A 54,756-nucleotide genomic window follows, 5' to 3' on the forward strand; every position below is an offset into this window, starting at 1 on the left:
AACGCGGAGCAGCACTAGGGCCCCGGCTCGGCGCCCCGGCCCCCGCTGCCGTCCCGCGCCGCGCCGCGCCGCGCCGCCCAGGGTTTCGCACCCGGGACAACGGCCATGGGTCTCGCACCCCGACTACTACGGCCCAGGACCCCTGCCCGGTGAAGCGGGCCACCCCGCGCCCTTCTGCCCCGGCTCCGCACCCCGACAGCGGCCCCGGGTTTGGATCCCCGGACCTACGGCCCAGGACCCCTCCCCCTGACGCGGGCCGCCCCGCGCCCCTACTGCCCCGGGTTTCGCACCCCGGACAACGGCCCCAGGCTCCGCACCCCGGACTGCGGCCCCGGACCCCTGCCCTGCGAAGCGGGCTGCCCCGCGCACCAGACCGCCCCGTGCAAGGCACCCGCCGTGTGAACGCGCCGCCCCCGGGAGCGCGCTGCGCGGGACCACGTCACGTGGGAATAGGCCGCATGGAGGTGCGCCGCACGGCCGCAGGCCTCGCCGGCTCCCCGCCACGCGGGAGCACCCACGCGGAGGTAGGCCGCACGCACGCCGCGCGGGACCACGCCACGCGGCGGCACGCCGCACGGCCGCACGCCGCGCAGAGGTACGCCGCACGGCCGCAGGCCTCGCCGGCTCCCCGCCACGCGGGAGCACCCACGCGGGGGGCAGGCCGCACACGCACGCCGCGCGGGACCACGCCACGCGGGACCACGCCACGCAGAGGTACGCCACGCAGAGGTGCGCCGCCCGGGCACGCCACGCGGGAGCACGGCACGCGGAGGTGCGGCGCACGGGCAGGCCGCGCGGGGGTGGGCGTGGGTGGTCGGAGTGGGCTGCGGTTACGGGCGGCGGCGGGGTTTGCCTCGCTTGCCACTGCCCTTCGGGCCGCCGGAAGAACTGCGGGGGTTCTTGCCCGTCGACTTTCCGGTTCCGGGTTTGCGCTGCGCGCCGCCGGCGTCGGGGCGCTTGCGCTTCGGCTGCGCAGCCGCGGGGGCCTGGGCCTGGGAGCGCCCGCGCGAGCTGTTGACGGTGCGCCCTCGGACGATCCCGATGAATTCCTCCACCAGATCGGTGGTCTCCTCCTCCGGCCACGACAGCGCGATCCGCGACTGAGGGGCGTCCGAGACCGGCCGGTACGTGAGGTCCTTGCGGTGGTGCAGCCGGGCGAGCGACTGCGGGACGACGAGGAGTCCCACTCCCGCGGCCACCAGCTCGATGGCGTCCGCAGTCGTCGCGGGGCGCTCGATCGCGGGCCGTCCCGGCAGCTGCTCCCATTCGAGGGTGTCGTCGAGGGGATGCAGCACGATGTCATCGGCCAGATCCTCGGCGGTCACCTCTTCGACCGCGGCCATGATGTGGTCCTTCGGGACCACGACCACCGTCGTTTCGGTGTAGAGCGGGATCGCGCTGAGGTCCGTCCGGTCGATCGGCAACCGCACGAAACCGGCGTCGGCGCCGCGGCCCCGCAGCATGTCGGGCGCCTCGGCGGCGGACACCCCGACGAGGGTCAGTGGGATTTCGGGCAGCCGCTCGTTCCAGATCCGCACCCACTTGGTGGGCGTCACTCCCGGGACATAGGCGAGCCGGAAAGAAGGGGATGCTTCCGAGCCTGTCACTCGGCCAGGGTACCGGCCGTGGTCGGAGGTATCGCACACGCTCGCTACTCTTGACACCATGACGTCGCACCAGACCACCCAGACCATGAAGCCCGCGACCGCGGCGAAGAAACTGGGTGTGTACCTCGAGGCCACCCCCGCCGAGTTCCAGGAGGGTGTCGTCTCGCGCACCGAGCTGAACGCACTGCAGACCAACCCGCCCGAGTGGCTCCAGGAACTGCGACGCAATGGCCCGCACCCCCGTCCGGTGGTCGCGGCGAAGCTGGGCATCTCCATCGCGGGTCTCGCCCGCGGCGGAGTCACCGAGGCGCTCACCACGGAGCAGATCGAGGCGCTGAAGCAGGAGCTGCCCGAGTGGCTCCAGAAGGAACGCGCCACGCAGGCCGAGGTCCGCAAGGAAGCGGTCCGCATCAAGGAGAAGAACGCCGAGCGCGCCGCTCAGCCCGGCCGATCGGGTTCCTGAACCAGCCTCACAGCCGTCCCCGCTGATGCCAGGCTCTTCGGCAGAGGCGGAGCAGAGGCGGCTTGGACCATGAGCATCCTCCGCGCCGGTCGGCGCGGAGGATGCTCACGGCTGTTCGGCGGCGGCCCGCATGATCACGGGCCGCCGGCCCCTCAAGACGTGACGCCTCAAGACGCGACGCGGGTCTCCGTGATCTCGACGTCGCCGGAGTCGCCGAAGGTGAGGCGGCAGGTGTCGGCCCGGTACGTGGCCACCGAGACGGCGGCCGTGCCCGCGGCGGTGAAGTAGCGGGTGGTGACGACCAGCACCGGGGCACCCGGCAGGCGGTCCAGCTGCTTGGCGTCGTCGGCGCGGGCGGAGCCGAGCTCCACGGAGCGGTCCTGGCCGTCGAGGACCAGCCGCTCAAGCTCCCGCAGGACGGCGCGGGCGCGCGCAGGCCCGGCCGGGGCGTCGATGGCGGAGAGACCCGGCACGGAGTCGGCGGGCACGTACAGCAGCTCGGCGGCGACGGGCTGGCCCTGCGTGACCCGGGTCCGGCGCACGGTGTGCACGGGCTGGTCCGCGGCAAAGCCCGTTCCGCTTCCAGCTCCGTTTCCGGCCCCGAGGAGCTTCACGACCGCGGCAGGAGCCAGGGTCTCGGCCGCGTCCACGGCCTCCCAGCCGTCGGCGCTCTCGCCGGGCCAGCTGTGCCGCGTACTGCCGACGGCGACGCCGACGCGCGGCGGGGCGACGGTGGTGCCGACACCGCGCCGGCGCTGGAGACGGCCTTCGAGTTCCAGCTGCTCCAGGGCCTGACGCAGCGTCGCACGGGCAACTCCGAAGCGAGCGGCGAGTTCACGCTCGTTGGGCAGCACCTCACCCACGGCGAAATCCTGGTCAAGCGCCTCGCTGAGCACGGTCTTCAGGTGCCAGTACTTAGGCTCCGGCACCGTTTCGAGCTGCGTGGTCCCCACCCTGAATCCTCCTGCCATCGCTGCAATCGCCGTGTTCCAGCGGCAGTTCCGCGCCTTTGTTTATTAAAGGTTCCTGCACTATCCCTGCGACGATAGGACGGCGCAATCCCTTGGTCAAGACCAATCCTCGTACCTTTGCCGGGCAGAACGGGCATATGTATCAAGCCGTTCACAGGATGTTCGTGATGCCCTGAAAGCTTGTAGTCAAGGGGTACCGGGCGGTAATCATGGCTGTAGTCATTACTGACAGCCCGTCTCATACGCGTTCACCCGACGAGGAGCAGCATGACCGCCACGGTCTCCTTCACGATCGATTCGCCGCTGGGCCCCCGCACCGCCACCGTCGCCTACGAGCGCAAGGGCGCCGGCGAACCGCTTCTTCTGCTCCACGGCATCGGCCACCACCTCCAGGCCTGGCACCCGGTGACCGACATCCTGGCGGCCGAGCACGACGTCATCGCCGTCGACCTGCCCGGCTTCGGCGCCTCCGAGCCGCTGCCCGAGGGGGTTCCGTACAACCTGGAGACCGTCGCCCCGGCCCTCGGCGCGCTCTGCTCGGCTCTCGGTGTCGAACGCCCGCACGTCGCGGGCAACTCCCTCGGCGGGCTGCTCGCGCTCGAGATGGGCCGGAGCCGACTGGTCCGCTCCGTCACCGCCCTCTCCCCGGCCGGGTTCTGGACGGAGGGCGAGCGCCGGTACGCCTTCGCCACCCTCCGCGCAATGCGCGTCGGCGCCAAGGCACTGCCCCGCCCCGCCCTGGAGCGCCTCTCGCGCAGCGCCGCCGGCCGGGCCGCGCTCACCAGCACGATCTACGCCACCCCGACCCGGCGTACGCCCGAGGCCGTGGTCGCGGAGACCCTCGCCCTGCGCGAGGCGACCGGCTTCGAGCAGACCCTGGCGGCGGGCGGCTCCGTACGGTTCACCGACGACGTGCCCGGCATGCCGGTCACCATCGCCTGGGGAACCCGCGACCGGCTGCTGCTGCGCCGTCAGGGCGTGCGCGCCAAGCACACCGTCCCCGGCGCCCGGCTCGTCCGGCTGCCGGGCTGCGGCCACGTGCCCATGCACGACAACCCGGCGCTGGTCTCCCGGGTGGTCCTCGACACAACCCGTAGCACGACCCACAGCACGACCCCCGGGACCACCCACACCACAACCCACCTGGGGATCTGAGCGGCTGACGGCTGTTCATCCACGGTTCGCGTGGCCGACGCGGCCGGGCCGGTGTGCACCAGCACACTGGTCCGACCCGTCCCCGCCGGCCCCTGGAGGCGCACCGATGGCACCGATGGCACCGATGCCGCACACCCGACGGTCCCTGCTCGGCGGTTCCCTCGCCGTTCCAGTGGGCCTCACCCTGTCCGGTGCGCTCGCCGCACCCGCGTTCGCCGCACCCGAATCCGCCGCACCCCAATCCGCCGCGATCGGCACGGCCCCCGCCTTCACCCGGTCCGGCCGCCCGAGCGCCCTGTGGGGCACCCAGTCCGGCGAGATCACCCCATACTCGGCCACCATCTGGACCCGCTCCGACCGGCCCGCGCGGATGTACGTTGAGACGTCCCCGAGCGAGTTGTTCCGCTACGGCGTACGCCGCCACGGCGGCCCGTTCCTCGGCCCCGCCACCGACTTCACCGGCACCACCACGCTGCGCGACCTGCCGCCCGGCCGGCAGATCCACTACCGGGTCACGCTCGCCGACCCGGACGACCCGCGCCGCACCGGCGAGCCGGTCCGCGGCGCCTTCCGCACCACCCCCGTCTCCCGCCGCCACGACGTGCGTTTCCTGTGGTCCGGGGACCTGGCCGGTCAGGGCTGGGGCATCAACCCCGACCTCGGCGGCTACCGCGTCTTCGAGGAAATGCGGCTGCTCGACCCCGACTTCTTCCTCTTCAGCGGCGACACGATCTACGCCGACGGCCCGATCCAGGCCGCCGTGCCCCTGCGCGACGGCACCGTCTGGCGCAACATCACCACCGAGGAGAAGGCGAAGGTCGCCGAGACACTCGCCGAGTTCCGCGGGAACTTCCGCTACAACCTGCTCGATCGCGGCCTGCGCGACTTCAACGCCCAGGTCCCGGTCCTCGCCCAGTGGGACGACCACGAGGTGCGCAACAACTGGTACCCGGGCCAGGTGATCGAGGATCCCCGCTACACCGTCAAGGACGCCGACACCCTGGCCGCCCGCGCCCGGCAGGCCTTCGGCGAGTACTTCCCCGTGACCGATCTGCGCGGCGGCCGCGCCGAGGGCCGGATGTACCGCGTGATGCGGTACGGCCCGCTGCTCGACGTGTTCGTCCTCGACATGCGCACCTACCGCGACGCCAACTCCCCCGGCCGCCAGACCGAGGACCCCATCGGCATCCTCGGCGCGGAGCAACTGGCCTGGCTCAAGCGGGAACTCTCGCGCTCCCGCGCCACCTGGAAGGTCATCGCCTCCGACATGCCGCTCGGCATCGTCGTCGCCGACGGGGCCACGAACTTCGAGGCCGTCGCGCAGGGTGACCCGGGCGCGCCGCTGGGCCGGGAGCTCCAGATCGCCGAACTCCTGCGCCACATCAAGCACCAGCGCATCACCGGCACCCTCTGGCTCACCGCCGACGTGCACTACACGGCCGCCAGCCACTACGCGCCCGAGCGGGCCGCGTTCACCGACTTCGCGCCGTTCTGGGAGTTCGTCTCGGGCCCCATCGGCGCGGGCGGGTTCCCGGCCGGCCGGCTCGACGCCACCTTCGGCCCGGAGACGGCGTACGTCCAGTCCGCGCCGTTCGCCAACATGTCGCCGTCGGAGAACCCCCCGTACTACGGCGAGGTGGAGATCGACGCGGCGGGCGGGGACCTCACCGTCCGGTTGCGCCGCCAAGGAGGCGGCGTACTCTTCACCAAGACGCTCCGGCCGGGGCGCGTGGGCCAGTAGACCGACAGTCCGGTAGTCCGGGGCCCGGCCCCGCCGGCCCCCGGGCTCAGGCCCGGCCGCGACCTCGGCCGCGACCCCAACCCCCGGCCTACCGGAAATCAGCCCGAAAAATGGGCGAAATCGGCCAGATGGACACTTAACCCGCCGGTCACAGATCGTTCGTGATCACGCAACACCCCTGGGCCACAGTGGTGCGCATGACTGAACGCAATCCTGCCTCCGCCCATCGTCCCCACCGCCACCACTGGCGCCGTGACGTCGTCGAACTCGCCGCCCTGTTCTGCGCCGTCGCCGTCGCCGACGGCATCGCGAACCTCGTCGTGCACGGCCCGAGGGGCCCGATCCTGCTGGTCGCCTCGGCCGTGGCACTCCTGGTCACGGCGGCGTTCCACACCTGGTGGGCGCGCCGCCACAGCCATGCGCCGCCGCCGGGGAATGCAGCGCCCTCGGGTCCGGCCCGGGGCACGGCGCCCGCCGCGTCGTCCCCGGCCGGTACGAGGACCAGCGCCGCCCTGTGGCGGATGCGGACGACGGTGCGGGACGAGCCCGGCAGCCTGGCCTCGCTCTGCACCGCGCTCGCCCGCAACGGCGTTGACATCCTGACGCTGCAGACCCACCCGCTCCCCGAGGGCGGCACGGTGGACGAGTTCTTGCTGCGCGCACCGCAGGAGCTGCCCTCCGCCGAGCTGACCCGGGCCGTCGCCCAGGCCGGCGGCCACAGCACCTGGATCGAGCGCGCCGACGCGCACGACCTGGTCGACACCCCCACCCGCGTCCTCGGCCTGGCCACCCGCACCGCCCTGGACGCCGCCGAACTCCCCCTCGCGCTGCGCCAGCTGCTCGGCCGCTGCACCATACACTCGATCCCGGCCACCACCCTCTCGGGCCGCCCCAACGCGGGCGCCGACGCCCCGGTCGAGGGGGTCCTGGAGACCACGGTGATGCGGCTGCGCGACCCCTCGGGCGGCGCGATCACCGTGGAGCGCCCCTACCTGCCCTTCACCCCGACCGAGTTCGCCCGCGCCCGGGCCCTGGTCGAGCTCGACGCCCGCCTGGGCCCGCGCGTCCCGCGCAGCCAGGACGTGCTGACCCTGCCCGAGGGCAACGAGATCACCGTGCGCCGCGCCGACGGCTCCGACCAGGCGGCCGCCCGCGCGATGCACGACCGGTGCTCCGAGCGCACCCTCGGCCTGCGCTACCACGGCCCCGTCTCCGACGCCGACCGCTACCTCGGTCACCTGCTGAGCCCCCGCTTCGGCCGCACCCTCGCCGCAACCACCGCCTCCGGCAAGCTGGTCGCCCTCGGCCACCTGCTGTGGGACGGGGACGAGACCGAGGTGGCGCTGCTCATCGAGGACGACTGGCAGCGCCGCGGCATCGGCTCGGAGCTGCTGCGCCGCCTGATCGCGATGGCCGTCGAGGCGGGATGCGACAGCGTGTACGCCGTCACCCAGGCCTCCAACACCGGCATGGTCGCGGCCATGCGCGGGCTCGGCCTGCCCCTCGACTACCAGATCGAGGAGGGCACGCTGGTGATCACGGCCCGGCTGGACGCCACCCCGGTCAGCTCCCGGCTGCCGTACGAGCTCCCGCAGGCCCAGCAGCGGCCCCGGAACCACCGGCACTGAGCACGTGGTCCGGCAGCCGGGTCTGCGCCGGCCACGATCCGGTGGCCGGCGCAGACCGGGCTGCGGAGACCGGGCTGCGGAGACCGGCCGGCGCAGACCGGGCTGCGGGGTGCCGGGGGCGGGGTACCGGGGGCGGGGTACCGGGCGCGGGGTACCGGGCGCGGGTCACAACGTAAGCAGGCTGACAGCGAACGGTGATGACGCGGACCCTTCTCACATAAGAAGATGTCCGCATGTCAGAGACCCTCCACAGTGACAGCGGCGCCCGGCTGCCCCGCCAGGTCGCCGACGCCTACGTCGACGACCTCATCGCCATCGACCCGATCACGGGCACCTACCTGGGTGTAGCCGCGAGCTCCAGCAAGCTCCCGGACTTCTCGCCGGCCGGCCGAGCCGCTGCGGCCGAACTGTCCCGTACCACCCTCGCCCGCCTCGACACCGCCGAGCGGCTGCCCGGTGCGGACAGCGACGCCGAGCGCCGCTGCGCCCGCCTGCTGCGCGAGCGCCTCACCGCCGAACTCGCGGTCCACGAGGCCGACGAGGACCTGCGCGCGGTCAGCAACATCCACTCCCCCGCGCACGCCGTCCGCGAGGTCTTCAGCCTGACCCCGGCCGACACCGCCGAGGACTGGGCGGCGATCGCCGAGCGGCTGCGCGCCGTGCCGGCCGCCTTCGCCGGCTACCGCGAGAGCCTCCAGCTCGGCCTGGACCGCAGCCTGTACGGCAGCCCGCGCCCCACCGCCACCTTCGTCGACCAGCTGACCACCTGGGCCGGCCAGGACGCCGACGACGCCCGGGACTACTTCGGCGAGTTCGCCGCCGCCGGTCCCGAGCCGCTCCGCGCCGAGCTGGACGAGGCGGCCGCCGGTGCGACTGCGGCCGTCGTCGAACTCCGCGACTGGATGCGCGAGGTGTACGCCCCCGCCGTGGCGGGCGCGCCGGATCCCGTGGGCCGCGAGCGCTACGCCCGCTGGTCGCGGTACTTCAACGGCACGGATCTGGACCTGGACGAGGCGTACGCCTACGGCTGGTCGGAGTACCACCGGCTGCTCGCCGAGATGAAGACCGAGGCGGCGAAGATCCTCCCCGGCGCGGGCCCCTGGGAGGCGCTGAAGCACCTGGACGAGCACGGCACCCACATCGAGGGCGTCGACGAGGTCCAGGCGTGGCTGCAGGGCCTGATGGACGAGGCCATCGAGAACCTCGACGGCACCCACTTCGAACTCGCCGAGCGGGTGAAGAAGGTGGAGTCGATGATCGCCCCGCCGGGCGGCGCCGCGGCTCCGTACTACACGAATCCCTCGGAGGACTTCTCCCGGCCGGGGCGCACCTGGCTGCCGACGATGGGCCAGACCAGCTTCCCGGTGTACGACCTGGTCTCGACCTGGTACCACGAGGGTGTTCCGGGCCACCACCTCCAGCTCGCGCAGTGGACGCACGTCGCGGACCAGCTCTCGCGCTACCAGGCCAGCGTCGGTCTCGTCAGCGCCAACGCCGAGGGCTGGGCGCTGTACGCGGAGCGCCTGATGGACGAGCTGGGCTACCTCAAGGACGCCGAGCAGCGGCTGGGCTACCTGGACTGCCAGATGATGCGCGCCGCCCGGGTCATCGTGGACATCGGCATGCACCTGGGCCTGGAGATCCCGGCCGACTCGCCGTTCCACCCGGGCGAGCGCTGGACGGTGGACCTGGCGCAGGAGTTCTTCGGCCTGCACAGCGGGCGGCCGGCGAAGTTCGTCGAGAGCGAGCTGACCCGGTACCTGTCAATGCCGGGTCAGGCCATCGGCTACAAGCTGGGTGAGCGTGCCTGGCTGCTGGGCAGGGACAACGCCCGCGCCGCGCACGGTGACTCCTTCGACCTGAAGGCGTGGCACATGGCGGCGCTGTCGCAGGGTTCGCTGGGGCTGGACGACCTGGTGGACGAGCTGTCGAAGCTCTGATCCCCGGGCATACGGAATGGGCCGCTCGTCTCCCTCGAGGAGCGAGCGGCCCATTCCCGTTTCCGCGCGGGCGGCGGCTTCAGCAGCCGCAGTCGTCGGAGTCCGTGGGCGCGGTCAGCGGGTCGGCCTCGGCGCGCTGCTGGCTGCCCTGCCAGGTCTCGACCTCGAAGCCCTCGCGGATCCAGTACTCGATGCCGCCGAGCATCTCCTTGACCTGGAAGCCGAGTTCGGCGAGGGCAAGGGCGGAGCGGGTGGCTCCGTTGCAGCCGGGGCCCCAGCAGTAAGTCACCACGGGGACGTTCTTGTCGAGGAGCAGCTCGGCCTGCTCGGGGATCAGGGCGGTGGGCAGGTGGATCGCGCCGGGTACGTGGGCCTGGTCCCAGGACGGGGTGGAGCGGGAGTCGATGAGCTGGAAGCCGAGTTCGGCGCCCTGCTCGCGGTGGGCCTTGACTGCGCCGGCGACATCGGACACATCCGCGTGGAAGGCGAGGCTCGCCGCGAAGTAGGCGGCGGCCGCGGCCGGGCTGGCCGGGGGGACCCGGAGCACGGGGTTGGTGGAGGCGGGGGCGGCGGAGGTGCTGTGTGTCGTCGTCATGGCTCAAAATCTACGAGCCATTGATCATCTCCGGAAGTGAGTTTCACCGGCCTTTCCCTTGTTCCTCCGGGGATCCTCCTGCTACACCTGCAACATGACCGGCTATTCCCCTGACGCCACCGACTGGCGCATCCTGACCGCCCTTCAAGAGGACGGCCGGGCAAGCTTCGCCGAGCTCGCGCGCACGGTGTCGATGTCCTCCAGCGCCGTGACCGAACGGGTGCGCCGCCTGGAGGAGGCGGGCGTGATCACCGGATACACGGCGGTGGTGGATCCGGAGAAGCTGGGCAAGTCCATCCTGGCGCTGGTCCGGCTGCGCTATCCGCACGGCAACTATAAGCCGTTCCACGACCTGCTGGAGGCCACCCCGGAGATCCTGGAGGCCCATCACGTCACGGGCGACGACTGTTTCGTGCTCAAGGTCGCCGCCCGGTCGATGGGGCACCTGGAGGAGGTCACGGGCAGGATCTCCGGCCTCGGCGCGGTCACCACGAGCATCGTGTACTCGTCACCGCTGCCCCGCCGCCCCCTCAGCCCGTAGACCCGTAGACCCATAGCCCCGCAGACCGGCAGAACCCGCAGCCCCGCAGACCCGCATGCGCGCGAGCCCGCCCCGGCTCAGTCCGCCAGAGCCGCCATCCGGTGGCGCACCACCGAACCGCCGCGCTGCTTGACGATCTCCAGCTGGGCCTGCACCCGGGTCCGCAGATCCGCGACATGGCTCACGATGCCGACGCTGCGGTCCCGTTCCCGCAGCGAGTCCAGTACGTCGAGCACCTCGTCCAGTGCCTGGTCGTCGAGGCTGCCGAAGCCCTCGTCGATGAACAGGGTGTCGAGCCGCATGCCGCCCGCCTCGTCGGTGACCACATCGGCCAGCCCCAGCGCGAGGGCGAGTGAGGCGAAGAAGGTCTCGCCGCCCGACAGGGTCGCGGTGTCCCGCTCGCGCCCGGTCCAGGCGTCCACCACGTGCAGCCCGAGGCCGGAGCGCCCTCGTCCGCTCGCTCTGGCGTCCGAGTGGACGAGGGTGTAGCGGCCGCCCGACATGCGCAGCAGCCGTACCGTCGCCGCGGCGGCGACCTGCTCCAGCCGGGCGGCCAGTACGTACGCCTCCAGCCGCATCTTGCGCTCGTTGTCCGCGGAGGTGCCCGCGGTGAGTCCGGCGAGCCGGGCCACCCGGTCGTACTCCTCGCGCAGCGGGCCCATCGCGCGCAGCTCCTGCTCCGCCTGGCGGGAGAGCCGGTCCAGCTCCGCGCAGCGCACCCGGGCGGCGTCGAAGGCCGAGCCGGCCGTACGCAGTTTCGCCGCGGCCCGGTTCGCGAACGCCTCGGCGGCCTCCGGTTCGGCCGGGGGCAGGGCCGCCGCGGCGGCGGTGTCGCTCTCGGCGTGCCGGTCGGCCAGCATGGCCTCCTCGGCCTGCCAGGCGTCCATCCGGTGCTGAAGCGCGGTGCGTTCGTACTCCGGGAGTACGGCGTCGGCCGCGGCCTCGATGGTGTCGAAACCGGCCTTGAAGGCGGCGTCGGCCAGCTGGCCGTCGGCCTCCTTGAGCCGCGCGGCGGTGGTCTCGGCCCGGCGGAGGCAGGCGGCGGCCCCGGTGACCATCCGGATCCGGTCTTCCAGGATCCGGGCGCGGGCGGCGACCGTGGGCGCGTCCCCCCGTACGAGGGCCAGCTCGGCCTCCAGCGAGGCCTGTTCCTGGTCCAGGGCCTCGCGCCGGGAGACCCTGGCGGCGCCCCGGCGCTCTGCCTCCAGCCGGTCGGAACTGCGCGCCGCGTGCTCGCGTTCGGCGCGGGCGAGCTGCTCGCGGGCGGCGTGCAGTCCGGCTGCCGCGGCGTGGGCCGCGGCGTGCCGGGAGCTCAGCTCCGAGGTCAGGGCGAGGAGTTCGGCGGTGGTCGCGTCCCCGGCGGCGGCCGCGGCCTCGGAACGGGCCTCCTGGACGGCGGCGAGTTTGCTCTCGGCGGCGGCCTTGCGCTGCTCGGCCTGCTCGAAGCGGGCGTGCGCGGCGTCCTCGGCGGCCCGGTCCACGTGCCCGGGAGCCGGGCGGGCCGGAGCGGGGTGCTCCGCGGACCCGCACACGGCGCACGGCTGCCCCGCCTCCAGCGCCTCGGCCAGCTCGGCGGCGATACCGCGCAGCCGGGCTTCCTTCAGTTCCAGCCAGTGCTCCCGGGCGGCGGACGACTCCTCGCGCACGGAGAGCAGCTCGCCGGCCGCCCGCTGCGCGTCGGCGTCCAGCGCGTCCCGCCGCCTGGCGGCGTTCAGGTGCAGCCGGGCCGGCTCCAGCCGCCCGGCGAGCTGCTCGGCCAGGGTCGCGGCCTGCTGGGCGGCGTCCACCCGCTCGGCCAGCGCGGCCCGGGTCTCGTCCCAGCGGGCCAGCCAGTCGGCGGACTCCTGATGCTGCTCCTCGGCGGCCCGGGCCTCCCGTTCCAGGGTGGCCCGCTCGCGGCCGATCTCCGCGCTGCGCTGCTCGGCGCGGTGCGCGGCCCCCACCGCCCCCAGCTCTTCGCGCAGCCGCTGCTCGACCGAGCCGAGCTGCTCGGTGCCCGCCTCGGCGAGGGGCGGCGGGAGCTCCGCCCGGGCGGCCGTCTCCGCGTGGGCGGCGGCGAGGTGCGCGGCGTTCGCCGCCCCGCGCAGTTCCAGGGCGGGAGCCACCAGGGCGCCCCGCCGGGCCCGGTCCAGCAGGGCCCGGACCCGTTCCCGCTCGGGCCCGGCCTCGGCGAGCAGGGCGGACCGGCGGGCCGTCTCCGCGTGCCTGCGCTGCAACCGGTCGAGCTCCCGCGCCTCCTCGGCGTCCCGCCGGGCGGCGGCATGGCGGCCCTCGACGGCGGCCAGCGCGTATTCGGCGACCGTCAGCTGCTCCCTGGCGGCGCACCGGGCGACGGCCGCCCACGCCCGGACCGCCTCGGCCAGCCCGGGCTCGCCCGGCTGGTGGCCGGGCATCGGCCAGGCCCGCAGGTCGGCGCTGGGCCCGGCGGCCTGGGCGAGGCGCTGGGCGGTGCCGAGGACCTTCTCGTCTCCGGCGCGGACCTTCGCCTCGGCGGCCCGGCGGCGCTCGGCGAGCAGGGTCTCGACGGCGGCGAAGCGGCGGGTGTCGAAGAGCCGCCCCAGCAGCCGCCCGCGCGCCTCCGCGTCGGCGCGCAGGAACTTGGCGAACTCTCCCTGCGGCAGCAGCACCACCTGGCAGAACTGCTCCCGGCTCATGCCCAGCAGCTGCTCGATCTCCTCGCCGATCTCCTGGTGTGACCGGCTCAGCGCCTCCCAGGTCTCGCCGTCGTACTCGCGCAGCCAACTCTGCGCCTTGTCCTTCGTCGTCCCTGTACCGCGCTTCTTCGGCCGGTCCTGCTCGGGCCGCCGGGTGATCTCCAGGCGGCGGCCGCCCGCGGTGAGTTCGAGGGTGACCTCGGTCGCCGTGCCGGCGGACGCGTGGTCGCTGCGCAGGCTGGTGCCGGGGGCCTGGCGGGGGCCGGGCACGGACCCGTACAGGGCGTAGCAGACGGCGTCGAGGACGGAGGTCTTGCCCGCACCGGTGGGGCCGTGCAGCAGGAAGATGCCGGCGCCTGAGAGGCCGTCGAAGTCGATTTCCTGGGGTTCGGCGAACGGTCCGAAGGCGGTGACCTTGAGCCGGTGCAGCCTCATCGCAGGCTCTCCTGACGTGCGGCGTCGGTGCGTACGTCGTCGAAGGCGCCTTGCAGTACGGCCCGTTCGGCCTCGCTGGCCTCGCCTCCGCCGCGTACATGGGCGACGAAGTCCTCGGCGATCTCCTGGTCGCTGCGGCCCTTGAGCCGCTGGGCGTAGGAGGAACCGCTGTCCTCCTGGCGGCCCTCGGGGTCGAAGGCGAGGCTCAGGACGTGCGGAAAGCGGGTGGCGAGGCGGGCCATGGGGTCGTCGGGCCGGACGGGGTCGGTGAGGGTGGCCTCGACCCAGCAGTCCTCGGACCCGGCGAGGGCTTCGTCGGCGAGCAGCGCTTCCAGCGGCCCGCGCAGCCGCGCGAGGGCCCGCGGCACCGGGGTGTCGATCCGCTCGGCGCCGGCGATCTCCCCCCGCGCGCCCAGCTCGACCAGCCACATGGTCTTGCGGTGATCGGCTTCGGAGAAGGAGTAGGCGAGGGGGGAACCGGAGTAGCGGACCCGTTCGTTGATCGTCTGGCAGCCGTGGAGGTGGCCGAGGGCGGCGTAGTCCACCCCGTCGAAGACGGAGGCGGGCACGGCCTCGACCCCGCCGACGGTGATGTCGCGTTCGCTGTCGCTGGCCTGCCCGCCGGTGACGAAGGCGTGGGCGAGGACGATGGAGCGGGTGCCGGGTGCGCGGGTGGCGAGGTCGGCCCGGATCCGGTCCATGGCCGCGCCCAGCACCGCCTCGTGACTGACCTTCCCGGCGCCGAACTGGTCCTTGACCAGGGCGGGTTCGAGGTAGGGCAGCCCATAGAGCGCCACCTCCCCGTGTACGTCGGCCAGCACCACGGGGTCCGCGCACCCGGCCGGGTCGGTCCTGAGGTGGATCCCGGCCCGGCCGATCAGCCCGGCCCCGACCCCGAGGCGGCGCGCGGAGTCGTGGTTCCCGGAGATCATCACGGTGGGCACCCCGAGGTCGGCGAGCCGGTGCAGGGCCTGGTCGTACAGCTCGACGGCGGGCAGCGGGGGCACGGCCCTGTCGTAGATGTCACCGGCGACGAGGACGGCGTCGACCCCGCGCTCCTCGACGACGGCGATGAGGTGATCGATGAAGGCGGCCTGGGCGCCGAGCAGGTTCACCCGGTGAAAGGCCCGGCCGAGGTGCCAGTCGGAGGTATGGAGAATCCTCACGATATTGCTCCGACCTGCACGTTTACCGTTCCTCCACCCATGGGACCAGACGGGGCGCCCCTGCCGGCACCTGATCCGTAACCGGCTTCAGTCTGCCACCTGCGGTCCCGCGGTAGGTGCCAGTCGCCGTGTCAGGGGGCGTACGTCTCGCCGCCGAGGGTGAGGATCGCGCTGCCCGCGGTGCTGTCGGCGAGCCAGGCCTCGAAGGCGGGCAGGTCGGCCTCCGGGAGGGCCACCTCGATCTCCACCTCGGCCCCGTAGCGCAGGTCCACCACGGTGCGGCCGGTGGAGCGCAGGTCGTTCTGGGTCTTGCCGGCCCGCTGGTGGTCGACGGTGACGGTGGCCAGCCGGTAGCGGCGCCGGGTGACGGTTCCGAGTATGTCGAGCGCCTCGCCCACGACTCCCCCGTACGCCCGGATCAGGCCGCCCGCGCCGAGTTTCACACCGCCGTAGTAGCGGGTGACCACGGCGACCGCGTACCGGATGTCGCGGCGCATGAGCATCTGCAGCATGGGTACCCCGGCGGTGCCGCCGGGCTCGCCGTCGTCGCTGGCCTTCTGGACGGAGGCGTCGGCGCCGACGACGTAGGCGAAGCAGTTGTGTGTGGCGGTGGGGTGCTCCTTGCGGATGCGCGCGATGAACTCCTGCGCCTCCTGCTCGGTCGCGGCGGGCGCGAGCGAGCACAGGAACCGCGAGCGGTTGATCTCGGACTCGTGCACACCCTCGCGGGCCACCGTCACATACTGGTCTGCCTTCACCGCTCCACCCTACGGGGAATCGGACATGTGTCCTTTCCGTTGACCGGTGGTGTGGTCAGGCATCCGGCCGGGCCGCGCTGGCAGGCAGAGCAGCAGGAGGCGGCGCACGTGTACGGCGACCCGGCAACCATCCGCAAGATCCTCACCGAACTCGGCGACACCTGGGCCGTGGTGGGGCTGTCCAACAACCAGGAGCGGGCGGCCTACGGTGTGGCCCGGGTGCTCCAGCGGTTCGGAAAGCGTGTGATCCCCGTACACCCCAAGGCCGAGACGGTGCATGGCGAGCCCGGCTACCCCTCGCTGGAGACGATTCCGTTCAAGGTGGACGTCGTGGATGTCTTCGTGAACAGCCATTTGGCCGGTCCGGTCGCCGACCAGGCGGTGGCCGTGGGCGCGGACGCGGTGTGGTTCCAACTCGGCGTGGTCGACGAGGCCGCCTTCGCCCGCACCCGTGAGGCCGGGCTGGACATGGTCATGGACCGCTGCCCGGCGATTGAGATTCCGGCCCTGCGGTAGCCCCGCGGCCGCGGTCGCCGTAATCGAGCGGCCCCGCCGCACCTTCCCCAGCGCCTACGGGCAGCAGTTCCGGGCGTCTGGCCGTGCGGCCGTCGCCCGAGGAGCGGCCGCGCAGCCGCCTGCCGAGCCACGGGCCGGCGAAGGAGGCGACCCAGCGGAGTTCGCCCGCGGAGGCGCGCCATCCGGCGGGGGCGGCCGGGTTCGGGTCGGGCAGAGGGCGGGTCCAGGAGTCGTCGCTACCGGGCACGCCGAGGGCGTGGGCGAGGGCGGCGGCGATCCGCGCGTGGCCGAGCGGGCCGGTGTGCAGCCGGTCCCGGCTCCACAGGCGGGGGTCGGTGGCCACCGGATGGTGCGCGATCTCGGCGACGACCACGCCGTGCCGCAGCGCCGCCTGCCGGATGCGGTGGTTCAGCGCGGTGACGCGGGGGCCGACCGGGCGGGCGAGCGGGATGAGCCGTGTGACATCGGGGAAGGTGACCGTCGCGACGCGGGCACCCCGGGCCGTGAGCTCCTCGAACATCGCCTCCAGGTGACCGGCGACCTCGTCGGCGTCGAACCTGGGCCGCAGCAGGTCGTTGACACCGGCGACGACGGTGGCGAGGCCGGGGCGCAGGGCGAGCGCCGGCGCGAGCTGTTCCTCGCGGACCTGCCCGGCGAGGCGGCCGCGGACGGCCAGGTTGGCGTAGTGGACGCCGGAGTTGTGCACCGCGAGCGTCTCGGCGAGGCGGTCGGCGAATCCGCGCAGGCCCACGGTGTCGTCGCCGTCGCCGACCCCCTCGGTCTGACTGTCGCCCAGGGCCACATAACGCAGCCGGTCATCGCTGGACATGGGCGGCCCGCCTCTCGCGAAGGATCTGCATGGTGCGCTCGTACCAGTCCCGGTTGGCCCGCTCGAACTCCAGGCCGCGCAGGCAGGTCAGGTAGGGGCCGATGCGTTCGCCGTGGCGCAGGAACTCCTCCTCGGCGCGGTCGCCGCGCATCTTCCGCAGCAGCGCCTCGAACAGCCCGATCTTGGCCTCGGCGAACGTGACCCGTTCGGTGAGCTGCGCGATGAGCGCGCCCGCATCCACGTGGTCGGCTGCCTGGATCTTGACGAGCAGGTCGTCGCGGATGAAGGAGGGCTTGGTGGCGGTGGCCGCGAACCGTTCCAGCTCGGCCAGCCCGGCGGCGGTGACCTGGAACAGGCGTTTGTTGGGCCGGGTTTCCTGGACCACCTCCCGGCCCGCGATCAGCCCTTCCTGCTCCAGCTTGGCCAGCTCGGCGTACAGCTGCTGCGGCAGCGCGTGCCAGAAGTTCGCCACACCCATGTCGAACGCCTTGGCCAGCTGGTAGCCGCTCAGCTCCTCGTCGAGAAGCGCCGCCAGCACGGCATGACGCAAAGCCATCGGACGTCCTCCTGACCTCTGCCCCTGTTCATGGACCCTCGGCCATGATAGTCAAGAAACTGACTAATCACATCCATGACCATGCATCGGGGAGAAGCCAGCAATGAGCACTTCGAGCACTGTGGAACGCTTCCGCGCCGCCGTCGAAAGCCGCGACCTCACCGGCCTGGACGATCTGTTCACGGACGACATCCGGCTCTACAGCCCGGTGAAGTTCACCCCGTTCGAGGGGAAGCCGATGGTGCTGGCCCTCTTCGGGGTCCTGCTGCGCACCTTCGAGGACTTCCGCTACGCCGGGACCCTCGACGGCGTCGCCGAGACCAGCGCCGACGGCGGGGAGGCTCCGGCGGAGATCCTGCTCTTCCGGGCCACCGTGAACGGCAAGGAGATCCACGGCATCGATCTGCTGCACCTCGACCACGAGGAGCGGATCAAGGAGTTCACGGTGATGGTCCGCCCGCAGTCCGCGGTCCAAGCCCTGGGCGAGGCGGTCCTGGCCGGCCTCGTCGCCGACGGCCTCGTCGCGGCGCCGGTCGACCGCTAGTGCCGTGGCCGGAAAGGTNNCCGGCCACGGCACTAGGGGGTGTCCGGCGGATCAGGGTCGGCCAGTCATCCCCTAGGAGGCTCTTGAAGATCTTGCTCCGGCCGACCGATTCACCCCATATTGCCGGTAAATGTCAATCGGGTTGAACCGGTGCAAGCCGGGCGCGTTTTCAAGATCTTCATCAGACTCCTAGACCGGGTCGGCGGCCGCCTCTGCCGTGCGCTGCTCCGTCTCCGCGAGCTCCGCCAGCGCACGCAACTGCCCCGGCGTGACCCCGTCGGGTATCGGCACCGGCGCCGGGGTGCGCAGCGGCGGCTGCCAGCCCGTCTCCGGCTCCCAGCGGCGTACGATCCGGGCCGGCGCCCCCGCCACCACGGCGTGGTCGGGCACCTCGCCCCGCACGACGGCCCCGGCGGCCACCACCACATTGCGGCCCAGCCGGGCCCCGGGCAGGATCACCGCGCCGGTGCCCAGCCAGCAGCCCGGGCCTATCTCCACCGGCGCGCTGCGCGGCCACTGCTTGCCGACGGGCTGGTGGGGGTCGTCGTAGCTGTGGTTGGTGGAGGTGATGTAGACGCCGGGGCCGCAGAAGGTGTCGTCCCCGATGGTGATCCGGGTGTCGGCTATGACATGGCTGTTCCGGCCGAGCACCACGCCGTTGCCGAGTACGAGCATCGGCTCCGGTCCGAGGTCGAGGCCGGGCATCATCCCGGCGGTGAGGGTGACCTGCTCGCCGATGATGCAGTGGTCGCCGAGGTGGATCCACTGCTCGCCGAAGACGGTTCCCTGCGGGAAGGCGAGCCGGGAGTGCGGCCCGATCGCCCCGAAGCGCAGCCGCCCGGGGGTGTGGGCCGTGACCGCGCCGGCCTTCTGCATCCAGCGCCAGCCGGCCTGCACGGCACGGTTGGCCAGCCTGCGTCGCAGGGCAGTCAGGGATGAGAACGTGTTCTGGTTCTTCGGCACCCGGTCACCGTAACGCGCCTGGCGCCCGGACCGCGCCGTGATCTTCACCCCATCGCAGGCGGAGCCGGGCGCGTGCCCTACCGTGCGGGTAGCGCGACACGGCAGGGCACGGCGGACCGGCAGACCGGCAGACCGGCAGACCAGAGGAGTGAGGAAGAGAACATGACGCATCACGCGGGCCAGGGCCAGGCACTCGTCGCGGGCGTCGGCGGCAAGAGCCCCGCGATCGACCCCACGGCCTTCACGGCACCCACCTCCGTCGTGGTCGGCGACGTCACCATGGCCGCCGGCGCGAGCATCTGGTACTCGGCGGTGCTGCGCGCGGACTGCGGCCCGATCACGCTCGGCGCCGACAGCAATGTGCAGGACAACTGCACGCTGCACGTGGACCCCGGCTTCCCGGTCTCCATCGGCGAGCGGGTCTCCATCGGCCACAACGCCGTCGTGCACGGCTGCACCGTGGAGGACGACTGCCTGATCGGGATGGGCGCGACCGTGCTGAACGGCGCGGTGATCGGGGCCGGCTCCCTGGTGGCCGCGCAGGCGCTGGTCCCGCAGGGCATGGTCGTCCCGCCCGGCTCCCTCGTCGCGGGCGTCCCGGCCAAGGTGCGGCGCGAGCTCACCGACGAGGAACGCGAGGGCATCAAGGTCAACGCCCTCATGTACGCCGACCTCGCCAAGCAGCACCGCGCCTCGGTAACCCCGGGCGCGTAGCCCAACCGGCCTCCCCGCCCGCCCGCTGGGGCGGGGGATGGGGGATGGGGCGGGCGACCCGGTGGCCCGCCACCCCTGATCGGCGCGGCGTCAGTCGGAGACGGCGGCCGACGGCGCCGTCTCGCCCTCGGCCGGGGCGGGCCGGGACGGTACGGAGGACGTCTTCGACGCCGCCTTCTTCATGCGGTTGCGCAGTACCAGCGTCACCGCGAGGCCGATCAGCAGGGCCAGTGCCAGGGCCACCCAGGAGAACCCCTTGAGCCACGGCTCCGCGACGATTCCGATCGAGTAGATGACGGCCGTCGTGCCGCCGGCCCACAGGATGCCGCCGAGGACGTTCGCGATCAGGAACCGCCAGTACGGCATGTGCAGCACACCCGCCAGCGGCCCGGCGAAGATCCGCAGCAGCGCCACGAAGCGCCCGAAGAAGACGGCCCACATGCCCCACTTCTCGAAGGAGCGTTCCGCCACCGCGACGTGCTCCGGACCGAAGTGCTTGGGGAAGCGCCGGCCCAGCTTCTCCAGAAGCGGTTTGCCGCCCCTGCGCCCGATCGCATAGCCGATCGAGTCGCCCACGATCGCTCCGGTGCTCGCGCAGATGCCCAGGACCACGGGGTCGATCTCCCCGTGCTGCGAGGCCAGCAGCGCCGAGCTGACCAGGATGATCTCGCCCGGCAGCGGAATGCCGAGGCTCTCCAGCCCGATGACCAGACCCACCAGGAGATAGATGCTGACCGCCGGAATCGTCTCCAGCCATTCCTGGATGTGCACCGGTACGTCCTCCCGAGTCGTCCCCCGGCGCGCCTCCTGTGACACGCCGAACGGGCAGCCTATCGGCTCCTCACCACAGCCTTCGCCCTCAGTGGGAGTTCGCGCGAGGAACGGCCCGCGAACACCTCGCGTCGGCCGGAACCCAGCACCCAGGCGTGTTCCTCCGGATCCCAGCAGGACAGCGCCCGCACGTCCACGTCGAGGGTGACCCGCTGCGCCTCCCCCGGCGCCAGGGTGAGCCGCCGGTAGCCGGCCAGCGCGCGCACCGGCTGGTCGAGCTTCAGATCGGGCGAGGGGCCGACGTACACCTGCGCCACCTCGGTGCCCTTGCGCCGGCCGGTGTTGCGCACGGTGAACTCGACGCGCAGCCCGCCACGCTCCGGCCGGACGGTCAGCTTCTCGTACTCCCACGTCGTGTACGAGAGCCCGTGCCCGAACGGGAACAGCGGGGCCACCCGCTGCGCGTCGTACCAGCGGTGCCCGACGTGGACGCCCTCGGTGTACTCCTGCCGGCCGCCGACCCCCGGGTAGCGCAGCGGGTCCCCCGCGACCGGGGTGGTGTGCTCGTCGGCCGGGAAGGTCTGGGTGAGCCGGCCGCCCGGGTCCACGTCCCCGAACAGGATGTCGGCGGTGGCGCCCGCGCCCTCCTGGCCCGGGTAGTACATCTGGAGGACCGCCCCGGTACGGGAGAGCCACGGCATGGTCGTACCGGAGGAGGTGTTGAGCACGACCGCGGTGCGCGGGTTCACCGCGGCGACGGCCTCGATCAGCGCCTCCTGCCCGCCGGGCAGCCCCAGCGAGGTGCGGTCGCTTCCCTCGGTGGCATCCTCGTAGGCGAACAGCACCACGCTGCGGGCGGCCTTGGCGGTCCGGACGGCCTCGGCGAGATCTGCGGCCCGGGTCGCCTTCGTGGTGTGCCGCAGCCGGAACCGCTGGCCCCGGTCCCCGCCCTCGGCGGTGACGGCGAGCCGGTGGGTGCCCGCCTTGAGCGCGAGGGTGCGGCGGCGGACGGTGAGCCCGTCGGGCGCGGCGGCGAGCAGTCCGCCCGCGAAGTACTCGGCCACGCCCTCCCGGACGGGGAACAGCTCCTCTCCGTCGAGCCGTACGCCGGGCCGCTTCCCGGTGTAGTGGACGATCAGGGTCCACTCGTCGTCGGCGGCGAGGCGGAATTCGCCCTCGTGGCTCCAGCCGCTCCCGGCGGCCACGCTCCGGTCGTCCAGGCCGGCGGCGGGCGTCAGCAGCTTCGGCGGGAGCGGCCGCCCGTACAGGTCCTCGCCGAGGGCGTAGCGCACGGTGGCCCCGTGCCCGGCCCGCTGCTTGATCGCGGTGAGCGGGGCGGGCGCCTTCTCGGGGACCACGTGCGCACTGCCGCCGCCGCTGACGAAGGGCACCTGGCCGGTGGGCCCGATCACCGCGATCGAGCGGGCCGCCGCACCGGTCAGCGGCAGGGTGTCGTGCTCGTTGCGCAGCAGCACCGCCCCGGCGGTGGCGGCCTTGCGGGCCACCCGGGCCCCGCCGGTGGCGTCGCGGGCGGGCCGGGCCGCGGGGCGGGCCGCCAGCAGCCCGAACCGGTCCATGGTGGTCAGGACCCGGCGCACCGCGAGGTCCACGGCGTTCTCGGGTACGGAGCCACCGTGCACCGCCTCTTGCAGCGGGCCGCCGAAGTGGGTGCCGCCGGGCATCTCCATGTCGAGTCCGGCGTTGATGGAGGCGACGGTGCTGTGGGTGGCGTCCCAGTCGGACATCACCCAGCCGTCGAATCCCCAGCGGCCGCGCAGCAGTTCGTCGAGCAGTGCCTTGTTCTCGCAGGCGTAGGTGCCGTTGACCTTGTTGTACGCAGCCATCACCGCGCCGGCGCCGGCGGCCACTGCGGCCTCGAAACCCCGCAGCTCGGTCTCGTGCAGGCACTGCTCGGCGGCGACGACGTCCACGGTGTCGCGGCCCTGCTCCTGGTTGTTGAGCGCGAAGTGCTTGACGGTGGCGATGAGTCCCTCGTCCTGGATCCCGCGCACGACTTCGGCGGCCAGGTCCGCCGTCAGTCTCGGGTCCTCGGAGAAGGTCTCGAAGTTCCGGCCCGCGTACGGGGTGCGGATGAGGTTCACCATCGGCGAGAGCACCACGTCCTGGCCGAGTGCACGGCCCTCGCGGCCGATCACCCGGCCGTACTCGCGGGCCAGCGCCGGGTCGAATGCGGAGGCGAGCATGACGGGCGCGGGAAGCGCGGTGGCGGGCTGGGCGACCCGCACCCCGGCGGGCCCGTCGGCGAACCGCAGCGGCGGGATGCCCAGGCGCGGTACGCCGGGCACATAGCCGGCCTGGCCGAGCGGGGCGGGGTCCTGGCCGCCGTGCAGCAGGGTGGTCTTCTCGTCGAGGGTGAGCTGGTCCAGCAGGGCGTCGATCCGGGCCGCGCTCCCGGGTCTGTCGGCGCCGGCCAGGGCTGCGACCTCGGCCTCGGGTGCGGCCCTGCGGACCATCGCGCCCGTCGGCACCGTGGGCGCGCAGCCCGCCGCCCCCAGTGCGGCGCCCAGTGCACCGAACAGCCGCATCGCGGAACGTCTGGACACGGCCTCGCTCAATGGGAGCTCCCTGCGGCGTCGGCATCGGCGTCACTCGGCGGGGGCGGCCCGCGCCGGACCGCTCCCCCGCCCAGTGTGCGCCGTCCGCCGATCGGGCCCGCTCAGACGCGCCACCGCTGCGCCGAGGTTCAGCCCTGCGGCGGCTGTTGCATGCTGTCGGCGTCGCGCCTGAGCTCGTCCTGCCGCTGTACGCGCGCCTCGGTCCGGTGGCCGCGTGCGATGTAGTCGCGTACGACGGCCTCCACGGCGTCCTGCGGCGACCCGACCCCGGCGAGGACCATCACTTCCACCACGAGTTCGGCATCGAGGCTGATATTGACCTTGGCCACAGGGAACCTCCTCCATCGACGTGCGACGGACTCTAGTGCCGTGACCGACAAGGTTCACCGGGTCGCTCGGTTTCGGCTCTCGCGACAGCGGGCCGGAACGCCTGTGGGGCCGCGCCCCTCGGGCGCGGCCCCACGGCTGCCTCGCGGGCGGGGTGTTACGCGTTCGGCCGCAGCGTCCAGACGACGGTCATCTCGCCCGTCACGGCCTCGTCCTCGCGCTGGATCGCGATGGTGACCGGGAACTCGGGGCGGCCGCCCGCGTCGAGTTCGGCGACGACCTCGGCGGCCGGGCGGCCCAGGGTGGCGGTGGCCGTCACGACGCCCTTGGCGAGCTTCTTGTAGCCGATCTCGGCCTTCACGGCCAGCGGCACGGCGCGCGAGAGCTGGTCGCCGAAGGCGGCCAGGACGATCGCGCCGCTCGCGGACTCGGCCAGGGTGAACATGGCACCGGCGTGCGGGCCGCCGACGTGGTTGTGGAAGTCGGGCTGGTCCGGAAGCCGGACGACCGCGCGCTCCGGGGTGGTCTCCAGGAACTGGAGGTTCAGCGTCCGGGCCATCGGCACCGTCGCGGCGAGCAATTCGCCCACGTTCATCTGATCTGCGCTCATGGAGAGCGATGTTACCCGCGAGTAGATGCGCTTGGCCAGACCTGTTGAGGGGGTGGCCGTGGCTCCCCGCCCCCGCTCCCACTATCGTTACCGGCCATGTGGCCAGGACAGCAGCAGCCGCCCGGGGGCGGACAGAACCCCCAGGACGCGCAACAGAACCCGTACCAGCAGCAGCCGGGGCAGCCGAACCCGTACAACCAGCAGCAGCCGGGGTTCGGTGAGCAGCAGCCCGGCTACGGCTACCCGCAGCAGCCCCCGACCGTTCCCGTTCAGGCGTGGGGCCAGCCCCAGCAGCCGACGGCCCCTCAGGGCGGCGGCGGCACCAGCCCGTACTCGACCAAGACCGTGGCCCTCGTCGCGGCCGCCGCGGTCGTCGTGGCGGCAGCCGCCACCGGCACCTTCGTCCTGACCCGGGACGACAAGAAGACCGACGAGGCCGACAACAAGCCGGCCGCGTCCGCCTCCGCGCCCGCCGCCAGTTCGGCCGCGCCGGCCGCCCCGAGCGGGAACCCCCGCGCCGGCGGCGAGGTCAAGCCGGTCATCCCGGGCTGGAAGGTGGTCGTCAACCCGAAGTACGGCACCGCCTTCGACGTCCCGCCGGAATGGAACGTCGCGAGCTCGGGCATGTCCACGGGCTTCGAGGACGAGAAGAAGAACGACGGCTCGGCGTTCGTCATGATGTCCGCACCGGCCTTCCTCAAGGAGGACTGGTGCAAGGTCGACTCCGACAAGAACGGCAGTGAGGAGACGACCTCGCTGGCCGGCACCGGCACCAAGGGCGCCCAGGGCGCCAAGGACACCGCCGAGGCCGCGCTCAACGCGGCCGAGAGCTGGGTCTTCGCCGGGTACGCCCAGAAGGTGAAGAACCCCAGGGAGGTCGTCAAGAGCTCGCAGGCCAAGGAGTACACCACCGCCTCCGGCCTCAAGGGTCACTTCGTGACCTCGACCGCGAGCCCGGTGCCGAAGGAGAACAAGTGCTCCTCCGACGGCAAGAGCATCGCCTTCAGCTTCAAGAACGCCAAGGGCGACTTCGCCACCTGGGTGCTCTACGGCGCCGCGGGTGTCGAGGGCGAGGTCAAGCAGGAGACCTACGAGAAGATCCTCAGCTCGGTCCGTCTCAGCGAGGGCTGATCTTCCGAAACGACCCTCTCCGGGTCGCCTGACCTTCCGATTCCAGCCCCCGGGCCGTTTATCCGTTTGGATTCTCGGCCCGGGGCGGGGATAGTCCGTGGGTGAGCTCTCCCCCCACCACCTCCCCCCGCATACCCGCCTGGGCGGGCCGCAACTACAGCCTGCTGACGGGCGCCGCGGTCGTGACGAACCTCGGCAGCCACGGAGCGCTCATCGCCGCCGCGTTCGCGGTCATGGAGACCGGCGGCTCCGGCGGTGACGTCGGCCTCGTCGCCGCGGCCCGTACGCTGCCGCTCGTCCTCTTCCTCCTCATCGGCGGCGCCCTCGCCGACCGGCTCCCGCGCCACCGTGTGATGGTCGCGGCCAATGCCCTGAACTGCGTCTCGCAGGCCGCCTTCGCGGTGCTCGTCCTCGCCGGGCACCCCCAGCTGTGGCAGATGATGCTGCTCACCGCCCTGTGCGGCACGGGCACGGCGTTCTTCAACCCGGCCGCCGAGGGGATGCTGCTCTCCAGCGTCTCCGGCGAACACTCCAACCGGGCCTTCGCCCTCTTCCGGATGGCCATGAACGGCGCCGGCATCGGCGGCGCCGCCCTCGGCGGAGCCATGATCGCGGTGGTCGGCCCGGGGTGGGTCCTGGCCGTGGACGCGGCGGCCTTCGCGGTGGCGGGCGCCCTGCGCGCCTTCCTCGACGTCAGCCATGTCGCCGAACGGGCCCCCGGCGGTGGCCTGCTGGCCGACCTGCGCGAAGGCTGGGTGGAGTTCAAGACCCGCCCGTGGCTGTGGAGCATCGTGCTCCAGTTCTCCGTCGTAGTCGCCGTCGTGGGCGCCGCCGAGTCGGTCTACGGTCCGCTGGTCGCCCGGGACCGGCTGGGCGGACCCGCCCCGTGGGGCCTGGCCCTCGCGTTCTTCGGCGTCGGCACCATCGCGGGAGCCGTCCTGATGATGGTGTGGAAGCCGCGCCGGCTGCTGCTGGTCGGCACCCTGTGCGTGTTCCCGCTGGCGCTGCCGTCGGCGGGCCTGGCGGTGCCGTTGCCCGCGTGGGCGTTGTGCGCGGTGATGCTGATCGCCGGCGTGGCCATCGAGGTGTTCGGCGTCAACTGGATGACCACGATGCACCAGGAGATCCCGGAGGAGAAGTTCTCCCGGGTCTCCGCCTACGACTGGTTCGGCTCCGTGTCGCTGCTCCCCCTGGCCACCGCCCTGGCCGGCCCGGCCGAGTCCGCCTTCGGCCGCACCCCGGCCCTATGGGGCTGCGCGACCCTGGTAATCCTGGCCACGGCAACAGTCCTGGCGGTCCCCGACGTCCGCCACATGACCCGCAAACCGGCTCCGGACCCCACCGGTCCCAGCCCCGCCGCCCCCACCCCTTCCACCCCCGCCGGCGTGTGAGGCGCGGGGTCCGGGCGCGCCCGGGTGGGGGTCCCCCCGGACGGAGTCTGGGGGAGGAGGAAGGGCGGGGCGGGGAGAAAAGCCCGCGCAGCGGCCACCGGCTCAGCCCAGGCTGAACGCCCCCGCCGGCGGCTCCGGCGAAGCCACCGCCTCCGCGTCCCCCACCGGCAGGGCTCCCCGCATGAACCGCGCCAGCGCGACCCCCGCTTCCACCCGCGCCGGAAACGCGTCAGCCGCGCACACCCGACTCAACGCCCCCACCGGAATCCCCACGTCCGAGCCCACCAGCACCGCGTTCCCGAACCGCCGCCCCCGCAGCACCCCCGGCTCCGCGATCAGCGCAAGCTCCCCGAACACCGCCCCGAAATTGGCCAGCTGAGCCCTCAAGAAGTCGAACGGCGCCCCGTCGGCCAGGTTCGCCGCATAGAGCCCGCCCGGCCGCAGCACCCGCGCGACCTCCCGCGCGTACTCCACGGACGTCAGCTGGGCCGGCACCCGCGACCCCCCGAACACGTCGGCCACCACCACATCCGCACTCCCCGAAGCCGCGCCCTCCAGCCAGACCCGGGCGTCCGCGGCATGCACCGTGACACCCGAACCCGCCGGCAGCGGGAGCTGCTCCGCGACCAGCTCCACCAGCCCGGCGTCGAATTCGACCACCGTCTGCCGGGACCCCGGACGCGTCGCCGCCGCGTACCGCGGCAGCGTCAGCGCGCCACCGCCGAGGTGCAGCAGGTCCAGCGCGACGCCGGGCTCCGCCGCGCAGTCCAGTACGTGCGCGAGCCGGCGTACGTACTCGAACTCCAGGTGCTCCGGATCGTCCAGGTCCACATACGACTGCGGAGCCCCGTCGACGGTCAGCAGCCAGGCCCGCTCCCGGTCCACGTCCGGCATCAGTTTGGCGATGCCCTGGTCCACGTCCCGGATCACCGGAATCTGTTCGTCGCTCACCCCACCATTGTCAGGCCGTTGTCACTCCGGCGTCAGGCGCCCCAGACCTCGGCGGCATCGGCCGCGTGCTCCGCGGCCTGCGCCAGCCCCGCCCGCGCCGCGGGCGCCCGCCGGGCCGGGTCCAGGACATTGCGCCCGAAGGTCTTCTTGGCGACCGCCGACGGCTTGATCAACAGCACCCGCGCCCCGTCGGCCCGCAGCCGGGCCGCCTGCACGGCGGGCGACGGGACGAGCCCCGACCCCAGTGCCATCGGCGCGAGGATCACCACCCGCCGGTACCCGGAGGCCAGGTCCGCGTTGGTCGCCGACCGTATTCCGCCGTCGATGAACCGCCGCTCCCCCACCGTCACCGGCGGCCACACCCCCGGCACCGCGCAGCTCGCCGAGACCGCGTCGACCAGCCCGGCCCCGCTCTCGCGGTCGAAGGCCTCCAACTCACCGCTCAGCGCGTCCACCGCGGTGACGACGAGCCGCCGCTCGGGCCACTGGTGCGAGATCAGCCGCGCCTCCAGCACCTTGCGCCGCTCCGCCTCCGCGGCGGTGTCGGCGGCCAGCGCGAGGGCGCCGACCCGCTGCCGGTAGGCCCGGGCGTCCCGCGACCGCACCATCGCCGCGGCGTACCGCGCGACGAGCCCCGCCCCCAGCTTCGCCACGCTCTCCCCGTCGGGGTCGCCGAGCTGGCGCTCGTACAGCTCCTGCGGAGTGAGCAGCCCGGAGGCGAGCTGGGCGCCGACCACCGATCCCGCGGAGGTGCCGACGACCAGGTCGGCGGTGGACAGGTCCACGCCCGCCCGGGCGAGCCCGTACAGGATCCCGGACTCCCACCCGACGCCGGTGAGTCCCCCGCCGCCGAGCACCAGTGCCGTGTCGCCGCCGCCCATTTCCGCCCGCCCCTCTTCACATGCCTGTGGTGACGGCAGTCTGGCAAAACCAGCCTGCCGTCACCACAGCGGGGTCAGCCGAGTACGGTCGTCACCGTCCCCGCGCCGACCGTCCGCCCGCCCTCGCGGATCGCGAAGCCGAGCCCCGCCTCCAGCGGAACGTCCCGCCCCAGCTCGACGGTCATCGCGACCGTCTCCCCGGGCCGGGCCACCGCGGCCTCACCCAGGTCCACGTCCCCCACCACATCGGCGGTACGGATGTAGAACTGCGGCCGGTACCCGGAGGCGACCGGCGTCGTGCGTCCGCCCTCCCGCGCGGAGAGCACGTACACCTGCGCGGTGAAGCGCCGGCGGGGCACCACGCTCCCGGGCGCGGCCACGACGTCACCGCGGCGGACCTGGTGGCGGTGCACCCCGCGCAGCAGCAGCGCGACGTTGTCGCCGGCCTCGGCGGACTCCATCGGCTTGCCGAAGGTCTCCAGTCCGGTGACGTTCGTCCCCACGGGCTCGCCGTCCGCGCCGAGCAGCACGACGCGGTCACCGAACCGGACGGTGCCGCGCTCGACCGCGCCGGTCACGACCGTGCCGCGTCCGGTGATGGTCAGCACGTTCTCCACCGGCATCAGGAACGGCGAGTCCGTGTAGCGCACGGGCATCGGCACGTACGTGTCCACCGCGTCCAGCAGCGCCTCGATCGCCGCGGTCCAGCGCGGGTCGCCCTCCAGCGCGCCGAGCCCGGAGACCCGTACGACGGGCGCGGTGTCCCCGCCGTAACCGTTGGCGGTGAGCAGCTCGCGGACCTCCAGCTCGACCAGGTCGGTGAGCTCGGGGTCGCCGGCGTCGGCCTTGTTAAGCGCGACCACGATGTGGTTGACCCCCACTTGGCGGGCGAGGAGCACGTGCTCGGCGGTCTGTGGCATGACCCCGTCGAGCGCGGAGACGACGAGGATCGCCCCGTCGAGCTGGGCGGCGCCCGTGACCATGTTCTTGATGTAGTCGGCGTGGCCGGGCATGTCCACGTGGGCGTAGTGCCGGGTGTCGGTCTCGTATTCGACGTGCGTGAGGTTGATCGTGATCCCGCGCCGGGCCTCCTCGGGGGCCCGGTCGATGCGGTCGAAGGGCACGAAAGAGGCGCCGCCGCGCTCGGCGAGGACCTTGGTGATGGCGGCGGTGAGGGTGGTCTTGCCGTGGTCGACGTGACCCATGGTGCCGATGTTGAGGTGCGGCTTGGTCCGCACGAAGGCCGTCTTGGCCATGATGTCTTTTCCCGTAGCTCGAAGCCGGAACGGGACCCCTGAACCCGAGCCGACCCTCCCCCTGCGGGGTCCGCCGGACTGTCCGGGAAGGGTCAGCTTCGTGCGCCGTCGAATGCGGCGAGGGCAGATGCCTCTGCGAGGAAGGCAGCCTTCGGCGCGTCCGCGACTGCGGACGGCGCTGCGGGGAAGGCGTACCTGGACATGCCCCTGATCCTGCCGGAGCGTCCGGGCGGCGTCGAATGAATTACCGCGCGACCGGAGAGGCGGGACCGTCGGTCGTTGGGCCCGCATGAGGCCCGGATTACGGCGCGACGTCATATAAGTCGGTTAGTCTCCCGGGATGTCCCTCCTCCTCGCGCCGTGGACCCGGCTGTCGCTGCTCGTCCTGCTGCTCGTGGCGGCCGGGGTGTGCGTGCTGCTGTACGAGCCCCAGCGCATCCTGTCGGAGGGCTGGCCCCAGGGACTCCCCGCGGGCGCGGCGGTGCTGCTGTTCGCGGCGGCGTACGGGCTCTGCACGGCGGCCTTCGTACCGCGCCCGCTGCTCAACCTGGCCGCCGGAGCCGTCTTCGGGACGCAGTTCGGCCTGGTCGCGGCGGTCGGCGGCACGGTCCTCGGCGCCGGGATCTCGTTCGGCCTCGGCCGGTTCATGGGCCAGGAGGCCCTGCGCCCCTTCCTGCGCGGGCGCTGGCTGCGGGCGGCCGACGGCCAGCTCAGCCGGCACGGCTTCCGCTCGATGCTCGCGGTCCGCGTCTTCCCCGGGGTGCCCTTCGCAGCGGCCAACTACTGCGCGGCCGTTTCCCGTTGCGGCTGGCTCCCCTTCCTCCTCGCCACCGCAATCGGCACGGTCCCGAACACCGCCGCGTACGTGATCGCGGGGGCCAGCGCCTCCTCGCCGGGATCCCCGGCCTTCCTGGCCTCCTTCGGCTTCATCGCCGTCTCCGCAGTGGTCGCGGCGGCCGTCGCCTGGCGCAAGCGGCACCGGCTGGCACCTGCGGTTCCGTGCGAGTCGGCGCCCCAGCACCCCCCTGTGGTCACGGCCGCCACCCACGGGCCCTAGCATCGGACGCGAACTGCCCGACGATCACAAGGACGAGCGCACCCCGACATGAGCTGGTTCGAATCCCTAATTCTCGGTCTCGTCCAGGGGCTTACGGAGTTCCTCCCGATCTCCTCCAGTGGCCATCTGCGGCTGACCGCGGCATTCGCCGGCTGGCATGACCCGGGAGCGGCCTTCACCGCGATCACCCAGATCGGCACCGAGGCCGCCGTGCTGATCTACTTCCGCAAGGACATCGCGCGGATCGTCTCCACGTGGTTCCGCTCGCTCTACACCAAGGCCCTGCGCTCGAACCAGGACGCCAAGATGGGCTGGCTGGTCATCGTCGGCTCGATCCCGATCGGCGTGCTGGGCATCACGCTCAAGGACCAGATCGAGGGTCCGTTCCGCGACCTGCGGCTGATCGCCACCACCCTCATCGTGATGGGCGTCGTCCTCGGCATAGCCGACCGGCTGGCGGCCCGCGACGAGGAAGGCGGGCGGCACCGCGCGGTCCGCGAGCGCAAGACGCTCAAGGAACTGGGCGTCAAGGACGGTCTGATCTTCGGTCTCTGCCAGGCAATGGCCCTGATCCCGGGCGTCTCGCGCTCCGGCGCGACGATCTCCGGCGGCCTGCTGATGGGCTTCACCCGTGAGGCGGCGGCCCGTTACTCCTTCCTCCTCGCCATTCCCGCCGTACTGGCCTCGGGCGTGTTCGAGTTGAAGGACGTGAGCGAGGGCCATGTCTCCTGGGGCCCGACGATCGCCGCGACGATCATCGCCTTCGTTGTCGGCTACGCCGTCATCGCCTGGTTCATGAAATTCATTACCACGAAGAGCTTCATGCCGTTCGTGATCTACCGGATCCTGCTGGGCATCGTCATCTTCGTCCTGGTCGGCACGGGCACCCTCAGCCCGCACGCCGGCGAGTCGGGCCTGTAGCCCCCCTCACATCACCTCTGCGCGTGAACCGGAGGCCGCTCGGGAACGTTCCCGGGTGGCCTGCGCGTCGTTGTGCCTGGAGAGACCTGAAGGCAAGCAGCAGGGGGTGTCCCATGGGTCGAGTGGTGTTGGAGCGTTTTCCGGCCGGGAGTCCGAGGGGAAGCTGGCCCGCCGAGGAGTACGCCGCGGAGCGGATGCGCGAGGGCGTGCCGGCCGAGGTGGTGATGGATCTGGCCACGGACGCGTTCCTCGTCGTGGTCCGGCAGCGGGAGGCGCATTCCGGTCACTGACCGGGCGTACGGAGATCCAGTACGCGCACGCCCCTTGGCCTCGTGCCCCCGCAGCCCCACACTGACCCGATGACGCAGCGTGTGGACCTCGCGACGGTAATGGACAGGCTGGCGATCGACGAGGTGGTCACGGGGTACGCGGTGGCCGTGGACGACGGGGACTGGGCCGCCTACCGGGCCCTGTTCACCGCGGCCGGGCGGGCCGACTACAGCTCGGCGGGCGGGGTCGAGGGCCCGGCCGGGGAGGTCGCGGACTGGCTCGCGGAGACCATGAAGCTGTTCCCCGTACGCCAGCACCTGATCGTCAACCGGCTGATCAGGCTTGAGGACCAGGGCGGTTCCCCCGGCGGCTCGGCCGAGGTCCGGGCCGATTTCCTGAATCCGATGCGGCTGGCCGGCCCGGAGTCCGACGCCGCCGTCACCGCGCCCAACTTCGCCGCCGCCGGGCGCTACACCTTCGCCCTCGCCCGCACCCACGCGGGCTGGCGGCTCACCCGGGTCACCGTGCACGAGAAATGGCGGCACATGTCCGCCTGATCCGGCCGATCCGGCCCGCCGGTCCCACACTGTAAGCGGAGGCGCGTCATGGTCTCGAAGCCGGCCCGTTGGTGGCGTGCGGCGGCCGCGGTTGCCGCCGGGGCGCTGCCCTGCCTGGCCTTCCCCGCCCCGGCGCTGTGGTGGTTCGCCTACGTCGCCCTCGTGCCCTGGATGCTGCTGCTCAGGTCGGCTCCCACGGGGCGGCGCGCCGCCCTGGAGGGCTGGCTCGGCGGGGCCGGGTTCATCGTGGCCGTCCACCACTGGCTGCTGCCCAGCCTGCACGTGTTCCTGATCCCCCTCTCCGCTCTGCTGGGCCTGCTCTGGATCCCCTGGGCCCTGCTGGTACGGGAGTTGCTCGGCGGGACCCCGACGCGGGGCCGGGCAACGGCCGCCCTGGTCCTCGTACCGGCGGGGTGGCTGCTGTCGGAGCTGGCGCGGTCCTGGCAGGGGCTGGGCGGGCCGTGGGGGCTGCTCGGGGCCAGCCAGTGGCAGGTGCCGCCCGCGCTGCGGCTCGCTTCGGTGGGCGGGGTGTGGCTGGTGAGCCTGCTGGTCGTGGCGGTGAACTGCGCGCTGGTGCTGCTGATCGCGGCGCCAGGGGCGCGGGTCCCGGCGGTGGTTGGGGTGACGGGGTGTGCGGTGCTGACGGGGGTGGTGTGGCTGTGGATGCCCCGGCCCGAGGTGTCCGGCGCGCTGCGCGTGGCCGTCGTACAGCCCGGTCCGGTGGCGGAGGGCGCGGACAGTGCCGAGCGGCGGTTCGCCGCCGGGGAGCGGCTCACCCGGGCCCTGGCCGGGCAGGACCTGGACCTGGTGGTGTGGGGTGAGAGCAGTGTCGGCGCGGACCTGGCGGCGCGGCCGGACCTGTCCCGGCGGCTGGCGGCGCTGTCCGCGGAGGTCGGGGCTCCGCTGCTGGTGAATGTGGACGCGCGCCGGCCGGCCACCGCCGAGCGCGGCTCCGGCATCTACAAGAGCTCGGTCCTCGTCGGCCCCCTGGGCCCCACCGGCGACCGGTACGACAAGATGCGCCTGGTCCCCTTCGGCGAGTACGTACCGGCCCGCGCCGCCCTCGGCTGGGCCACCTCGGTCGGCAAGGCGGCCGGCGAGGACCGCATGCGCGGCTACGCGCCGGTGGTCATGGACCTGCCCGGGCGGCCGGACGTAGGCCTGGGCCCGCTGGTCTGTTTCGAGTCCGCCTTCCCCGACATGAGCCGGCGCCTCACGCTCGACGGCGCCGGCCTGCTCGTCGCCCAGTCGTCGACCTCCAGCTTCCAGGACAGCTGGGCCCCGGCCCAGCACGCTTCGCTCGCCGCGCTCCGGGCCGCCGAGAGCGGCCGCCCCATGGTGCACGCCACGCTCACGGGCATCAGCGAGGTGCACGGCCCGTCCGGCGAGCGGATCGGCCGTGCGCTGCCCACCTCGGCGAGCGCGGCGGAGGTGTACGAGGTCCCGCTCGCCCGGGGCTCGACGCTCTACGTCCGCTTCGGGAACTGGCCGATGGGCGCGGTCCTCGCCGTACTCGCGGTGTACTGCGCGGCGGAGGGCGCCCGCTCGATCGGTGTCAGGAGGCCTGCTCCAGAGCCGACAGCACCACCCGCTCGCACAGCTCGTGGGTGAGCAGCGCGTCCCGTGCGCTGAGCGTCCTGCCCGTCTCCACGGCCTCCAGGAAGGCGTCCACGACCTGCTCGATGCCGCGCTGGCGGGCGACCGGTACCCAGTCCCCGCGCCGGCGCACGGTCGGCTGGCCCTTGTGGTCGATGATCTCGGCGAGGTTGACGACCTGCCGCTTGGTGTCCTGTCCGGAGACCTCAAGGATCTCTTCGGTGGAACCGGACAGCCGGTTCATGATGCCGAGTGCGGTGAAACCGGCGCCGGACATCTGGAGCACCACCTGGTGCATGAGCCCCTCGCGCACCACGGCCCGGACGTCGATGTGGTCGGCCTCGCCGGGCAGCAGGAAGCGCAGGGTGTCGACGACGTGGATGAAATCGTCCAGGACGAGGGTCCGCGGGTCCTCGGGCAGCCCGACCCGGTTCTTCTGCATGATGATCAACTCGCGCGGGTGGTCGGCGCACTGCGCGTACCCGGGCGCGTGGCGGCGGTTGAAGCCGACGGCGAGGGAGACCCCGCGCTCCTCGGCCAGTTCCACCAGGCGCCGCGAGTCCGCGAAGTCGTAGGCGAGCGGCTTGTCCACGTAGGTCGGCACGCCGGCTTCCAGCAGCCGCGTCACGATCTCGGGGTGGACGTCCGTGGGGGCGTGCACGAAGGCCGCGTCGAGGCCCTCGGCGAGCAGATCGTCCAGAGCCGTGTGCCGGCGCCCGGCCGGGACGCGGTGCAGCTCGCCGATCCGCTCCAGCGTGGCGGGAGTGCGGGTCTGCATGTGCAGCTCGATCCCCGGACGGGTGGTGAGGACGGGCAGGTACGCCTTCTGGGCGATGTCGCCGAGTCCGATGACGCCAACCTTCACCGGGAGCCTCCAGGTGTGTTCCTTATGGGACTTCAGGAGCTTAATCCCTGGTGGAGGGGGCCCGGGTCGCCGAGGATGGGCATCATGACCACCAGTTCTGGATCACACCGCCTTGAGCCCTCCACCACCGCGAACGAGCGGGACATGCTGGACGGCTGGCTCGACTACCACCGCTCCACGCTCGCCTGGAAGTGCGAGGGGCTCGCGGACGAACAGCTGCGCCGTGCCGTCCTCGCACCCTCCGAGCTGAGCCTGCTGGGCCTCGTACGGCACATGGCGGAGGTGGAGCGGTACTGGTTCCGGGAGATCATGCTGGGCGAGGACCTGCCCGAGCTGTTCTGTACGCAGGAAGACCCGGACGGTGACTTCCACTTCACCGACAAGGACACCTGGGCCGCGGGCGAGCAGATATGGCAGACCGAGGTCGAGCTGGCGCGGCAGGCCGCGGCGGGCCGCTCCCTCGACCTGGAGTCCTCGGCCGACAGCCACCACCGCGGCGAGGTGTTCAGCCTGCGCTGGGTCTACACCCACATGATCGAGGAGTACGCGCGCCACAACGGCCACGCGGACCTGCTGCGCGAGCACCTCGACGGCGCCACGGGCGAGTAGCCCCGGTCGGGCGGGGCCACCGGCGATCAGCGGGTGCCCCCGTCACCCGTGCGGGGTCAATATCGGCTCCGGGTTTTCGCAACGGGGCCCCCGCACAGCAGAGTTGCGCGGGTGCATCCAACCCGAACCACGACAACGCTGCTGCTCGGAGTCGCCTGTGCCGTCTCGGCTGTCTCCGGCTGTGTGAATGTGACCCCCGCCCCGATGCAGCCGGCGGCGGCCCCCTCCGCGGGGGTGCCGCCGCAGCCCGGGCCGGGCGGCGGGCCGGGCGCCCCGCCTGTCGTCGTCCAGGCACCCGCCCTGGAGGCCCTGCAGGCGGGCCCGGGGCAGCAGGCCCGCCCGGCGGCGTCCACCGCCGCCCAGACCCCGGCGCCCCGCACCGCGGCCGAACCCGGCGCCGGGGCCGAGGCGGCCGTACCGCCGGTCCCGGACATCCCGGAGCCGCGCAAGCCCGCCGGGCGCACCGCCGGACACCCTGGGGGCCCTGGAGGCCCTGGAGGCCCTGGAGGCCCCCGAGGCCCCGGGAGCCGGCCGCACCCCGGACGGCCCGACGCGGAGCCGCGCGAGCTGGTGCGGGAGCTGCCGGTCCACCCGGCCGACGTCTGCGCCCTGGGCCGCCGGCACGGGCGCTGGCACCCTGACAGCCCGGAGGCCCGTATCTGCGCGGGGGTCCAGGGCGGCTGATCACCGCGACGCCCACGCCGGGCCACCGCCCGCGTGAGACCCGTGCCCCGGGGTGCTACGGATGCTGCTCGGGGAACGGCCGGGGCCCTTCGCCCGGTTCCGCCGCGAGGCGCCGCTCCAGCCGGGCGATGGCGGCCCGCACCCCGTTCCCGTATCCGTCGTCGGCCAGCGCGCCCGTGGCCGCCCTGGCCCGGGCCAGGTGCACCCGGGCCGCCTCGGGCCGGCGCAGCTTCACGTAGTCGGCGGCCAGGTTGAGGTGCAGCGACGGGTAGAACACGCGGACGGCCTGATGCGGCTGGGGCCGCACGGGCAGCCCCTCCGCCAGTCCGTCGGCGGCGGTCAGGGCCCGCAGGTCCCAGGCCAGTTCGTCGGCGGGGTCGTCCTGCGCGTCGGCCATGTAGTGGGCGAGCGTGCACCGGTGGAGGCAGTCGCCGTCCTCACCGATCTCGGACCAGATCCCGGCGAGCCGGTTGCGGGCCTCCTCGCGGTCCCCCGCGTGCAGCAGGATGACCGCCTGGCCGATCCGGGTCATGACGGCGTCCTCCGACGCCTCCTGCTGCTCCGTCACCGCGGCCTCCGGCTTGCTCTGCCAGACCTGCTCCGGTCTGATCATCAAAACGCTAGCCGGAGGCACCGGCAATGCCGCCGAGGCGCGGTGGGGCGTCAGCCCAGGTCCGGGATCCGCCAGTCGATCGGCTCATGGCCCTGGGCGGCGACGGCCTCGTTGATCTGCGTGAAGGGCCGGGAGCCGAAGAACTTCTTCGCCGACAGGGGCGAGGGGTGGGCGCCCTTGACGACCGCGTGCCGCTCCGCGTCGATCAGCGGGAGCTTCTTCTGCGCGTAGGCCCCCCAGAGCACGAAGACGGCCGGGTCGGGGCGCTGGGCCACCGCGCGGATCACCGCGTCGGTGAACTTCTCCCAGCCCTGACCCTTGTGCGAGTTGGGCTCGGCCTCGCGGACGGTGAGGACCGCGTTGAGCAGCAGGACGCCCTGCTCGGCCCACGGCATCAGGTATCCGTTGTCGGGGATGGGCGTGCCCAGCTCCGCCTGCATCTCCTTGTAGATGTTGCGCAGCGAGGGCGGGGTCTTGATCCCGGGCCGCACGGAGAAGCACAGGCCGTGGCCCTGGCCGGCTCCGTGGTACGGGTCCTGGCCCAGGACCAGCACCTTCACCTTGTCGAACGGCGTGGCCTCCAGGGCCGCGAAGACCTGCTCGCGGGGCGGGTAGACCGGCCCGTTCGCCCGCTCCTTCTCGACGAACTCGATGAGCTCTTGGAAGTAGGGCTGGTCCAGCTCCCCGCCGATAGCGGGGAGCCAGGACTCGGGCAGCATCTGGGTCACGTCTACAACCTCCGGTACAGGTTCGTGCAACTGCGTGGTGCAACTGCTCAGAACCTACCCGGGACCACTGACAACGCCTCACCCGCCCGCGTCCGCGGGACTGCTACCAGCTGGTCTTGCGGTACAGCTCCCACATCTGCATGGCGGTCTGCGGGTCCAGGGCCCGCTCGCCGCCGGCGATGTCCTCGCGCGCGGCGACGTACAGCTTGCCCTGCCACAGCGGCAGCAGCCGGACGTCCTCGGCGAAGATCTGCTGGGCCCGCTCGAACTCGCGGACACCCGCCGACCGGTCGCTCTCGCGGCGGGACTTGGGCAGCAGCTCGGTCAGGATCTCGGTGGGCTCGTACGGGGTGCCGACCGCGTTCTCCTTGCCGACGAACGGCGCGATGAAGTTGTCCGGGTCCGGGAAGTCGGGGAACCAGCCGCGGCCGAAGACCGGGTACTGGCCGCTCTTGTAGCCCTCCTGGAAGGCCTTCCAGGGCTGGCTGCGCAGGTTGATCTTGAAGAGCAGGCTCTCCTCGAGCTGACGCTTGAGCTCGGTGAACTCGTCAGCGGTCGAGGAGCCGTAGCGGTCGCTGGTGTACCAGAAGGTCAGCTCCACCGGCTGGGTGATCCCGGCGTCCTTGAGGATCTTCTTGGCCTTCGCGACGTCCGCGTGGCCGTACTTGTCGTAGAAGGGTGTCTTGTGTCCGACGACCCCCTTGGGAACCATCGAGTACAGCGGTTCGGCGGTGCCCTGGTAGACCTTGGAGACGAGCGCCCCGCGGTCGACGAGCTGGGCGATGGCCTGGCGGACCGGGAGCTTGTTGACCGCCGGGTCGTTGGGGTTGAAGACCAGGTACCGGATCTCGGCGCCGACGTTCTCGACGACCTGGACGCCCTGGTTGTGCGAGGCGGGGCTCTGCAGGTCCTTGATCTCCGTGGCGGAGAGGCCGCGGTAGGTGGCGTCGATCTCCTTGGCCTTGAGGGCCGCGACCATCTTCGTGGACTCCGCGAAGTAGCGGATGGTCACGGCGTCGTTACGGCGGTTCGCGAAGCCGGAGTAGGTCTGGTTCTTGCCCAGGACCGCCTCGCTGCCCTCCTTGTACGACTCGAGCACGTACGGGCCGGAGCCGGTGACCTTGTCGTCCTCCCGCACCTTGTCGGCCGGGTAGGCCTTGGGCGCGACCAGGGAGGCGGCCGGCGAGCCGAGGACGAACGGGAAGGTCGCGTCCGGGGTCTTCAGGTGGAAGACGACCGTCAGCGCGTCCGGGGTCTCGATCTTGTCCAGGCTGCCGAAGAGGTCCTTGGGGCCGACCTTGGAGCCGATGGTCCGGATCCGGTCGAGGGAGTACTTGACGGCCTTGGCGTCGAGCGGCTCGCCGTCGGAGAACTTCAGGCCCTTGCGCAGGACGCAGCGGTACGACTCGTTCGCGGAGTCGGTGAACTCGCAGCTCTGCGCCGCGTCCGGCTGGGGCTTCGTGGAGCCCGTGGGGAACGCCAGGAGGGTCTGGTAGACGTTCCGGTACAGCTCCCAGGAGCCGTCCCAGGCGGCCGCGGGATCGAGGGTGCTCGGGGCGCTCGTCGTGCCGACGACGATCTTTTGGGCGGCGTCACCGCTGTCGTCCGAAAGCAGGCCGCATCCGGCGAGCAGGGATATGGACGCAAGGGCCGCAGTGATCTGCAGGCATCTGGTCCGGATGAACACGTGCACGCTCCTCGATCAGCCAGGGGTGCGGCAGACCCTACCGCAGTGCATCACAAATCCAATGGGCAGGTTTCGTGAGGCACTTGACCGATTACGTGCGCATTAGGTACGCATTTGCCTCCCCTTTGGAGGCAAATGCGTCCGATTACCGGTCAGTGGACTCCGGCATTGAGGAACATTCCCCCGTCAATGATCAGAGTTTGTCCCGTGATCCATTCCGCTTGTGCAGATGTCAGAAATGCCGCGGCCCCTCCGATGTCCTCCGGGAGCCCCAGCCGGCCGAGCGGGTAGGCCGCGGCGGCCTCCTGCTCCCGGCCGTCGTAGAGCGCCTGGGCGAACTTCGTCTTGACCACCGCGGGGGCGATCGCGTTGACCCGGACCGCGGGCGCCATCTCGTGGGCGAGCTGGAGGGTGAGGTTGACCATGGCGGCTTTGCTCATCCCGTACGCACCGATGAAGGGCGAGGCGGAGACGCCGGCGATGGAGGCGATGTTCACGATCGCGCCGCCGTTGTCCTTCTGCCAGGCGTGCCAGGTGCGCTGGGCGAAGCCGAGCGCCGAGATCACGTTGGTCTCGAAGACCTTCCGCGCGACACCGAGGTCCAGGTCCGCGATCGGGCCGAAGACCGGATTGGTGCCGGCGTTGTTGATCAGGAAGTCGACCCGCCCGAACGCCTCCATCGTGCGCTCGACGGCGACGGCCTGGTGGGCCTCGTCGTGCGCCTTGCCGGCGACGCCGATCACCCGGTCCGCACCGAGCGCCTCGACGGCCGCCTTGAGGGCGTCCTCGTTGCGCCCGGTGATGCAGACCCGGTCGCCGCGGGCGACCAGCGCCTCGGCGATGCCGTAGCCGATGCCCCGGCTCGCGCCGGTGATCAGCGCGACCTTGCCGCTGTCCGTTCCTTCGTACGTCATGATCGTGCGCCCTGCCTCTCGCTAGTTGAGCGGGCCGCCGGCCACGTACATGACCTGGCCGGAGACGAAGCCGGCGGCCTCGCCCGTGAAGAAGGCGATGGCGTTGGCGATGTCGTCCGGGGTGCCGACGCGCTGAACGGGGATCTGGGTGGCGGCGGCCGCCTTGAAGTCCTCGAAGCCCATGCCGACGCGGGCGGCGGTCTGGGCGGTCATCTCGGTGGCGATGAAGCCGGGGGCGACGGCGTTGGCGGTGACGCCGAACTTGCCGAGCTCGATGGCCAGGGTCTTGGTGAAGCCCTGCAGGCCGGCCTTGGCGGCGGAGTAGTTGACCTGGCCGCGGTTGCCCAGCGCCGAGCTGCTGGAGAGGTTGACAATGCGGCCGAACTTGGCCTCCACCATGTACTTCTGACAGGCCTTCGACATCAGAAACGCGCCGCGCAGGTGCACGTTCATGACGGTGTCCCAGTCCGTCTCGCTCATCTTGAAGAGCAGGTTGTCGCGCAGCACACCCGCGTTGTTGACCAGGATGGTAGGGGCGCCGAGTTCGCGTGCGACGCGCTCGACGGCCGCTTCGACCTGCGCGCCGTCGGAGACGTCGCAGCCGACCGCCAGGGCCTTGCCGCCCTCCGCCGTGATCGCCTCCACGGTGTCCTTGCAGGCCGCCTCGTCGAGATCGAGTACGGCGACGGCGCGGCCCTCGGCGGCCAGGCGTACGGCGGTGGCCGCGCCGATGCCCCGGGCCGCCCCGGTCACGATCGCGACGCGCTGCTCGGTGGTGGACATGCTGGATCTCCTCGCCCTTGGAATCCTCGACAGCGGCGTCTCATAGGTGAGCAACCGCTTAGTAGCTTCAGTGAGGAGACGCTAGGAGCCCTGGCACCCGGTGTCAACGGCACCGCGTCCCAGGGCTCCTCAAGGTCGCTCCGCGCCCGGCGCGGCGAGCACGGCCGGCGCAGTCGGCACAGCCGGCCGGTACCGGTCATCCCGGTCCGGTCAGCCCAGCCCCTGCCCAGCCCAGTCAGCCGAGTCAGCCCAGTCAGCGCACCAGCAGATCCAGAAGCCGTTCCACCTCTGCCTCGGGGTCCGCCGTCAACCCGGTGTGCACCGGACCCGGCTGCACCACGGTGCTGCGCGGCGCGATCAGCCAGCGGAACCGGCGGCCCGCGTCGTCCCCCGCCGCCTGGCCCGCCCGCTCGCCGCCCGCGCACAGCCCCTCGACCGCACGCAGGGCGGCCCGCACCCCGGCCACGTCGGCACGGGGGTCCAGGGCGAGGAGCTTGGCCTCGTCGAGGTGGGTGCGCGCGGCGACGTAAGAATGCGCCCGGCAGTAGACGATCACGCCGGCGTTGAAACACTCGCCCCGCTCCACCCGGGGCACCACACGCACCAGCGCGTACTCGAACACGTCCCGCTTGGTCACTCGCTGCCGCTCTTCTTCTTCGTTTCGTGGGGCCACTCGGTCAGGTGCTCGGTCAGCCAGCCGGGCGGCTTGGGCGGGGCCTTCACCTCAGCCTCCATCGAGATCCTCTCGTGGATCGTGGCGGCGCGCGGAAGCAGGGCCTCCACATAGGCGCGCCGCAGCGCGTCGGTGGACTCGAAGCCGGGCTCGTCGACCAGCCACTCGTCGGGGACGTCGGCCGCGACCTCGGCCAGCAGGTCCCTTGTCACCAGGGGCGCGAGCTCCGCGGCGGCGGCCGCGATGTCCGGGCCGACCGGGGCCAGGACGTGGTCGGAGGCGTTGTAGGGCTTTGCGGCCGCGGTCTCGGCGGTGGGCCAGTTGTGGTGCCAGATCATGGTGGCGCCGTGGTCGATGAGCCAGACGTCCCCGTGCCAGACCAGCATGTTGGGGTTGCGCCAGGACCTGTCGACATTGTTGATCAGGGCGTCGAACCAGACCACGCGCCCCGCCTCGACGGGGTCCACCTGGTACGCGAGCGGGTCGAAGCCGATCGAGCCGGGCAGGTAGTCCATCCCGAGGTTCAGCCCGCCGCTGGCCTTGAGCAGCTCCTGGACCTCCTGGTCGGGCTCGGCGAGCCCGATGACGGGGTCGAGCTGCATCTGCACCAGTCGCGGGACCCGCAGGCCCAGCCGCTGGGCCAGGCGGCCGCAGATGACCTCGGCGACGAGGGTCTTGCGCCCCTGGCCGGCTCCGGTGAATTTCATGACGTAGGTACCGAGGTCGTCGGCCTCGACGATCCCCGGGAGCGAGCCGCCCTCACGCAGGGGCGTGACATAGCGGGTCGCGATCACTTCTGTGAGCATTTTCCCAGGCTATACGGCGGCTGATCTTCAAATCCAAGGCATATCCCGAACGACTGCTCACCCGGCGGAGACCGGCGATCAGCCCTGGAGAGAATCTGGGGAGTTCTGGCCAGACGCCTCGCTCCCCCGCTCGCCCAGCAGACCGTCGATGGCTCGGCGCCCCTTGCCGCCGGCCTCCGGCATGAAGTGGGCGTAGTGGTCGAGCGTGATCGTCGGGGACGAGTGTCCCAGCCACCTCGCCAGGGTCACCACCGACTCGCCGGCCTCCAGGACGACCGACGCGTACGTGTGCCTGTTCGGCACCAGCGAGTCCGGGTGTGAGTAGTTGAGGTACAGAAAGTGCCGCCGAGAACGATCATGTTCCGGTAGCACACCGGCCTGAGGTTCGGACATCGACCTCGGCCCGCTGTTCCAGGTGACCGACCGGCTGTGGCACCGCGGCTCCGAGGCGCTGTCCCACATCGTCCTCGGCCCCGCCCTGCGCGCGGAGACGGACCGCCACCGGGTGCACCCCGTGCTGCTGGAGGCGTGCTTCCTCGCGCTGACCGTCACCTACCCCGAGAAGCTGGGCCGGCGGACGTACGTGCCGCTCGGCGCGGACCGTATCCGGATCGATCGTCCTCACCGGATACGTCGAGGCGATGTCATCCGGCACAGTGAGATCTTCACTCCGCTCCGGGTCCTCGATCTGCGGGTCGGACACACCGCCACGGTCCTTGAGGAGATGGGGATCTTCCTGGACGACAGCGAACCCTCCTTCGAACGCTGGCTTGCCGAGCGGCTGGACGGCCTCGCCCCCGGCATCGCAGCGGAGGCCGAACGCTGGACCCGGGTTCTGCGTGACGGCGGCCCCCGCAGCCTGCCCCGGCAGCAGAGCACGGTCTGGCTCTACCTCAACGAAGCCCGCCCAGCACTGCTGGGCTGGTCGGACCGCTACGACCACCTGCGGGAGGTGACCCGCGAGGATGTCCTCACCCACCTCAAGACCCTGCATGGCCACACCGCAGAGGCCAACTCGGCGCTCTGCGTTGGCCCCGGCGTCCTATCTCTGACCCACGGTGCAAAGTAGCTGCTACACCTCGAACGTCAGCTGTCCGGAGGCTTCGCGTGCGACGTGACGGGCTTCGGCTCGGAGAGTGGGCCCACTGCTGCGGGCCCCGCAGTAGTGGGCCAGGGCGCATGCATGAGGTGGCCGTCGCCGGTCAGTCGTCGGGGTCTGAGGAACATCCGTGTCAGATCGTGCGCTAAGGGTTCGCCGGGATGGTTGGTGCTTTGACCTGGGCTGATTGAGCGTGGGAGCCTTCGTGGGTCGTTGTTGTCGTGGCCTCTGGTCTGTTACAAGTAATTTAGTGTGTGGCTCCGCATGGGGTCCGATGCCGCCGTTCGCGGAGGAAGAGCTTACGGAGTCCTCCGCTTCGTAGCGGTGCTCCGCCGGGGGCGGCCACCCACCGCTGGCGGCACCACGGACTGCACTGCGGCTGGGGAGGGGAACGGCCGTGCCGTCGGCTGCCGCGGCACAGCTGATCAGCCGCTGTTGTCCGGGGGGTAGACGCTGAGGTCGCCGTAGGCCGACAGAGCGCCGGCCAGGTCACCGGGTTTGTGCCGCAGGGTGGCGTCCAGGAAGGCGAGGGTGGTCGCGGCGACGACGTGCGGGCTCTCGCTGCGGCCCAGGGAGCCGACTATCGAGGGCACGGGCGGCAGGTACAGGGGGCCGTCCATGAAGGTGAGGTGTGCGGCGCCGGGGACAGTGAGCCGGTAGCTCGTCGCAGTGCTGAGCTTGAGGGCCTCGGTGAGGCGGGGTATGTAACGCGGGTCGGTTCCGGGGGTGATGGCCTGGGTGAGCGCGAGCGTCGGCTGCTGGAGGGAGGGGAAGGCGGGGCCGTGGGGGTAGCCGTCCAGATCGATGACGGCGTCGAACCGGCGGTCTTGCCGGGCTGCCTGCAGAGCGGCGGCACCGCCTATGGAGTGCCCGGTGACCGCGACCCGACTGGTGTCCAGGCGTCCGGTGAGCGGGTCCGTCATCTCACCTCGGTCCAGATGGTCCAGATGGTCCAGCTGGCTGAGGACGAAGCCGAGGTCGGCGGCCCGGACGGCCGTCCAGTCAACCGCCAACTTGCCGTCCTCGTCCCGGTCTCCGGTGGAGGCGATCTCGGCGTGAATCGTTCGGCCGTCGGCGAGGATGACGGCGGCGGAGTCGTACGGGTGGTCGAGGGCGGCGACCACATAGCCGTGGCTGGCCAGTTCCTCCGCCCACGCGGTGTTCTGGGTACGCACTCCGCCCGACCCGGGAGAGAACAGCACGACCGGGAACCGTTCGCCCCCACCGGCCACCGGAGCGTTGAAGACCGAATGGGTGCGGGCACGCGGGACGCCGTCGACCAGGAAGCCAGGCAAGCCGACCTCGCGGGCGAGGGCATCGGAGACGGTGCGCGCCTCGTGCTCCGTGCGTCCGAGGTACTGGGCCCGCTGCGCGCCTGCGGGGCCCTTCCGCGCGGGATACCAGAGCTGGACCACGACCGTGCGCCGGTCGTGCGGATCAGCGGTGAAGCTCTCGGGGCGGAGCGGGTCGGTCCACTGCACCACGCGGGTCCCGACCGCGAAACGGCCCGACGGCTCGGGGAACACGGGTACGGGAAAGGCCCAGGCGGCCACCGGACCCGTGGCGATCAGGCCGACGCAGGCCACCGACCCCGGCAACGCCAGCCACCATCGGGCCCGCCACGCCGGCCGACCGGTACGGCGTCGCAGCAGGGGCGAGAGGGCGAACGGCAACGCGACGGCAGCGCCTGCCAGTACCGGCACCGTCTGCCAGCGGATCCCTGTCACGCTCAGCACGATCGCGGACGGCACGAAAACCGCCCCCGCCGCGATCGTGACGCGTGGGCGGGCGGCGGGGGGAAGCCAGCGCGCCACCACCAGCGCGACGGCACCCAGCAAGGCAAGGACTTCCAGGGGGGACATGTACAGCCCCGTGATGATCTCGGTCACCCGGCCATACTCGGCGCCGGGTATGCGCTGCCACATCGATCCCGGGTCGCCCTCGTGTGTAACCCCGGTCGCAATCCGAGGCAGGTCCCTGTGCAACCGGGATAGCAATCGAGCACGCCAGATCAGCGGCCGCCCTGCGACCCGGGAGGTACGGGGACTCCTCCTGCGGTCGTAGCTCGGCACGGTGCCATCAGACGGTGGACTCATGTGCTTCGCGGGCCCGCGGCCTACCGTGACAGGACCGCGGTACGTGCCGGGCAGCGCGAGGCGTACGTTCCCCGTACTCGACTCGGCTCCGGCTGTACGCGGTGGCGGCCCCGGCCAGGGCCGCCATGACGCTGAATCGACAGGGGCCTGTGATGACTGAGGCGGCCGCGGAACCCGGCCATGCCCACCCGGTGAGCCACCGGGACCGGGTGCGGCGGACGAAGACAGCCGTACGGCTGACGAGGTACGCCGACCTGGCCTCCGTGCGAGCGGCACGACTGGTGAGAACCGGCCGGCGCTGGGGCCTGCGGCTGCCGCCCATGGTGTGGGACTCGCTGTTACCGGCGCTGCTCCTGCTCAACATCATGACCACGCGCGCGCCGCAAGAGCTCCCGGTGGCCGTGGCCCTCACCGCTGCCCTTGCGCTGCCCCTGGTGTGGCGACGCCGGGCCCCACTCACGGTGTTCGGCGCCGTGGCAGTCGCGGCCTTCATCCAGTGGCTGATGGACGTCCAACTGCCGGCGGACATCGCCTTGCTGGTGGCTCTCTACACGGCGGCCGCGAACTCGGGCCGGCGCGGCACGCTTGTCGCCGGTGCCATCGTGGAGGGCGGGGCCCTGCTGGCCTGCCTGCGCTGGGCGACGGAAGGCGCATTCCTGACCCCCTTCGTCGCGGTGAGCGCGATGGTCGTCGCCGCCGCCGTCCTGGGTGTGAATGTGCGGACCACGCGCGCCTACCTCGCTGCCCTGGAGGAACGGGCCGCACGCCTGGAGCAACAACAGGACCAGCAGGCGCGACTGGCCGTCGCCGAGGAGAGGACACGTATCACCCGGGAGATGCACGACATCGTCACCCACAACCTGTCCGTCATGGTCGCGCTCACCGACGCCGCCGTCTACGCGCAGCACCGGTCGCCCGACAAGGCCACCACCGCGATGCTCCAGATCTCCGAGACAGGCCGGCAGGCCCTGACCGACATGCGGCGCTCGTTGGGCATCCTGCGGACCGACGAACCGGACGCGGAGCGCCACCCGTTGCCCGGCATCGCACAACTGGAGGCCCTCGCCGGCCAGATGTGCGCCGCCGGGCTGCCGACCCGCGTCGAGGTCCAGGGCGGCCACACCCGCATACCCGCCACCGCACAACTGACCGTCTACCGCCTGGTACAGGAAGCCTTGACCAACGCCCTCAAGCACACACCCACCGGCACACACGCGAAGGTCCGGATACGGTGCTCAACCGAGACCGTCACAGTGGACGTCACCGACAGCGGCCCCTGGCCGCCACTTCCCGGCGCCACACCCTCCGGCCACGGCATCCCCGGCATGCGCGAGCGCTCGGCCGCCTACGGGGGCACGTTGCGGGCCGGACCGCTTCCGGGCGGCGGCTGGGGAGTCCATACCCGCCTCTTCCTCAGCAGCAGCGGAGCGGTGTCCGCATGACGATCCGCATCCTGATCGCCGACGACGAAGCGCTGCTCCGTATGGCCTTCAGCACGGTCCTGGAGGCCCAGCCCGACATGGCACCGGTCGGCGAAGCCGCGGACGGCATCCAGGCCATACGCCTCGCCCGCGAGCTGCGCCCCGATGTCGTCCTCATGGACGTCCGTATGCCCGGGACCGACGGGATCGAGGCGACCCGGCAGGTCATCCGAATCTCCCCGCAGAGCAGAGTGCTGATCCTCACCACCTTCGACCTGGATGAATACGCCTTCGCCGGACTCAACGCCGGGGCCTCGGGCTTCCTGCTGAAAAACACCAGGCCCGAGGAATTGCTCACTGGGATACGCAGCGTGGCCGCGGGCGACGCGGTGGTCTCCCCGCGGATCACCCGCCGCCTGCTGGAGAACCTCCGCCCGCACATCCCCGACGGCAGCGGCGCCGACGGCAGCGGCACCGACCGCGACGAGCGGCTGAGCCGGCTCAGCGCCCGTGAGCGCGAGGTGCTCATCCAGGTGGGCTGCGGGCTGTCCAACACCGAGATCGCGGCCACCCTGTGCCTCGCGGAGGCGACCGTGAAGTCCCATCTGGGGCGAATCCTGCAAAAGCTCGAACTCCGCGACCGGATACAGGCCGTGATCTTCGCCTACGAAAACCGTCTCATCCACCCGGCATGACGCCGCCGCCCGGGGCCAACGGCGATGTCCTCAGCTTCGGGCGTCACCAGCGCTACACGATTGTCCGACGTAGCTATGACGAGAAGTGTGGTGCCGCAGTAAATGCCGGATCTACTGCGGCAGGACCAGAGCGCCGACGGATGGACGGTGGTCACCGGTCGCGGCTGAATTCGGCGCCTTCGATCAGCGCCGCGCGCGAGCGGCGGACAGATCACGCCCGGCAGCTGTCTGCGCTTCGTCCGCCAGGAAGTCCAGAGGTCCCCGGGTGTGAGTAGTTAAGGTACAGAAAGTGCCGCTGAGATTGATCTTGCTGGAGTTGGTCTACCTCGTCGGCGCTTCGAGCTGACGGGGCACGGCGCCAGCGCGCAGCTCGCGCAGGTCCGGGATGTGGTTGTAGAGGGTGCCCGGCGAGACGCCCAGCAGCTTGGCGATCGAGGTGATCGAGCGGCCGGGGTCGGGCAGTAGATCGCGTGCGCCGCGGATGACTTCCTCGGTGGCGACGCTCGGGCGCCCGCCGACCCGGCCGCGGGCGGCGGGCAGGCCCTCGTTGGTGCCGATAACGATGAGTTCGCGGATGAACTCGGCGAGGGCGGCGAAGACGTGGAAGACGAGCCGACCGCCGGGGGTGGTGGTGTCCAGGTTCTCGTGCAGCGAGGTGAAGCCGATCCCGCGCTCGCGCAGTTCGGCGACCATGTTGATGAGGTCCTGGAGGCTGCGTCCGTAGCGGTCCAGGCGACACCCTCGTCGTCCCGAGCCTGGACCGCTACGGCCGCCCGACAACTCAGGTCATTGTGTTAGGCGCTGTAAGAGCGTGTCCCACGTGGCCGTGATCTACGTGTGACGTTGCGGTTGTCCCGTCTCACTGGTGCTGTGACCGGCAAGGTTCGCCGGGTTGCTCGTCGTGCTGGTTGGAAATGACTTCTGCAGCCAGTGTGGGGAGGCAGGATGGCGCAACCGGTCCGGGGTCCAGGTTCGCTGGCCGACCGAGCAGGAGGGGCCGAGCCCGCCGCCTGCCCGGCGGATCTCCTGGGCGCCGGCGTTGAGGAGGTCGACGTCCGTGTTCCTGGCCGCCAGGACCGTCAGGTTCCCCAGCAGGTCCAGTTCGTCGGGCCACTGGCCGCGCAGCTTGTCCCAGGCCATCAGCATCTCGGAGCGCGCCTCGTCGGCGGTCTCGACCGCGTGGACGCGCTCGGCGGCCGACGAGCATCTCCAGGACCTTGTGATGGTCGCCGGTGCGCCAGATGTCCAGGGCCGCGCGCTCGGACTCGTCGCGCTGGCGGCGGTTCTCCGTGAGGGTGAGCCCGCCGACGAGGGGGTGGATCTCGCGGAAGGCTCCGCCGACGCCGACGGCCTGGAGCTGGAGCGGGTCGCCGATCGCGAGGACCTGCATGCCGGTGCGGGCCGCCTCGGTCAGCAGCTTCGCCATCGACCGGTCATCGGTCATCACGGCCTCGTCGACGACCAAGACGTCGATGCCGGTCAGGCCTTCGCCGGACTCGATCCGCTGCAGCCAGGACGCGACGGTGCGCGAGGGGTTCGCGGAGGCGTCCTGCCAGCCCTGCACGCCGACCGCCGACAGGCACGTGCTCCCACGCGATCGGGCAGGCGTCCGTGAGCGTGCTCTTGCCCGCGCCGACCACGCCGATGACGGCGTCGATGCCGTTCCCGGCCGTGAGGAGTCGGGTGACGACCTCGCGCTGCTGCTCGGACAGGGAGAAAGCCGGAGGCGACTGCGAAGACGTCCATGGCGGCGTCGGCCTGGTCGGTCGTCAGGCGCACGGTGTTGTCGCCGAACCGCGTTCGGGCCTGGGTGACGGCGACGTCAGGGTGTCGCGGGTGGTGTAGCGGTCGGTGCTGCTCATCACGGTGGAGCCGATGTGCGGCAGCGCGACGGCGTAGCCCTCGACGCGCAGGACGTGGTCGACCAGGTGCTCCAGCTCGCGGACGTCGGGCCCAGTCCCGTAGGGCAGGGCGTTGGCCGCGGCGGCCAGGAGAGCGGCTCGCGTGAAGTCCTTTTTCGTCGCCGTGACGCCGTTTTCGGGCTCGAAGACGATGGCGGCGATGTCGCTGGGCGGGGGGATGCGCGCCGAGGTCGCCGAGCAGCTGGAAGATGCCGCCGCTGCGGCCGTCGGGGCGGTGCAAGGCGTGAGCAGACGAGTGGGGGGCTGGAGGAATGCCTGCGACCGCTTCGGTACGGGCTCCGGCGAGGCTCCGTACACCGTGGCCAAAACCGGCTACTCCATCGACCACGTCCGCAGCACCGCTCAGGACGAGGAACTCTCAGGCATCGCCTTCAGAAGCACGTCAGCCCGCATGAGACCCATTGAATGAAAATTGGGATCCCATCTGAGTAAAGGACGATTCTAGCCAACCTGCCAAAAATGGCTTCACAGGAGGCAAAAACTCACAGATGATCGCCTCTGGCCTCCACGGGGGAGACCATAGGGGAGGGGATACTCTATGAAGAGGTTCAGCAGATTCGCGATATTCGCCGCCGCGAGTACAGCCCTGATTTCTGGCGTCGCCGCGACGCCGGCCGCTGCCAACGAAGCTGGCATCAGCAGCACCGTCTCGGTCCATACCCGCGGAGATGGCACCCAGCCGCCTGCATTTCTGGGAGACCCTGAGGAATGGGGCGTAGTGCAGCTCACGATTGACAGCTCGGCGCGAAGCATGGCGCCGACGGTCATCGTCCCTGCCGGCGGCGGAACGTGGAGCTACGGCTATCAGGAAAGGAACGGCCTTAAGTACTGCTACTCGAACTACTACCACCGCGACGTGGAGCACAGTTCGACAGTGAAGATGGCCAACAAAACAATGAAGGACATCGAGCCGGCCGGAGAGTACACCAACGCCAACCTCACCGCCGGCTTCGCCTACAAGTGCGAAACCTTCTACGCCAAGCACTAAACGCTCAGCACAGGGTTTCTCGATTCCTACCGCCCGCGACAATACGCGAAACCGTGGGATGTCACCGTAGGCATTTCGACGCCCTGGGTTCCCGCACAATCGCCGGTACAGGAACCCAGGGCGATCGCCAACCCCCTCTACCGGTGACCCGCAGACAGGGAAACATGACGTGAATTTTCCGCGCACTCGCACCATGTCCGCACTTTTGACTCTCGGAGCGGGTGCGCTGATCGGCACGCTTGGTGCGCTCTCGGGCAAATTCGATAGCCCGATTTTTCACGTCGCGGACCTTGTGTTCTCCGGGGGATGGTCGTGGGCGTGTTTCGCCTTCCTCATCGGATACGCCCGGCAATCGAAGATAGAGTCCGCCTGGCTGGCATCTTCAGCATTGGCCATCGGCGTGGCCGTCTACTATCTACTCAAATGGCTGAGCCCCGTCGCGCCTATTGGAATGACAGCCGACGGGATGGACGGGGAAAGGATCTCGTCGGGAATTCTAGTCTGGGGAATTGCCGCTTTTCTTTTCGGCGCCCCGATGGGCCTCTTCGGGAATCTGGCGCGGATCCCCGGAATTGGCGGACTTTCGTTCCGTCTCCTTGTTCCGCTCATCGCCTATGTCGAGACATCTGCACGCCTGAAAATGGAAGTGGACACTGCGGCACAATTTGCCGAAGTGACCTGGAGCACGATTCGTGTGATCGCTGTCCTCACCGCCCTAGCTCTTGTAGGGCACATGGCGTGGGAGTGGGTGCGCTCGGCGCGGAAGCGTGAAAGCCAGGCCTGATTCAGGCTGAGGGGAAATCAACTTCCCGCCACGGCATCCATCCTGCCCACACTGGTCACAGAATCCGTGGACCATCTCGAAGGCGGACGAACCTGTTAGGGGTCTGAGCTCGCAGTGGCGTCCACCGCGGCCGGGCCCAGCGTGCTGACCCCGGTGAACCTTCCCGGTCAGAGCACTAGACGTTCTCCCTGTCACGCTTGATCTTGGTGGTTTCGCTGCCCTGGCACTTCACTACCGGGGCCGGCCGCTTGTTATTCTTTCCGATCACGCGAGCCCTCTTCCCAGGATCCTTCGACCCAGTCACTCAAGGGCACCAGGACGTTCTCCGCCGCGCCGCCCTCCTGTTCGACGAGGTCGTCGTCTGCGTGATGTTCAATTCGAACAAGACCGGCCGCTTCCCCATCACCGAACGGCTGGACCGGCTCCGCGCGGCAGCAACTGACCTGAGCAACGTCACGGTCGACTCCCACACCGGCGGCCTGCTGGTCGACTACTGCCGCCGAGTCGGAATCGACGTCGTCATCCGCGGAGTCCGCGACGTTCACGACCTGGACTACGAAATGCCGATGGCCCGCATGAACCACGAACTGGCCGGAGTCGAAACGTTCTTCACGCAGACCCCGCCCTGGGCCACATCTCCTCCACCCTCGTCACCGCGATGAGTCAACAGGACCGTATCCCGAATGATGATTTGAGCGAGCTTCTTCCAGCAGGTGAGCGCGGCAGCGAGGGTGAGGAAGGCGGCGAAGAGGTTGCCCCGGGGGTTCGGTTCGGGGATGAAGTGCTGGCGCCGGCTGCGGGACTGGAATGATCTTGCTGGAGTTGGCCTACCTCGTCGGCGCTTCGAGCTGACGGGGCACGGCGCCAGCGCGCAGCTCGCGCAGGTCCGGGATGTGGTTGTAGAGGGTGCCCGGCGAGACGCCCAGCAGCTTGGCGATCGAGGTGATCGAGCGGCCGGGGTCGGGCAGTAGATCGCGTGCGCCGCGGATGACTTCCTCGGTGGCGACGCTCGGGCGCCCGCCGACCCGGCCGCGCTCGCGGGCGGCAGCCAGGCCCTCGTTGGTGCCGATAACGATGAGTTCGCGGATGAACTCGGCGAGGGCGGCGAAGACGTGGAAGACGAGCCGGCCGCCGGGGGTGGTGGTGTCCAGGTTCTCGTGCAGCGAGGTGAAGCCGATCCCGCGCTCGCGCAGTTCGGCGACCATGTTGATGAGGTCCTGGAGGCTGCGTCCGTAGCGGTCCAGGCTCGGGACGACGAGGGTGTCGCCGGGGTCGAGGAAGGCGTGGCACGCCTTCAGTTCGGGGCGGAGCGCGTTCTTACCGGACTTCTTGTCCGCGAAGATCTTCCGGCACCCGGCACCCGGCAGCGGTGAGCGCGTCGAGCTGCCGCTCCAGCTTCTGCCCGCTGGTCGAGACTCGCGCGTATCCGATCTTGATCTCGGTGCGGACGAGTGGTTCGGCGACGAGGAGGCCCGGCTCGGCCGGTTCGAGGGCGGTCATGGCCCCGGATCATGTCAGAAAACGGCGGTTCGGGGTTGTTGAATGACCCAGGTTTTTGAAGGGGTTTTTGGAGGCTCTGCGGGGTCCGGGGGCCCCGCAGGGCGATCTTCAGAAAACGAAGGTTTCTTGACGACTCAAGGACTCGGGCGGTGCGGATGAGCTTCCGCGACGGGCGGAGCGAAGGCGCCCGGGTGCGGGTTGAGCGAGGTCGACAAGGAGAGCGCAGGAGCGAAGGCCTCAGGTGCTGGACAGCCGATTCCGAAAACCCCTTGCCCAATGGTCAAGAAACGTTGACCATTGGGTGCATGCCTACCGATGATCTTCCCGAGACGTTCCACGTCACCACTGACGAGCAGCTACGCGCCGTTTCCAATCTCACGCGTCACCGGATCATGGCCGTGCTCCGCTTCGAGCCCGCGACGATTACGCAGATCGCCGAGCGAGTGGGCCTTGCGAAGGGGAGTTCCAGCTACCACGTACGGCTGCTCGAACGGGCCGGCCTGGTGAAGGTGGTACGAACGCGGAAGGTCCGGGGGGTCACCGAGCGGTACTACGCAATGGCCGCGCGGGCGATCGTGCTGCCGGATCCGGGCGAGGGAGGGCCGGATGTGCTGATGCGGCATGCGGTGGCGGACCTGGAGGCAGCGCCGGTGGATGGCGAGCGGCACGTACGGATGGCGCATCTGCGGCTCACCGAGGAGCAGTTCGCGGAGCTGGGGGCGCGGCTGCAGGCACTGGCGGACGAGTACCGGGAGCTGTCCGATCCGTCGCTCCCGGACGCGTCACTCGTCTTCGCACTGTTCCACCCGGCACCGCGCGAGCAGGCCGAAGGGGACGCCAAGTGACCTCAGACGTTCGGAAGTTGCCGACCGGGTTCGGACGGCTGTGGACTGCGCAGACGGTGTCCTCGCTCGGTGACGGGGTGTCGCATGCCGCGCTGCCGCTGCTCGCGTTGACGTTGACGCGGGATCCGATGGCGCTCGCCGTCGTCACGGCCGCCGGAACGCTGCCGTGGCTGCTCTTCGGGGTGCTCGGCGGTGCGCTGGTGGACCGCTGGGACCGTCGGCGCACGATGTGGGTCACGGACGCGGCGCGTGCGGTGCTGCTCGCGATACCGGCGGCAGCGGCCGCGCTCGACGTGCTGAGCATTCCACTGCTCGCGGCCGTCGCCTTCCTGCTCGGCCTCGGCGGACTCTTCTTCGACACGGCCGCCACGGCCTATCTGCCGGATCTGCTCGGCCGCGACCCCGCGCTCCTGGAGCGCGCCAACTCCCGCCTGCGCGGCACCCAGACCGCCGCGTCCGGCTTCGCGGGGCCGCCTGCGGGCAGCGCCCTGCTCGCGCTCGGGCGGGCGGTTCCGCTGCTCGCCGACGCGGTGTCGTTCGCGCTCTCCGCACTGCTCGTACGGTCGCTGCCTGCCGCACCCCGGCCCGTACCGCAGGCCCGTGAGTCGCTGCTTCGGCAGGCGCGGGCCGGCGCCTCGTACGTATTCCAGGATCAGTTGCTGCTCGGGCTCGCGCTGCGTCCGGCGGTCGGGAACATCGCCTTCCTCGCCGTGGAGACCGTACTCGCCCTCTTCGCGCACGACCGTCTCGGCATCGACACCTTCGGCTTCGGCCTGCTCCTCACGGCGGAGGCCACCGGCGGTCTGCTCGGCGCGGGCATCGCCTCCTTCCTCGGCCGACGACTCGGCACCGGCACCGCACTGACCTGCACGGCCGCAGTCGAGGGACTCGCCATCCTGGGCCTTGCCGCCGCCCCGAACCCGTACGTCGCCGGCCTCGCGCTCGCCGTCTGCGGAGCGGGCATGGGCGCCAC

Annotated in this window: 55 protein-coding genes and 3 pseudogenes (1 of these 58 only partly in view); 26 read left to right on the forward strand and 32 right to left on the reverse strand. The window is 71.5% G+C overall.

The window, feature by feature from the left end; translation table 11 throughout:
- Positions 1–830 precede the first annotated feature (830 nt).
- Entirely contained in the window at positions 831–1,607 is a 777-nt protein-coding gene (locus tag J7I97_RS12115; protein WP_214933736.1) for a LysR family substrate-binding domain-containing protein, read from the reverse strand.
- A 58-nt stretch (positions 1,608–1,665) separates the two neighbouring features.
- Between J7I97_RS12115 and J7I97_RS12120 the strand changes: the two genes are divergently transcribed.
- The gene (locus tag J7I97_RS12120) at positions 1,666–2,070 is read left to right on the forward strand and encodes a DUF5997 family protein (protein ID WP_214933738.1); all 405 of its coding nucleotides are present in this window, start codon (positions 1,666–1,668) and stop codon (positions 2,068–2,070) included.
- Between the two features lie 167 nt (positions 2,071–2,237).
- On the opposite strand, the gene J7I97_RS12125 is transcribed toward J7I97_RS12120, so the two are convergent.
- On the reverse strand, positions 2,238–3,023 hold the full coding sequence (locus tag J7I97_RS12125; RefSeq protein WP_214933740.1) for a GntR family transcriptional regulator: 786 nt from the start codon (positions 3,021–3,023) through the stop codon (positions 2,238–2,240).
- A 285-nt stretch (positions 3,024–3,308) separates the two neighbouring features.
- Here J7I97_RS12125 and J7I97_RS12130 point away from each other — a divergent pair, with 285 nt between their 5' ends.
- From J7I97_RS12130 to J7I97_RS12145, 4 genes are all read left to right on the forward strand, one after another.
- Positions 3,309–4,196, forward strand: a complete 888-nt coding sequence (locus J7I97_RS12130; protein ID WP_214933742.1) for an alpha/beta fold hydrolase — start codon at positions 3,309–3,311, stop codon at positions 4,194–4,196.
- 115 nt (positions 4,197–4,311) lie between these two features.
- Positions 4,312–5,937, forward strand: a complete 1,626-nt coding sequence (locus J7I97_RS12135) for an alkaline phosphatase (RefSeq protein ID WP_214933916.1) — start codon at positions 4,312–4,314, stop codon at positions 5,935–5,937.
- 197 nt (positions 5,938–6,134) lie between these two features.
- Complete coding sequence (locus J7I97_RS12140; protein WP_214933744.1) at positions 6,135–7,565, forward strand: GNAT family N-acetyltransferase; 1,431 nt, start codon at positions 6,135–6,137, stop codon at positions 7,563–7,565.
- A 233-nt stretch (positions 7,566–7,798) separates the two neighbouring features.
- Entirely contained in the window at positions 7,799–9,505 is a 1,707-nt protein-coding gene (locus J7I97_RS12145; protein WP_214933746.1) for a DUF885 domain-containing protein, read from the forward strand.
- A 79-nt stretch (positions 9,506–9,584) separates the two neighbouring features.
- Here J7I97_RS12145 and J7I97_RS12150 read toward each other — a convergent pair whose 3' ends face one another.
- Positions 9,585–10,100 (reverse strand): rhodanese-like domain-containing protein, encoded by a 516-nt coding sequence (locus tag J7I97_RS12150; protein ID WP_214933748.1) that lies wholly within the window; start codon positions 10,098–10,100, stop codon positions 9,585–9,587.
- A 94-nt stretch (positions 10,101–10,194) separates the two neighbouring features.
- On the opposite strand from J7I97_RS12150, the gene J7I97_RS12155 reads away from it, so the two are divergent.
- Entirely contained in the window at positions 10,195–10,641 is a 447-nt protein-coding gene (locus J7I97_RS12155) for an Lrp/AsnC family transcriptional regulator (protein WP_214933751.1), read from the forward strand.
- A gap of 77 nt (positions 10,642–10,718) precedes the next feature.
- Here J7I97_RS12155 and J7I97_RS12160 read toward each other — a convergent pair whose 3' ends face one another.
- The 3 genes from J7I97_RS12160 to J7I97_RS12170 form a co-directional block, all read right to left on the reverse strand.
- A complete protein-coding gene (locus J7I97_RS12160; protein ID WP_214933753.1) occupies positions 10,719–13,730 on the reverse strand; it encodes an AAA family ATPase in 3,012 nt (1,003 codons plus the stop codon).
- On the reverse strand, positions 13,727–14,896 hold the full coding sequence (locus J7I97_RS12165) for an exonuclease SbcCD subunit D (protein WP_214933755.1): 1,170 nt from the start codon (positions 14,894–14,896) through the stop codon (positions 13,727–13,729). The genes J7I97_RS12160 and J7I97_RS12165 overlap by 4 nt, the downstream gene beginning before the upstream one ends.
- 131 nt (positions 14,897–15,027) lie before the next feature.
- On the reverse strand, positions 15,028–15,654 hold the full coding sequence (locus J7I97_RS12170; RefSeq protein ID WP_214933757.1) for a YigZ family protein: 627 nt from the start codon (positions 15,652–15,654) through the stop codon (positions 15,028–15,030).
- Between the two features lie 108 nt (positions 15,655–15,762).
- Between J7I97_RS12170 and J7I97_RS12175 the strand changes: the two genes are divergently transcribed.
- On the forward strand, positions 15,763–16,170 hold the full coding sequence (locus J7I97_RS12175) for a CoA-binding protein (RefSeq protein WP_214933918.1): 408 nt from the start codon (positions 15,763–15,765) through the stop codon (positions 16,168–16,170).
- Here the strand turns inward: J7I97_RS12175 and J7I97_RS12180 are convergent.
- Both J7I97_RS12180 and J7I97_RS12185 read right to left on the reverse strand, forming a co-directional pair.
- Positions 16,127–16,999: an SGNH/GDSL hydrolase family protein gene (locus J7I97_RS12180; protein WP_214933760.1), complete on the reverse strand. Its 873-nt coding sequence runs from the start codon at positions 16,997–16,999 to the stop codon at positions 16,127–16,129. The genes J7I97_RS12175 and J7I97_RS12180 overlap by 44 nt on opposite strands.
- Positions 16,986–17,555, reverse strand: a complete 570-nt coding sequence (locus tag J7I97_RS12185; protein WP_214933762.1) for a PadR family transcriptional regulator — start codon at positions 17,553–17,555, stop codon at positions 16,986–16,988. The genes J7I97_RS12180 and J7I97_RS12185 overlap by 14 nt, the downstream gene beginning before the upstream one ends.
- A gap of 103 nt (positions 17,556–17,658) precedes the next feature.
- Between J7I97_RS12185 and J7I97_RS12190 the strand changes: the two genes are divergently transcribed.
- Positions 17,659–18,099 (forward strand): nuclear transport factor 2 family protein, encoded by a 441-nt coding sequence (locus tag J7I97_RS12190; RefSeq protein WP_214933764.1) that lies wholly within the window; start codon positions 17,659–17,661, stop codon positions 18,097–18,099.
- A gap of 189 nt (positions 18,100–18,288) precedes the next feature.
- Here the strand turns inward: J7I97_RS12190 and J7I97_RS12195 are convergent, their stop codons facing one another.
- Positions 18,289–19,062: a DapH/DapD/GlmU-related protein gene (locus J7I97_RS12195; protein ID WP_214933767.1), complete on the reverse strand. Its 774-nt coding sequence runs from the start codon at positions 19,060–19,062 to the stop codon at positions 18,289–18,291.
- A gap of 162 nt (positions 19,063–19,224) precedes the next feature.
- On the opposite strand from J7I97_RS12195, the gene J7I97_RS12200 reads away from it, so the two are divergent.
- Positions 19,225–19,776, forward strand: coding sequence for a gamma carbonic anhydrase family protein (locus J7I97_RS12200; RefSeq protein ID WP_214933769.1), 552 nt, complete (start codon positions 19,225–19,227; stop codon positions 19,774–19,776).
- 90 nt (positions 19,777–19,866) lie between these two features.
- On the opposite strand, the gene J7I97_RS12205 is transcribed toward J7I97_RS12200, so the two are convergent.
- The 4 genes from J7I97_RS12205 to J7I97_RS12220 form a co-directional block, all read right to left on the reverse strand.
- Entirely contained in the window at positions 19,867–20,547 is a 681-nt protein-coding gene (locus tag J7I97_RS12205; protein WP_214933771.1) for a DedA family protein, read from the reverse strand.
- A gap of 59 nt (positions 20,548–20,606) precedes the next feature.
- Complete coding sequence (locus J7I97_RS12210) at positions 20,607–23,111, reverse strand: glycoside hydrolase family 3 C-terminal domain-containing protein (RefSeq protein WP_308369253.1); 2,505 nt, start codon at positions 23,109–23,111, stop codon at positions 20,607–20,609.
- 140 nt (positions 23,112–23,251) lie between these two features.
- A complete protein-coding gene (locus tag J7I97_RS12215) occupies positions 23,252–23,452 on the reverse strand; it encodes a type II toxin-antitoxin system VapB family antitoxin (protein WP_214933774.1) in 201 nt (66 codons plus the stop codon).
- Positions 23,453–23,607: 155 nt separating this feature from the next.
- Positions 23,608–24,060: a DUF4442 domain-containing protein gene (locus J7I97_RS12220; protein ID WP_078904414.1), complete on the reverse strand. Its 453-nt coding sequence runs from the start codon at positions 24,058–24,060 to the stop codon at positions 23,608–23,610.
- Positions 24,061–24,156: 96 nt separating this feature from the next.
- On the opposite strand from J7I97_RS12220, the gene J7I97_RS12225 reads away from it, so the two are divergent.
- Positions 24,157–25,191: a hypothetical protein gene (locus tag J7I97_RS12225; RefSeq protein WP_214933776.1), complete on the forward strand. Its 1,035-nt coding sequence runs from the start codon at positions 24,157–24,159 to the stop codon at positions 25,189–25,191.
- 101 nt (positions 25,192–25,292) lie between these two features.
- Positions 25,293–26,582, forward strand: a complete 1,290-nt coding sequence (locus J7I97_RS12230) for an MFS transporter (protein ID WP_214933778.1) — start codon at positions 25,293–25,295, stop codon at positions 26,580–26,582.
- Positions 26,583–26,684: 102 nt separating this feature from the next.
- Here J7I97_RS12230 and J7I97_RS12235 read toward each other — a convergent pair whose 3' ends face one another.
- The 3 genes from J7I97_RS12235 to tuf all read right to left on the reverse strand — a co-directional run bounded on the left by J7I97_RS12235 (position 26,685) and on the right by tuf (position 29,670).
- Complete coding sequence (locus J7I97_RS12235) at positions 26,685–27,476, reverse strand: spermidine synthase (protein WP_214933920.1); 792 nt, start codon at positions 27,474–27,476, stop codon at positions 26,685–26,687.
- A gap of 89 nt (positions 27,477–27,565) precedes the next feature.
- Positions 27,566–28,414, reverse strand: coding sequence for a patatin-like phospholipase family protein (locus tag J7I97_RS12240; RefSeq protein WP_214933780.1), 849 nt, complete (start codon positions 28,412–28,414; stop codon positions 27,566–27,568).
- Between the two features lie 74 nt (positions 28,415–28,488).
- Positions 28,489–29,670, reverse strand: coding sequence for an elongation factor Tu (gene tuf, locus J7I97_RS12245; RefSeq protein ID WP_214933782.1), 1,182 nt, complete (start codon positions 29,668–29,670; stop codon positions 28,489–28,491).
- Between the two features lie 340 nt (positions 29,671–30,010).
- Between tuf and J7I97_RS12250 the strand changes: the two genes are divergently transcribed.
- The 5 genes from J7I97_RS12250 (at position 30,011) to lnt (ending at position 34,086) form a co-directional block, all read left to right on the forward strand.
- Positions 30,011–30,727, forward strand: coding sequence for a TVP38/TMEM64 family protein (locus tag J7I97_RS12250; RefSeq protein ID WP_214933784.1), 717 nt, complete (start codon positions 30,011–30,013; stop codon positions 30,725–30,727).
- Positions 30,728–30,775: 48 nt separating this feature from the next.
- Positions 30,776–31,648, forward strand: coding sequence for an undecaprenyl-diphosphate phosphatase (locus J7I97_RS12255; protein WP_214933786.1), 873 nt, complete (start codon positions 30,776–30,778; stop codon positions 31,646–31,648).
- A gap of 122 nt (positions 31,649–31,770) precedes the next feature.
- Positions 31,771–31,938 (forward strand): hypothetical protein, encoded by a 168-nt coding sequence (locus J7I97_RS12260; protein WP_214933938.1) that lies wholly within the window; start codon positions 31,771–31,773, stop codon positions 31,936–31,938.
- Positions 31,939–32,007: 69 nt separating this feature from the next.
- Positions 32,008–32,475 carry a nuclear transport factor 2 family protein gene (locus tag J7I97_RS12265; RefSeq protein WP_214933789.1) on the forward strand — a complete coding sequence of 156 codons (468 nt, stop codon included), beginning with the start codon at positions 32,008–32,010 and terminating at the stop codon, positions 32,473–32,475.
- A 48-nt stretch (positions 32,476–32,523) separates the two neighbouring features.
- A complete protein-coding gene (lnt, locus tag J7I97_RS12270) occupies positions 32,524–34,086 on the forward strand; it encodes an apolipoprotein N-acyltransferase (RefSeq protein WP_214933791.1) in 1,563 nt (520 codons plus the stop codon).
- Here lnt and J7I97_RS12275 read toward each other — a convergent pair.
- Positions 34,031–34,936 (reverse strand): Gfo/Idh/MocA family protein, encoded by a 906-nt coding sequence (locus J7I97_RS12275; RefSeq protein WP_214933793.1) that lies wholly within the window; start codon positions 34,934–34,936, stop codon positions 34,031–34,033. The two genes, lnt and J7I97_RS12275, sit on opposite strands and share 56 nt — an antisense overlap.
- Before the next feature lie 84 nt (positions 34,937–35,020).
- Between J7I97_RS12275 and J7I97_RS12280 the strand changes: the two genes are divergently transcribed.
- Positions 35,021–35,545, forward strand: coding sequence for a DinB family protein (locus J7I97_RS12280; RefSeq protein ID WP_214933795.1), 525 nt, complete (start codon positions 35,021–35,023; stop codon positions 35,543–35,545).
- 111 nt (positions 35,546–35,656) lie between these two features.
- Entirely contained in the window at positions 35,657–36,229 is a 573-nt protein-coding gene (locus J7I97_RS12285; protein WP_308369252.1) for a hypothetical protein, read from the forward strand.
- A gap of 55 nt (positions 36,230–36,284) precedes the next feature.
- Here J7I97_RS12285 and J7I97_RS12290 read toward each other — a convergent pair whose 3' ends face one another.
- From J7I97_RS12290 to J7I97_RS12325, 8 genes are all read right to left on the reverse strand, one after another.
- On the reverse strand, positions 36,285–36,797 hold the full coding sequence (locus J7I97_RS12290) for a hypothetical protein (protein WP_214933922.1): 513 nt from the start codon (positions 36,795–36,797) through the stop codon (positions 36,285–36,287).
- Between the two features lie 95 nt (positions 36,798–36,892).
- Entirely contained in the window at positions 36,893–37,561 is a 669-nt protein-coding gene (locus J7I97_RS12295; RefSeq protein WP_214933924.1) for a uracil-DNA glycosylase, read from the reverse strand.
- Positions 37,562–37,673: 112 nt separating this feature from the next.
- Positions 37,674–39,257 carry an ABC transporter substrate-binding protein gene (locus J7I97_RS12300; protein WP_214933800.1) on the reverse strand — a complete coding sequence of 528 codons (1,584 nt, stop codon included), beginning with the start codon at positions 39,255–39,257 and terminating at the stop codon, positions 37,674–37,676.
- A 152-nt stretch (positions 39,258–39,409) separates the two neighbouring features.
- Complete coding sequence (locus J7I97_RS12305; protein ID WP_214933802.1) at positions 39,410–40,171, reverse strand: SDR family oxidoreductase; 762 nt, start codon at positions 40,169–40,171, stop codon at positions 39,410–39,412.
- A gap of 21 nt (positions 40,172–40,192) precedes the next feature.
- The gene (fabG, locus tag J7I97_RS12310; RefSeq protein WP_214933804.1) at positions 40,193–40,954 is read right to left on the reverse strand and encodes a 3-oxoacyl-ACP reductase FabG; all 762 of its coding nucleotides are present in this window, start codon (positions 40,952–40,954) and stop codon (positions 40,193–40,195) included.
- A gap of 253 nt (positions 40,955–41,207) precedes the next feature.
- Positions 41,208–41,591, reverse strand: a complete 384-nt coding sequence (locus J7I97_RS12315) for a DUF3037 domain-containing protein (RefSeq protein WP_214933807.1) — start codon at positions 41,589–41,591, stop codon at positions 41,208–41,210.
- On the reverse strand, positions 41,588–42,433 hold the full coding sequence (locus J7I97_RS12320) for a HipA family kinase (protein WP_214933810.1): 846 nt from the start codon (positions 42,431–42,433) through the stop codon (positions 41,588–41,590). Before J7I97_RS12320 ends, J7I97_RS12315 begins: the two co-directional genes overlap by 4 nt.
- Before the next feature lie 78 nt (positions 42,434–42,511).
- Entirely contained in the window at positions 42,512–42,736 is a 225-nt protein-coding gene (locus J7I97_RS12325; protein ID WP_214933812.1) for an integrase, read from the reverse strand.
- A gap of 112 nt (positions 42,737–42,848) precedes the next feature.
- On the opposite strand from J7I97_RS12325, the gene J7I97_RS12330 reads away from it, so the two are divergent.
- Positions 42,849–43,502 (forward strand): polyketide synthase dehydratase domain-containing protein, encoded by a 654-nt coding sequence (locus J7I97_RS12330; RefSeq protein ID WP_214933814.1) that lies wholly within the window; start codon positions 42,849–42,851, stop codon positions 43,500–43,502.
- A gap of 455 nt (positions 43,503–43,957) precedes the next feature.
- Here J7I97_RS12330 and J7I97_RS12335 read toward each other — a convergent pair whose 3' ends face one another.
- On the reverse strand, positions 43,958–45,457 hold the full coding sequence (locus tag J7I97_RS12335) for a hypothetical protein (protein WP_214933816.1): 1,500 nt from the start codon (positions 45,455–45,457) through the stop codon (positions 43,958–43,960).
- Positions 45,458–45,948: 491 nt separating this feature from the next.
- Here J7I97_RS12335 and J7I97_RS12340 point away from each other — a divergent pair, with 491 nt between their 5' ends.
- Positions 45,949–47,070: a histidine kinase gene (locus J7I97_RS12340; RefSeq protein ID WP_214933926.1), complete on the forward strand. Its 1,122-nt coding sequence runs from the start codon at positions 45,949–45,951 to the stop codon at positions 47,068–47,070.
- Positions 47,067–47,744, forward strand: coding sequence for a response regulator transcription factor (locus J7I97_RS12345; protein WP_214933818.1), 678 nt, complete (start codon positions 47,067–47,069; stop codon positions 47,742–47,744). The genes J7I97_RS12340 and J7I97_RS12345 overlap by 4 nt, the downstream gene beginning before the upstream one ends.
- 321 nt (positions 47,745–48,065) lie before the next feature.
- Here J7I97_RS12345 and J7I97_RS12350 read toward each other — a convergent pair.
- The 5 genes and pseudogenes from J7I97_RS12350 to J7I97_RS12365 form a co-directional block, all read right to left on the reverse strand.
- Positions 48,066–48,476, reverse strand: a pseudogene (locus tag J7I97_RS12350) (recombinase family protein); the annotation flags it as partial.
- Positions 48,477–48,575: 99 nt separating this feature from the next.
- Positions 48,576–48,890, reverse strand: coding sequence for a hypothetical protein (locus J7I97_RS12355; protein WP_214933940.1), 315 nt, complete (start codon positions 48,888–48,890; stop codon positions 48,576–48,578).
- A gap of 115 nt (positions 48,891–49,005) precedes the next feature.
- Positions 49,006–49,254: pseudogene (locus tag J7I97_RS40265) on the reverse strand (AAA family ATPase); the annotation flags it as partial.
- Positions 49,178–49,456, reverse strand: a complete 279-nt coding sequence (locus tag J7I97_RS40270; protein ID WP_214933928.1) for an AAA family ATPase — start codon at positions 49,454–49,456, stop codon at positions 49,178–49,180. The gene J7I97_RS40270 and the pseudogene J7I97_RS40265, both read right to left, overlap by 77 nt.
- Positions 49,457–49,513: 57 nt before the next feature.
- The gene (locus J7I97_RS12365) at positions 49,514–49,972 is read right to left on the reverse strand and encodes a hypothetical protein (RefSeq protein ID WP_214933820.1); all 459 of its coding nucleotides are present in this window, start codon (positions 49,970–49,972) and stop codon (positions 49,514–49,516) included.
- A 232-nt stretch (positions 49,973–50,204) separates the two neighbouring features.
- Here J7I97_RS12365 and J7I97_RS12370 point away from each other — a divergent pair, with 232 nt between their 5' ends.
- From J7I97_RS12370 to coaD, 3 genes are all read left to right on the forward strand, one after another.
- Positions 50,205–50,654 (forward strand): lactococcin 972 family bacteriocin, encoded by a 450-nt coding sequence (locus J7I97_RS12370; RefSeq protein ID WP_214933821.1) that lies wholly within the window; start codon positions 50,205–50,207, stop codon positions 50,652–50,654.
- A gap of 193 nt (positions 50,655–50,847) precedes the next feature.
- Positions 50,848–51,438: a hypothetical protein gene (locus J7I97_RS12375; protein WP_214933822.1), complete on the forward strand. Its 591-nt coding sequence runs from the start codon at positions 50,848–50,850 to the stop codon at positions 51,436–51,438.
- A gap of 206 nt (positions 51,439–51,644) precedes the next feature.
- Positions 51,645–52,100, forward strand: coding sequence for a pantetheine-phosphate adenylyltransferase (coaD, locus tag J7I97_RS12380; protein WP_214933823.1), 456 nt, complete (start codon positions 51,645–51,647; stop codon positions 52,098–52,100).
- A gap of 165 nt (positions 52,101–52,265) precedes the next feature.
- Here coaD and J7I97_RS12385 read toward each other — a convergent pair.
- Positions 52,266–52,938 (reverse strand): annotated as a pseudogene (locus J7I97_RS12385) (recombinase family protein).
- Positions 52,939–53,243: 305 nt separating this feature from the next.
- On the opposite strand from J7I97_RS12385, the gene J7I97_RS12390 reads away from it, so the two are divergent.
- Together J7I97_RS12390 and J7I97_RS12395 are read left to right on the forward strand one after the other, a co-directional pair.
- The gene (locus J7I97_RS12390) at positions 53,244–53,783 is read left to right on the forward strand and encodes a transcriptional regulator (RefSeq protein ID WP_214933824.1); all 540 of its coding nucleotides are present in this window, start codon (positions 53,244–53,246) and stop codon (positions 53,781–53,783) included.
- Positions 53,780–54,756: the 5' portion of an MFS transporter gene (locus J7I97_RS12395; RefSeq protein ID WP_214933826.1), read on the forward strand. The gene runs 310 nt beyond the window's last position; 977 of the gene's 1,287 nt are visible here — the first part of the coding sequence; the start codon lies at positions 53,780–53,782; the stop codon falls past the right edge of the window. The genes J7I97_RS12390 and J7I97_RS12395 overlap by 4 nt, the downstream gene beginning before the upstream one ends.

This window comes from Streptomyces sp. ISL-87, from assembly GCF_018614095.1.
Classification (GTDB): domain Bacteria; phylum Actinomycetota; class Actinomycetes; order Streptomycetales; family Streptomycetaceae; genus Streptomyces.

Excerpts from the sequence above, each read along its gene's own strand:
- J7I97_RS12335 (WP_214933816.1), bottom strand. The coding sequence starts at position 45,457 with ATGTGGCAGCGCATACCCGGCGCCGAGTATGGCCGGGTGACCGAGATC.
- J7I97_RS12280 (WP_214933795.1), top strand. The coding sequence starts at position 35,021 with ATGACCACCAGTTCTGGATCACACCGCCTTGAGCCCTCCACCACCGCG.
- fabG (WP_214933804.1), bottom strand. The coding sequence starts at position 40,954 with ATGTCCACCACCGAGCAGCGCGTCGCGATCGTGACCGGGGCGGCCCGG.
- J7I97_RS12355 (WP_214933940.1), bottom strand. The coding sequence starts at position 48,890 with ATGCTGATGGCCTGGGACAAGCTGCGCGGCCAGTGGCCCGACGAACTG.
- J7I97_RS12155 (WP_214933751.1), top strand. The coding sequence starts at position 10,195 with ATGACCGGCTATTCCCCTGACGCCACCGACTGGCGCATCCTGACCGCC.
- J7I97_RS12345 (WP_214933818.1), top strand. The coding sequence starts at position 47,067 with ATGACGATCCGCATCCTGATCGCCGACGACGAAGCGCTGCTCCGTATG.
- J7I97_RS12370 (WP_214933821.1), top strand. The coding sequence starts at position 50,205 with ATGAAGAGGTTCAGCAGATTCGCGATATTCGCCGCCGCGAGTACAGCC.
- J7I97_RS12140 (WP_214933744.1), top strand. The coding sequence starts at position 6,135 with ATGACTGAACGCAATCCTGCCTCCGCCCATCGTCCCCACCGCCACCAC.
- J7I97_RS12180 (WP_214933760.1), bottom strand. The coding sequence starts at position 16,999 with ATGTCCAGCGATGACCGGCTGCGTTATGTGGCCCTGGGCGACAGTCAG.
- J7I97_RS12200 (WP_214933769.1), top strand. The coding sequence starts at position 19,225 with ATGACGCATCACGCGGGCCAGGGCCAGGCACTCGTCGCGGGCGTCGGC.
- J7I97_RS12190 (WP_214933764.1), top strand. The coding sequence starts at position 17,659 with ATGAGCACTTCGAGCACTGTGGAACGCTTCCGCGCCGCCGTCGAAAGC.
- J7I97_RS12235 (WP_214933920.1), bottom strand. The coding sequence starts at position 27,476 with ATGCCGGACGTGGACCGGGAGCGGGCCTGGCTGCTGACCGTCGACGGG.
- J7I97_RS12185 (WP_214933762.1), bottom strand. The coding sequence starts at position 17,555 with ATGGCTTTGCGTCATGCCGTGCTGGCGGCGCTTCTCGACGAGGAGCTG.
- J7I97_RS12135 (WP_214933916.1), top strand. The coding sequence starts at position 4,312 with ATGGCACCGATGCCGCACACCCGACGGTCCCTGCTCGGCGGTTCCCTC.
- J7I97_RS12220 (WP_078904414.1), bottom strand. The coding sequence starts at position 24,060 with ATGAGCGCAGATCAGATGAACGTGGGCGAATTGCTCGCCGCGACGGTG.
- J7I97_RS12150 (WP_214933748.1), bottom strand. The coding sequence starts at position 10,100 with ATGACGACGACACACAGCACCTCCGCCGCCCCCGCCTCCACCAACCCC.
- J7I97_RS12295 (WP_214933924.1), bottom strand. The coding sequence starts at position 37,561 with ATGCTGCCCGAGTCCTGGCTCCCCGCTATCGGCGGGGAGCTGGACCAG.
- J7I97_RS12240 (WP_214933780.1), bottom strand. The coding sequence starts at position 28,414 with ATGGGCGGCGGCGACACGGCACTGGTGCTCGGCGGCGGGGGACTCACC.
- J7I97_RS12225 (WP_214933776.1), top strand. The coding sequence starts at position 24,157 with ATGTGGCCAGGACAGCAGCAGCCGCCCGGGGGCGGACAGAACCCCCAG.
- J7I97_RS12390 (WP_214933824.1), top strand. The coding sequence starts at position 53,244 with ATGCCTACCGATGATCTTCCCGAGACGTTCCACGTCACCACTGACGAG.
- J7I97_RS12250 (WP_214933784.1), top strand. The coding sequence starts at position 30,011 with ATGTCCCTCCTCCTCGCGCCGTGGACCCGGCTGTCGCTGCTCGTCCTG.
- J7I97_RS12340 (WP_214933926.1), top strand. The coding sequence starts at position 45,949 with ATGGTGTGGGACTCGCTGTTACCGGCGCTGCTCCTGCTCAACATCATG.
- J7I97_RS12130 (WP_214933742.1), top strand. The coding sequence starts at position 3,309 with ATGACCGCCACGGTCTCCTTCACGATCGATTCGCCGCTGGGCCCCCGC.
- J7I97_RS12265 (WP_214933789.1), top strand. The coding sequence starts at position 32,008 with ATGACGCAGCGTGTGGACCTCGCGACGGTAATGGACAGGCTGGCGATC.
- J7I97_RS12160 (WP_214933753.1), bottom strand. The coding sequence starts at position 13,730 with ATGAGGCTGCACCGGCTCAAGGTCACCGCCTTCGGACCGTTCGCCGAA.
- J7I97_RS12145 (WP_214933746.1), top strand. The coding sequence starts at position 7,799 with ATGTCAGAGACCCTCCACAGTGACAGCGGCGCCCGGCTGCCCCGCCAG.
- lnt (WP_214933791.1), top strand. The coding sequence starts at position 32,524 with ATGGTCTCGAAGCCGGCCCGTTGGTGGCGTGCGGCGGCCGCGGTTGCC.
- J7I97_RS12320 (WP_214933810.1), bottom strand. The coding sequence starts at position 42,433 with ATGCTCACAGAAGTGATCGCGACCCGCTATGTCACGCCCCTGCGTGAG.
- J7I97_RS12255 (WP_214933786.1), top strand. The coding sequence starts at position 30,776 with ATGAGCTGGTTCGAATCCCTAATTCTCGGTCTCGTCCAGGGGCTTACG.
- J7I97_RS12120 (WP_214933738.1), top strand. The coding sequence starts at position 1,666 with ATGACGTCGCACCAGACCACCCAGACCATGAAGCCCGCGACCGCGGCG.
- J7I97_RS12375 (WP_214933822.1), top strand. The coding sequence starts at position 50,848 with ATGTCCGCACTTTTGACTCTCGGAGCGGGTGCGCTGATCGGCACGCTT.
- tuf (WP_214933782.1), bottom strand. The coding sequence starts at position 29,670 with ATGGCCAAGACGGCCTTCGTGCGGACCAAGCCGCACCTCAACATCGGC.
- J7I97_RS12305 (WP_214933802.1), bottom strand. The coding sequence starts at position 40,171 with ATGACGTACGAAGGAACGGACAGCGGCAAGGTCGCGCTGATCACCGGC.